The sequence below is a fragment of the uncultured Piscinibacter sp. genome, from assembly GCF_937952055.1.
Lineage (GTDB): Bacteria > Pseudomonadota > Gammaproteobacteria > Burkholderiales > Burkholderiaceae_C > Piscinibacter.
The window spans coordinates 395,822-452,014 of sequence record NZ_CALFYO010000020.1; the positions used below are offsets into that span (position 1 = coordinate 395,822).

At 68.5% G+C, this 56,193-nt stretch carries 53 protein-coding genes and 2 riboswitches (2 of these 55 only partly in view); of the genes, 20 read left to right on the forward strand and 33 right to left on the reverse strand.

The genetic code is table 11. From position 1 onward, the window contains the following. The 8 genes from pstB to Q0599_RS12745 form a co-directional block, all read right to left on the reverse strand. Nucleotides 1-256: the 5' portion of a phosphate ABC transporter ATP-binding protein PstB gene (gene pstB / locus Q0599_RS12710; protein WP_298829951.1), read on the reverse strand. 530 nt of this gene lie to the left of the window's left edge; 256 of the gene's 786 nt are visible here — the first part of the coding sequence; the start codon lies at nt 254-256; the stop codon falls past the left edge of the window. A 10-nt stretch (nt 257-266) separates the two neighbouring features. Continuing rightward, nucleotides 267-1,133, reverse strand: a complete 867-nt coding sequence (pstA, locus tag Q0599_RS12715) for a phosphate ABC transporter permease PstA (protein WP_298829954.1) — start codon at nt 1,131-1,133, stop codon at nt 267-269. Next, a complete protein-coding gene (pstC, locus tag Q0599_RS12720; protein WP_298829956.1) occupies nt 1,130-2,152 on the reverse strand; it encodes a phosphate ABC transporter permease PstC in 1,023 nt (340 codons plus the stop codon). Before pstC ends, pstA begins: the two co-directional genes overlap by 4 nt. Before the next feature lie 57 nt (nt 2,153-2,209). Then, on the reverse strand, nt 2,210-3,250 hold the full coding sequence (gene pstS, locus Q0599_RS12725) for a phosphate ABC transporter substrate-binding protein PstS (RefSeq protein ID WP_298829958.1): 1,041 nt from the start codon (nt 3,248-3,250) through the stop codon (nt 2,210-2,212). 290 nt (nt 3,251-3,540) lie between these two features. Then, a complete protein-coding gene (gene glmM, locus Q0599_RS12730) occupies nt 3,541-4,872 on the reverse strand; it encodes a phosphoglucosamine mutase (protein WP_298829959.1) in 1,332 nt (443 codons plus the stop codon). A 24-nt stretch (nt 4,873-4,896) separates the two neighbouring features. Next, nucleotides 4,897-5,727, reverse strand: a complete 831-nt coding sequence (folP, locus tag Q0599_RS12735) for a dihydropteroate synthase (RefSeq protein ID WP_298829961.1) — start codon at nt 5,725-5,727, stop codon at nt 4,897-4,899. 63 nt (nt 5,728-5,790) lie between these two features. Beyond that, nucleotides 5,791-7,695, reverse strand: coding sequence for an ATP-dependent zinc metalloprotease FtsH (gene ftsH, locus Q0599_RS12740; RefSeq protein WP_298829963.1), 1,905 nt, complete (start codon nt 7,693-7,695; stop codon nt 5,791-5,793). A 141-nt stretch (nt 7,696-7,836) separates the two neighbouring features. Then, the gene (locus Q0599_RS12745) at nt 7,837-8,544 is read right to left on the reverse strand and encodes an RlmE family RNA methyltransferase (RefSeq protein ID WP_298829964.1); all 708 of its coding nucleotides are present in this window, start codon (nt 8,542-8,544) and stop codon (nt 7,837-7,839) included. A gap of 21 nt (nt 8,545-8,565) precedes the next feature. Between Q0599_RS12745 and Q0599_RS12750 the strand changes: the two genes are divergently transcribed. After that, the gene (locus tag Q0599_RS12750) at nt 8,566-9,039 is read left to right on the forward strand and encodes a YhbY family RNA-binding protein (RefSeq protein WP_298829966.1); all 474 of its coding nucleotides are present in this window, start codon (nt 8,566-8,568) and stop codon (nt 9,037-9,039) included. A 3-nt stretch (nt 9,040-9,042) separates the two neighbouring features. On the opposite strand, the gene Q0599_RS12755 is transcribed toward Q0599_RS12750, so the two are convergent. From Q0599_RS12755 to Q0599_RS12775, 5 genes are all read right to left on the reverse strand, one after another. Next, on the reverse strand, nt 9,043-9,483 hold the full coding sequence (locus Q0599_RS12755) for a DUF4149 domain-containing protein (protein ID WP_298829968.1): 441 nt from the start codon (nt 9,481-9,483) through the stop codon (nt 9,043-9,045). Between the two features lies 1 nt (nt 9,484). Beyond that, complete coding sequence (greA, locus tag Q0599_RS12760; protein WP_298829969.1) at nt 9,485-9,961, reverse strand: transcription elongation factor GreA; 477 nt, start codon at nt 9,959-9,961, stop codon at nt 9,485-9,487. Between the two features lie 75 nt (nt 9,962-10,036). Further along, on the reverse strand, nt 10,037-13,324 hold the full coding sequence (gene carB, locus Q0599_RS12765; protein ID WP_298829970.1) for a carbamoyl-phosphate synthase large subunit: 3,288 nt from the start codon (nt 13,322-13,324) through the stop codon (nt 10,037-10,039). Nucleotide 13,325: 1 nt separating this feature from the next. Beyond that, the gene (carA, locus tag Q0599_RS12770; protein ID WP_298829971.1) at nt 13,326-14,489 is read right to left on the reverse strand and encodes a glutamine-hydrolyzing carbamoyl-phosphate synthase small subunit; all 1,164 of its coding nucleotides are present in this window, start codon (nt 14,487-14,489) and stop codon (nt 13,326-13,328) included. 184 nt (nt 14,490-14,673) lie between these two features. Beyond that, a complete protein-coding gene (locus Q0599_RS12775) occupies nt 14,674-15,087 on the reverse strand; it encodes a heme-binding protein (protein WP_298829972.1) in 414 nt (137 codons plus the stop codon). A gap of 175 nt (nt 15,088-15,262) precedes the next feature. Between Q0599_RS12775 and Q0599_RS12780 the strand changes: the two genes are divergently transcribed. Next, on the forward strand, nt 15,263-15,955 hold the full coding sequence (locus Q0599_RS12780) for a Bax inhibitor-1/YccA family protein (RefSeq protein WP_298829973.1): 693 nt from the start codon (nt 15,263-15,265) through the stop codon (nt 15,953-15,955). Nucleotides 15,956-15,976: 21 nt separating this feature from the next. Here the strand turns inward: Q0599_RS12780 and Q0599_RS12785 are convergent, their stop codons facing one another. Together Q0599_RS12785 and rlmD are read right to left on the reverse strand one after the other, a co-directional pair. Then, nucleotides 15,977-17,419, reverse strand: a complete 1,443-nt coding sequence (locus Q0599_RS12785) for a 1-acyl-sn-glycerol-3-phosphate acyltransferase (protein WP_298829974.1) — start codon at nt 17,417-17,419, stop codon at nt 15,977-15,979. Beyond that, nucleotides 17,416-18,768, reverse strand: a complete 1,353-nt coding sequence (rlmD, locus tag Q0599_RS12790) for a 23S rRNA (uracil(1939)-C(5))-methyltransferase RlmD (protein ID WP_298829976.1) — start codon at nt 18,766-18,768, stop codon at nt 17,416-17,418. The genes Q0599_RS12785 and rlmD overlap by 4 nt, the downstream gene beginning before the upstream one ends. Before the next feature lie 32 nt (nt 18,769-18,800). Beyond that, a riboswitch (glycine riboswitch) is annotated at nt 18,801-18,904 on the forward strand. Nucleotides 18,905-18,919: 15 nt separating this feature from the next. Further along, a riboswitch (glycine riboswitch) is annotated at nt 18,920-19,031 on the forward strand. A gap of 68 nt (nt 19,032-19,099) precedes the next feature. On the opposite strand from rlmD, the gene gcvT reads away from it, so the two are divergent. Genes gcvT through Q0599_RS12810 form a run of 4 tightly spaced genes read left to right on the forward strand, consistent with a single transcriptional unit; the run spans nt 19,100 to nt 24,965 of the window. Further along, nucleotides 19,100-20,218 (forward strand): glycine cleavage system aminomethyltransferase GcvT, encoded by a 1,119-nt coding sequence (gcvT, locus tag Q0599_RS12795; protein ID WP_298829977.1) that lies wholly within the window; start codon nt 19,100-19,102, stop codon nt 20,216-20,218. Between the two features lie 36 nt (nt 20,219-20,254). Next, nucleotides 20,255-20,635 carry a glycine cleavage system protein GcvH gene (gene gcvH, locus Q0599_RS12800; protein ID WP_298829978.1) on the forward strand — a complete coding sequence of 127 codons (381 nt, stop codon included), beginning with the start codon at nt 20,255-20,257 and terminating at the stop codon, nt 20,633-20,635. A 27-nt stretch (nt 20,636-20,662) separates the two neighbouring features. After that, nucleotides 20,663-23,560, forward strand: coding sequence for an aminomethyl-transferring glycine dehydrogenase (gcvP, locus tag Q0599_RS12805; RefSeq protein WP_298829979.1), 2,898 nt, complete (start codon nt 20,663-20,665; stop codon nt 23,558-23,560). A gap of 13 nt (nt 23,561-23,573) precedes the next feature. Continuing rightward, entirely contained in the window at nt 23,574-24,965 is a 1,392-nt protein-coding gene (locus tag Q0599_RS12810; protein ID WP_298829980.1) for an L-serine ammonia-lyase, read from the forward strand. Here Q0599_RS12810 and Q0599_RS12815 read toward each other — a convergent pair whose 3' ends face one another. Beyond that, nucleotides 24,966-25,439 carry a nuclear transport factor 2 family protein gene (locus Q0599_RS12815; RefSeq protein WP_298829981.1) on the reverse strand — a complete coding sequence of 158 codons (474 nt, stop codon included), beginning with the start codon at nt 25,437-25,439 and terminating at the stop codon, nt 24,966-24,968. A 94-nt stretch (nt 25,440-25,533) separates the two neighbouring features. Here Q0599_RS12815 and Q0599_RS12820 point away from each other — a divergent pair, with 94 nt between their 5' ends. The 8 genes from Q0599_RS12820 to Q0599_RS12855 all read left to right on the forward strand — a co-directional run bounded on the left by Q0599_RS12820 (nt 25,534) and on the right by Q0599_RS12855 (nt 34,846). Continuing rightward, nucleotides 25,534-26,208 (forward strand): response regulator transcription factor, encoded by a 675-nt coding sequence (locus tag Q0599_RS12820; RefSeq protein WP_298829982.1) that lies wholly within the window; start codon nt 25,534-25,536, stop codon nt 26,206-26,208. A 7-nt stretch (nt 26,209-26,215) separates the two neighbouring features. Continuing rightward, nucleotides 26,216-27,664 carry a sensor histidine kinase gene (locus tag Q0599_RS12825; RefSeq protein WP_298829983.1) on the forward strand — a complete coding sequence of 483 codons (1,449 nt, stop codon included), beginning with the start codon at nt 26,216-26,218 and terminating at the stop codon, nt 27,662-27,664. Between the two features lie 138 nt (nt 27,665-27,802). After that, entirely contained in the window at nt 27,803-29,047 is a 1,245-nt protein-coding gene (locus Q0599_RS12830) for an ABC transporter substrate-binding protein (protein WP_298830465.1), read from the forward strand. 152 nt (nt 29,048-29,199) lie between these two features. Beyond that, on the forward strand, nt 29,200-30,045 hold the full coding sequence (locus Q0599_RS12835) for a carbohydrate ABC transporter permease (RefSeq protein ID WP_298829984.1): 846 nt from the start codon (nt 29,200-29,202) through the stop codon (nt 30,043-30,045). Further along, nucleotides 30,042-30,917: a carbohydrate ABC transporter permease gene (locus Q0599_RS12840; protein WP_298829985.1), complete on the forward strand. Its 876-nt coding sequence runs from the start codon at nt 30,042-30,044 to the stop codon at nt 30,915-30,917. Before Q0599_RS12835 ends, Q0599_RS12840 begins: the two co-directional genes overlap by 4 nt. Before the next feature lie 5 nt (nt 30,918-30,922). Next, nucleotides 30,923-31,987 carry an ABC transporter ATP-binding protein gene (locus Q0599_RS12845; protein ID WP_298829986.1) on the forward strand — a complete coding sequence of 355 codons (1,065 nt, stop codon included), beginning with the start codon at nt 30,923-30,925 and terminating at the stop codon, nt 31,985-31,987. Between the two features lie 70 nt (nt 31,988-32,057). Then, on the forward strand, nt 32,058-33,515 hold the full coding sequence (locus Q0599_RS12850) for a TldD/PmbA family protein (protein WP_298829987.1): 1,458 nt from the start codon (nt 32,058-32,060) through the stop codon (nt 33,513-33,515). After that, on the forward strand, nt 33,512-34,846 hold the full coding sequence (locus Q0599_RS12855; RefSeq protein WP_298829988.1) for a metallopeptidase TldD-related protein: 1,335 nt from the start codon (nt 33,512-33,514) through the stop codon (nt 34,844-34,846). Before Q0599_RS12850 ends, Q0599_RS12855 begins: the two co-directional genes overlap by 4 nt. Here the strand turns inward: Q0599_RS12855 and Q0599_RS12860 are convergent. Genes Q0599_RS12860 through ccmA form a run of 8 tightly spaced genes read right to left on the reverse strand, consistent with a single transcriptional unit; the run spans nt 34,836 to nt 40,504 of the window. Beyond that, on the reverse strand, nt 34,836-35,303 hold the full coding sequence (locus tag Q0599_RS12860; protein ID WP_298829989.1) for a cytochrome c-type biogenesis protein: 468 nt from the start codon (nt 35,301-35,303) through the stop codon (nt 34,836-34,838). The genes Q0599_RS12855 and Q0599_RS12860 overlap by 11 nt on opposite strands. Further along, the gene (locus Q0599_RS12865) at nt 35,296-35,826 is read right to left on the reverse strand and encodes a DsbE family thiol:disulfide interchange protein (RefSeq protein ID WP_298829990.1); all 531 of its coding nucleotides are present in this window, start codon (nt 35,824-35,826) and stop codon (nt 35,296-35,298) included. Before Q0599_RS12865 ends, Q0599_RS12860 begins: the two co-directional genes overlap by 8 nt. Beyond that, nucleotides 35,823-37,796 (reverse strand): heme lyase CcmF/NrfE family subunit, encoded by a 1,974-nt coding sequence (locus tag Q0599_RS12870; RefSeq protein WP_298829991.1) that lies wholly within the window; start codon nt 37,794-37,796, stop codon nt 35,823-35,825. The genes Q0599_RS12865 and Q0599_RS12870 overlap by 4 nt, the downstream gene beginning before the upstream one ends. Next, nucleotides 37,793-38,257, reverse strand: a complete 465-nt coding sequence (ccmE, locus tag Q0599_RS12875; protein ID WP_298829993.1) for a cytochrome c maturation protein CcmE — start codon at nt 38,255-38,257, stop codon at nt 37,793-37,795. Before ccmE ends, Q0599_RS12870 begins: the two co-directional genes overlap by 4 nt. A gap of 7 nt (nt 38,258-38,264) precedes the next feature. Then, entirely contained in the window at nt 38,265-38,429 is a 165-nt protein-coding gene (gene ccmD / locus Q0599_RS12880; protein ID WP_298829994.1) for a heme exporter protein CcmD, read from the reverse strand. Further along, complete coding sequence (ccmC, locus tag Q0599_RS12885) at nt 38,426-39,181, reverse strand: heme ABC transporter permease CcmC (RefSeq protein WP_298829995.1); 756 nt, start codon at nt 39,179-39,181, stop codon at nt 38,426-38,428. Before ccmC ends, ccmD begins: the two co-directional genes overlap by 4 nt. A 7-nt stretch (nt 39,182-39,188) precedes the next feature. Further along, a complete protein-coding gene (gene ccmB, locus Q0599_RS12890; protein WP_298829996.1) occupies nt 39,189-39,857 on the reverse strand; it encodes a heme exporter protein CcmB in 669 nt (222 codons plus the stop codon). Continuing rightward, nucleotides 39,854-40,504, reverse strand: a complete 651-nt coding sequence (gene ccmA / locus Q0599_RS12895; protein ID WP_298829997.1) for a cytochrome c biogenesis heme-transporting ATPase CcmA — start codon at nt 40,502-40,504, stop codon at nt 39,854-39,856. The genes ccmB and ccmA overlap by 4 nt, the downstream gene beginning before the upstream one ends. A gap of 129 nt (nt 40,505-40,633) precedes the next feature. Between ccmA and Q0599_RS12900 the strand changes: the two genes are divergently transcribed. After that, complete coding sequence (locus Q0599_RS12900; protein WP_298829998.1) at nt 40,634-41,056, forward strand: cupin domain-containing protein; 423 nt, start codon at nt 40,634-40,636, stop codon at nt 41,054-41,056. Here the strand turns inward: Q0599_RS12900 and Q0599_RS12905 are convergent, their stop codons facing one another. Continuing rightward, entirely contained in the window at nt 41,057-41,794 is a 738-nt protein-coding gene (locus Q0599_RS12905; protein ID WP_298829999.1) for a glutathione S-transferase family protein, read from the reverse strand. Nucleotides 41,795-41,909: 115 nt separating this feature from the next. Between Q0599_RS12905 and Q0599_RS12910 the strand changes: the two genes are divergently transcribed. Continuing rightward, complete coding sequence (locus tag Q0599_RS12910; RefSeq protein WP_298830001.1) at nt 41,910-43,127, forward strand: polyhydroxyalkanoate depolymerase; 1,218 nt, start codon at nt 41,910-41,912, stop codon at nt 43,125-43,127. Between the two features lie 37 nt (nt 43,128-43,164). Here the strand turns inward: Q0599_RS12910 and Q0599_RS12915 are convergent, their stop codons facing one another. From Q0599_RS12915 to Q0599_RS12930, 4 genes are read right to left on the reverse strand one after another with little or no spacing between them, the layout of a single operon-like run. Then, entirely contained in the window at nt 43,165-44,181 is a 1,017-nt protein-coding gene (locus tag Q0599_RS12915) for a TRAP transporter substrate-binding protein (protein WP_298830002.1), read from the reverse strand. A gap of 40 nt (nt 44,182-44,221) precedes the next feature. Further along, nucleotides 44,222-45,514: a TRAP transporter large permease subunit gene (locus Q0599_RS12920; RefSeq protein WP_298830003.1), complete on the reverse strand. Its 1,293-nt coding sequence runs from the start codon at nt 45,512-45,514 to the stop codon at nt 44,222-44,224. A gap of 5 nt (nt 45,515-45,519) precedes the next feature. Continuing rightward, nucleotides 45,520-46,020 carry a TRAP transporter small permease subunit gene (locus Q0599_RS12925; protein WP_298830005.1) on the reverse strand — a complete coding sequence of 167 codons (501 nt, stop codon included), beginning with the start codon at nt 46,018-46,020 and terminating at the stop codon, nt 45,520-45,522. Beyond that, nucleotides 46,017-46,523 carry a gluconokinase gene (locus Q0599_RS12930; RefSeq protein ID WP_298830006.1) on the reverse strand — a complete coding sequence of 169 codons (507 nt, stop codon included), beginning with the start codon at nt 46,521-46,523 and terminating at the stop codon, nt 46,017-46,019. The genes Q0599_RS12925 and Q0599_RS12930 overlap by 4 nt, the downstream gene beginning before the upstream one ends. 166 nt (nt 46,524-46,689) lie before the next feature. On the opposite strand from Q0599_RS12930, the gene Q0599_RS12935 reads away from it, so the two are divergent. Beyond that, nucleotides 46,690-47,715, forward strand: a complete 1,026-nt coding sequence (locus tag Q0599_RS12935) for a LacI family DNA-binding transcriptional regulator (RefSeq protein WP_298830008.1) — start codon at nt 46,690-46,692, stop codon at nt 47,713-47,715. Nucleotides 47,716-47,940: 225 nt separating this feature from the next. Next, entirely contained in the window at nt 47,941-48,648 is a 708-nt protein-coding gene (locus Q0599_RS12940) for a cache domain-containing protein (RefSeq protein WP_298830009.1), read from the forward strand. On the opposite strand, the gene Q0599_RS12945 is transcribed toward Q0599_RS12940, so the two are convergent. From Q0599_RS12945 to Q0599_RS12960, 4 genes are all read right to left on the reverse strand, one after another. Further along, nucleotides 48,564-51,680 (reverse strand): efflux RND transporter permease subunit, encoded by a 3,117-nt coding sequence (locus Q0599_RS12945; protein ID WP_298830010.1) that lies wholly within the window; start codon nt 51,678-51,680, stop codon nt 48,564-48,566. The two genes, Q0599_RS12940 and Q0599_RS12945, sit on opposite strands and share 85 nt — an antisense overlap. A 10-nt stretch (nt 51,681-51,690) precedes the next feature. Further along, nucleotides 51,691-52,842 (reverse strand): efflux RND transporter periplasmic adaptor subunit, encoded by a 1,152-nt coding sequence (locus Q0599_RS12950; protein WP_298830011.1) that lies wholly within the window; start codon nt 52,840-52,842, stop codon nt 51,691-51,693. 128 nt (nt 52,843-52,970) lie between these two features. Further along, nucleotides 52,971-54,071, reverse strand: a complete 1,101-nt coding sequence (gene aroC / locus Q0599_RS12955; protein ID WP_298830013.1) for a chorismate synthase — start codon at nt 54,069-54,071, stop codon at nt 52,971-52,973. Between the two features lie 100 nt (nt 54,072-54,171). Further along, on the reverse strand, nt 54,172-54,636 hold the full coding sequence (locus Q0599_RS12960) for a CBS domain-containing protein (protein ID WP_298830015.1): 465 nt from the start codon (nt 54,634-54,636) through the stop codon (nt 54,172-54,174). Between the two features lie 74 nt (nt 54,637-54,710). On the opposite strand from Q0599_RS12960, the gene Q0599_RS12965 reads away from it, so the two are divergent. Continuing rightward, nucleotides 54,711-56,012, forward strand: coding sequence for an O-acetylhomoserine aminocarboxypropyltransferase (locus Q0599_RS12965; RefSeq protein WP_298830017.1), 1,302 nt, complete (start codon nt 54,711-54,713; stop codon nt 56,010-56,012). Continuing rightward, nucleotides 56,012-56,193, forward strand: partial view of an alpha/beta hydrolase gene (locus tag Q0599_RS12970; RefSeq protein WP_298830018.1) — the 5' portion only. 646 nt of this gene lie beyond the right edge of the window; only the first 182 of its 828 coding nucleotides appear in the window; the start codon lies at nt 56,012-56,014; its stop codon lies beyond the right edge, outside the window. Before Q0599_RS12965 ends, Q0599_RS12970 begins: the two co-directional genes overlap by 1 nt.

Consider the following 56,193-nt stretch of genomic DNA (forward strand, 5'->3'; position numbering starts at 1 on the left):
TCTCCAGGATGTTCGCGCCGTCGAGCAGGATCTGTCCTTCGGCACGCTGCTCGGGGTAGAGCTCGAACATGCGGTTGAAGGTGCGCAGCAGCGTGCTCTTGCCGCAGCCCGACGGGCCGATGAAGGCCGTGACCTTGCGCTCTGGAATGTCCAGGTTGATGCGCTTGAGCGCATGGAAGCTGCCGTAGAAGAAATTCAGGTCGCGCACCGAGAGCTTCACCTTCTCGGTGACCGGCAGGTCGACTTTGGCGTCCATGGTGTGATTCTCAATGTTTGTTGCGGAACAGCACCCGCGCCAGGATGTTCAGCCCCAGCACGCCCAGCGTGATCAGGAAGACGCCGGCCCAGGCCAGCTTCTGCCAGTTCTCGTAGGGGCTCATCGCGAACTTGAAGATGGTCACCGGCAGGCTGGCCATCGGTTCGCCGAGGTTCGCCGTCCAGAACTGGTTCGACAGCGCCGTGAAGAGCAGCGGCGCCGTCTCGCCGGCAATGCGTGCCACCGCGAGCAGGATGCCGGTGACCACGCCGGCCCGCGCCGCCTTCAGCGTGATCAGCGTGATCACCTTCCACTTGGGCGTGCCCAGCGCATAGGCCGCCTCGCGCAAGGCGTTCGGGATCAGGCTGAGCATGTTCTCGGTGGTGCGGATGACGACCGGAATCACGATCAGCGACAAGGCCAGCACGCCTGCCCAACCGGAGAAGGTCTTGAAGCGCGCCACCACGACCGCGTAGATGAACAATCCGATGACGATGGACGGCGCCGACAGCAGGATGTCGTTGATGAAGCGCGTCACGGTGCCGAGCCAGGCCTTCTGGCCGTACTCCGCCAGATAGACGCCTGCCAGAATGCCCACCGGCGTGCCGATCAGCGTGGCCATCGAGACCATCAGCAGCGAGCCGAAGATCGCGTTGGCCAGGCCGCCGGTTTCCGCTTGCGGCGGTGGGGTCATCTCGGTGAAGGTGGCGATCGCGATGCCGCCGATTCCCAGCCGCACGGTCTCGACAAGGATCCAGATCAGCCAGAACAAGCCGAATGCCATCGCGCCGAGCGACAGCGCCAGTGCGATGCGGTTGGTGCGCTTGCGCGCGCTGTGCATCGCCAAGCGCGACGCGTCGAATCCGGCGACGCTCATGAGCGGGTTCCTTCGTTGCGCTGCAGACGCATGAGCAGCAGTTTCGACATGGATAGCACGACGAAGGTGATGAAGAACAGGACCAGTCCGAGGTAGATCAACGAGGCCTGGTGGAGCCCCTCGCCGGCCTCGGCGAACTCGTTGGCCAGCGCCGAGGTGATGCTGTTGGCCGCCTCGAAGAGCGACAGCGAGTTGAGCTGGTTCATGTTGCCGATGACGAAGGTGACGGCCATGGTCTCGCCGAGTGCCCGTCCAAGACCGAGCATGATGCCGCCGATCACGCCGGTCTTCGTGTACGGCAGCACGACCTTGTAGACCACCTCCCAGGTGGTCGCCCCCAGGCCGTAGGCCGACTCCTTGAGCATCGGGGGCGTGACTTCGAACACGTCACGCATCACCGCGGCGATGAAGGGGATCACCATGATCGCCAGGATGATGCCGGCGGACAGCAGACCCAGGCCGACCGGCGGCCCCTGGAAAAGCTGGCCGACGATCGGCACGTCGCCGAACAGCGACTGCAGCGGCTGCTGCACGTAGGTCGACAGGATCGGGCCGAACACCAGCAGCCCCCACATGCCGTACACGATGGACGGCACCGCCGCCAGCAGTTCGATCGCTGTGCCCAGCGGACGTTTGAGCCAGCTGGGCGAGAGTTCGGTGAGGAACAGTGCGATGCCGAAGCTCACCGGCACGGCAATCAGCAGCGCGATGAACGAACTCATCAGCGTGCCGTAGATCATCACCAGGCCGCCGTAGCGGTCCTGCACCGGGTCCCACTCCGACCGCCACAGGAAGCTCAGGCCGTACTCGCGGATGGCCGGCGCGGCTCCGACGAACAGCGAGAGGATGATCCCGGCCAGCAGCGCCAGCGTGATCCAGGCGGCGGCCAGCGCGAGCCCAGCGAACACCCGATCCGGCCAGGCTGAGAAGCGGCGTGCCGGGGCGGGCGATCCAGTCGGGTCGAGGCGTTCGATGGGCGTCTCCTTGAGCGAGGCGCCGGCGGGCAAGGAGGCGGTCATGCAGAGTCCTCGTCCGGGCCGGTCACCGGCCCGGATTGTCGCAGCCTTGACGGCCGGTCACTTGTACGCGATGACCTTGCCCGAGGCGTCCTTGATGGAGTCGCTCCACTGCTTGCGGACCATCGTCTTGACGACGTCCGGCATCGGAACGTAGTCGAGTTCGGAAGCCATCTTGTCGCCGTTGCTGTACGCCCAGTCGAAGAACTTCAGCGCGTTGGCCGCGTTGCCCGGCTTGTCCTGGGTCTTGTACATGAGGATGAAGGTCGCGCCGCTGATCGGCCAGGTGGCCTTGCCCGGCTGGTCGGTCAGCACCTGGTAGAAGCTCTTGGACCATTCGGCCCCTGCCGCGGCGGCCTTGAAGTTGTCTTCGTCCGGCGACGCGAAGTTGCCGTCCTTGTTCTTCAGCAGCACGTACGACATCTTGTTCTGCTTCGCGTAGGCGTACTCGACGTACCCGATCGAGTTCGGCAGGCGCTGCACGAAGGCCGACACGCCCTCGTTGCCCTTGCCGCCCGCGCCCGTCGGCCAGTTGACGGCCGTGCCCTCGCCGACCTTCTCCTTCCACTCCGCGTTCACCTTCGAGAGGTAGTTCGTGAAGAGGAAGGTCGTTCCCGAGCCGTCCGCACGGCGCACGGCAGCGATGGCGGCATCCGGCAGCGGCACGCCGGGGTTCAATGCGGTCAGTGCCGCGTCGTTCCACCTCGTGATCTTGCCGAGGTAGATGTCGCCCAGCACCTGGCCGGTCATCTTGATCTGGCCCGGAGCGATGCCCTTGATGTTGACGACCGGCACCACGCCACCGATCACCATGGGAAACTGGATCAGGCCGTCCTTGGCGAGATCCTCGTCCTTCAGCGGCATGTCGCTGGCGCCGAAGTCGACCGTCTTGGCCTTGATCTGCTTGATGCCGCCGCCGGAGCCGATCGACTGATAGTTCAGGCGCGCCCCGGTGGCCTTGTTGTAGGCGTCGGCCCACTTCGAGTAGATCGGATTCGGGAACGTGGCGCCGGCGCCCGTGATGTCCTGCGACAGCGCCAGGCCGGACGACATGGCGAGCGTCGCGCCGACGACGACGCCGCGGACAGAGATGATGGTCATGGAGGGGCCTCTCGTGGCTGGTTGACTGTGCCGCGATGGTAAGAAAGCCACATGACGATCATGTGACACTTCCACGTACAACGCCGGGCGGCGACATCGTCCTGGTGGACGGTCACGAACGATTCATGCGACCGTCATCTTGGCACGCCGGGCCGGGAAAGGGCCGTCCGCACGCAGACCGCATGCATCGCGCCTTCGCTTTGACCCCCTTCTCGAAGGCGGCGCTTCTGCCCTGCCGTCGGCACCGAACCGCCCGACCGTTCGGGAACCGATGTCGCCGACGCGGTGGCCTAGCTGCGTGCGGCGTCGGCAAGCTGTTCGGCGCTGCGCCGGGCCAGGGAGGCCTCGCGCGCCTCGACCATCACGCGCAGCACGGGCTCGGTGCCGGATGCGCGGATCAGGATGCGCCCGTCGGCGCCCAATTCCCGCGTCACACGCTCCTGCACGGCGGCGAGTTGGGCGTTCTGCTTCCAATCCCTGCCCTCGGCCAGGCGCACGTTGACGAGCGTCTGCGGAAAGAGCGTGACCCCCACCAGCAGTTCGGCCAGCGACCGGCCGGTGCGCCGCACTGCCTGGAGGATCTGCAGCGCACTGACGATGCCGTCGCCGGTGGTGTGCTTGTCCAGCGCCAGAAGGTGGCCGGAGCCTTCGCCGCCGAGTTGCCAGCCCCGTGCGGCCAGTTCCTCCAGGATGTAGCGATCGCCGACCTTGGCGCGCACGAACGCCACGCCGCGCTCGCTCAGCGCCAGTTCGACCGCCATGTTGGTCATCAACGTCCCGACTGCACCCGGAACCGGCTGACGCTGCGCCAGGCGGTCCGCCACCATGACGTAGAGCAGTTCGTCGCCGTTGTAGAGGCGACCGCCGGCATCGACCAGTTGCAGGCGATCGGCGTCGCCGTCGAGGGCCACCCCATAGTCGGCGCGGTGATCCTTCACCGCGGCCACCAGGGCCGCCGGTGCAGTGGCGCCGAAGCCGGCGTTGATGTTCATGCCGTCGGGGCTGCAGCCGATCTCGACCACCTCGGCACCCAGTTCGTGAAAGACATTGGGCGCCACGCGAGACGCGGCGCCGTGGGCGGCATCCACCACGATCTTCAGCCCCTTGAGCGACAGGTCGTTGCTGAAGGTGCTCTTGCAGAACTCGATGTAGCGCCCCCGTGCGTCTTCCAGCTTGCGCACCTTGCCGAGTCGTGCCGAGTCGACCCACTCCGCGGGTCGCTCCAGCATGGCCTCGACCTCCCGCTCCCAGGCATCGGGCAGTTTCTCGCCGCGTGCCGAGAAGAACTTGATGCCGTTGTCCTCGAAGGGGTTGTGCGAAGCGCTGATGACCACGCCCAGGCTGAGCCGCAAGGCACGCGTCATGTAGGCGACGCCCGGCGTCGGCAGCGGGCCGGTCATCAGCACGTCGACGCCCGCCGAGGCGAAGCCTGCCTCCAGGGCCGACTCGATCATGTAACCGGAGATGCGCGTGTCCTTGCCGATCAGCACCGTCGGGCGCTCTTCGCTGGCCTTGAGCACGCGGCCGACCGCATGGCCCAGGCGCAGCATGAAGTCAGGGGTGATCGGGGCGGTGCCGACCGTGCCGCGGATGCCGTCGGTGCCGAAATAGGTTCTGCTCATCCAAGTCCTCCGCGGCGGATTCTGTCAGCCGCCGAGCCCCGCGCCATCCCACACCTTCAGGGCATCGACCGTGGCTGCGACATCGTGCACGCGAACGACTCGCGCGCCGAGTTGCACCGACGCCAGCGCTGCCGCCACGCTGGCTGCCAGCCGCTCGCCCACCGGCCGCCCGGTGATCGCGCCCAGCGTCGACTTGCGCGACCAGCCCAGCAGCAGCGGTCGGCCGAGCACGAGCAGTTCGCGCTGGCGACGCATCAGTTCGAGGTTGTGCTCGACGCTCTTGCCGAAGCCGATGCCCGGGTCGAGAACGATGCGCTCGTCGGATACGCCGCGGCGGCGCAGCACGTCCATGCGCCCGCGCAGGAAGTCCGACACCTCGACCACCACGTCGTCGTAGGCCGGACGGTCCTGCATCGTCCCCGGGTCGCCGCGCATGTGCATCAGGCAGACGCCGCACCGCGGGTGGCCGGCCACAACGTCCTCCGCCCCGGGCAGGCGCAGCGCGTTGATGTCGTTGACGATGTCGGCGCCCAGGTCGAGCACACGCTGCATGACCGCGGGCTTGAGGGTGTCGATCGATACCGGCACCCCCAGCGTCAGCGCGCCTTCGAGCACCGGCAGCACGCGCGCCAGTTCCTCCTCCAGCGGCACCGGCGCCGCGCCCGGACGGCTGGACTCGCCGCCGATGTCCAGGATGTCCGCGCCATCGGCCACCAGCCGTTCGCAATGCGCCAGCGCCGCAGCCGCATCGTCGTGGCGGCCGCCATCGGAGAAGGAGTCCGGCGTGACGTTGACGATGCCCATCACCAGCGGATGGCGGAGATCGATCCGGAAACGGGTGGTCTGCCAGAACATGGATCGTGAGGAAGAAAAGGCGAACGGGGCCGAAGCCCCGTGCAAGACAGCCGATGTACCGGCTCAGGCCGTGGCGGTCGCGCTGCCCGGGTTCACCGGCGGCGGGGTCGTCGAACCCTTGCTCGACGACGGCGCCCAGTCCTTCGGCGGACGCGGAGGATTGCCGGCCATGATGTCGTCGATCTGGTCGCTGTCGATGGTCTCCCACTCGAGCAGCGCCTTGGCCATCGCGTGCATCTTGTCCTGGTTGTCCTCGATCAACTTGCGGGCGATCGCGTATTGCTCGTCGATGATGCGGCGGATCACACCGTCCACCTTGCGCATCGTCTCCTCGGACATGTTGGTCGTCTTCGTCACCGAGCGGCCGAGGAAGACCTCGCCCTCGTTCTCGGCGTAGACCATCGGCCCCAGTTCGTCGGTCATGCCGTAGCGCGTGACCATGTCGCGCGCGATCTGTGTCGCCCGCTCGAAGTCGTTGCTGGCGCCGGTGGTCATCTGGTTCATGAACACCTCTTCGGCGATGCGGCCGCCGAACAGCACCGAGATCGTCGAGAGCATGCGCTCCTTGTCCATGCTGTAGCGGTCGCCTTCGGGCAGCTGCATCGTCACACCCAGCGCCCGGCCGCGCGGAATCACCGTCACCTTGTGCACCGGGTCGGTCTTGGGCATCAGCTTGGCCACCAGTGCATGGCCGGCCTCGTGGTAGGCGGTGTTGCGCCGCTCCTCCTCGGGCATGACCATGGACTTGCGCTCGGGGCCCATCATGATCTTGTCCTTGGCCTTCTCGAAGTCGACCATCTCGACCACCCGCCCGTTGCGGCGCGCGGCGAACAGGGCCGCCTCGTTGACCAGGTTGGCCAGGTCGGCACCCGAGAAGCCCGGCGTGCCTCGCGCCAGGATGTCGGCGCGGATGTCCTGACCGACGGGCACCTTGCGCATGTGCACGTTGAGGATCTGCTCGCGGCCGCGCACATCGGGCAGCGTCACGTAGACCTGGCGGTCGAAGCGCCCCGGTCGCAGCAGTGCCGGGTCGAGGATGTCGGGCCGGTTCGTGGCCGCCATCACGATCACGCCGAGGTTCGTCTCGAAGCCGTCCATCTCGACCAGCATCTGGTTCAGCGTCTGCTCGCGCTCGTCGTTGCCGCCGCCCAGGCCGGCACCGCGATGGCGGCCGACCGCGTCAATCTCGTCGACGAAGATGATGCAAGGGGCGCTCTTCTTCGCCTGCTCGAACATGTCGCGCACGCGTGCAGCACCGACGCCGACGAACATCTCGACGAAATCGGAACCGGAGATGCTGAAGAAAGGCACCTTGGCCTCGCCGGCAATCGCCTTGGCCAGCAACGTCTTGCCGGTGCCCGGCGGGCCGACCAGCAGCACGCCGCGCGGGATGCGGCCGCCGAGCTTCTGAAACTTCTGCGGGTCCTTCAGGAAGTCGACCAGTTCCTTGACTTCTTCCTTGGCCTCGTCGCACCCGGCCACGTCAGCGAAGGTGGTGGTGTTGTTGGCCTCGTCAAGCATGCGCGCCTTGCTCTTGCCGAAGCTGAAGGCGCCGCCCTTGCCGCCGCCCTGCATCTGGCGCATGAAGTAGATCCACACGCCGATCAGCAGCAGGATCGGGCCCCAGCTCGCCAGCAGGCTGAGCAGGAACGAGGGCTCTTCGCGCGGCTTGACGTCGAACTTGATGCCGTTGTTGATCAGGTCGCCCACCAGGCCGCGATCGAGGTAGGTGGCGGTGGTTCGCAGTTCCTTGTCGTCGGTGGTGCGCGCGCGGATCTCGGTGCTGCCTCCGGCGCCCTCCTGGAGCTGCACGCTCTTGATGCGCTTGCTGCGCACCTCTTCCAGGAAATCGGAGTAGCCGATCTGGCCGGCCGTCGAGACTCCGCGGTCGAACTGCTTGAACACGGTGAACAGCACGAGTGCGATCACCAGCCAAACAGCGACTTTAGAGAACCATTGATTGTTCACCGCGGCTCCTTTTCCCGGTCAAGACAACGCGGCGGACACGCTTTCCGCCCATTGCCACGGTAGATGTGTGCGATTTTAGTCGACTCAAGCCCCGGCCCCGCCCAAGTTTCACCCTGGAACGTCTGTGTGAATCGGTGCAAATCAGGCACTTGGCCAGTTTTCTTCGACCCGCTTGCGATTCGGCTTGAGACCGATGCCGACGAGAAAGGTTTCAGCCGACCTGTCGCGCGAGGCCTTGGGCTTGATCGGCTTGACCACCCGGAAGCTGTCCTTGAACAGCTTGACGAGCTGACTGTAGCCGCTGCCGTGAAAGACTTTGCAGACCAGCGCACCCTCGGGCTTGAGGTGGCGCAACCCGAACTCCACTGCCAGTTCGACCAGGTGGGCGATGCGTGCGGAATCGGAGCTCTCGATCCCGGACAGGTTGGGCGCCATGTCGGACACCACCACGTCGACCGGCCGGCCGCCGACCGCCGCATCCAACTCCGCCAGCACGGCGTCCTCGCGGAAGTCGCCCTGGATGAAGCGAACGCCTTCTATCGGCTCGAAGTCGAGGATGTCCAGCGCGATGATCGTGCCGTTGAGTTCGCCGACGGCGGCCCCCCCGGCACCGGCGTCCTTGGGCGCGAACTTGCGCCGCAGGTACTGGCTCCAGGCGCCCGGTGTGGCGCCGAGGTCGACAACCAGCTGCCCCGGCTTGATCAGGTGCAGCGCTTCGTCGATTTCCTTGAGCTTGTAGGCGGCACGAGCGCGGTAGCCCTCGCGCTGCGCCATCTTCACGTAGGGATCGGTCAGGTGGTCGTGCAGCCACGCCTTGTTGACCTTCTTGCTCTTCGTCTGGACTTTCATGTCGCGGGGATAATACGGCCCATGCCTGCCATCCAGCTCACGCCCGCCCAGCGCAAGGACAAACGCGCCGATGCCCACCACCTCGATCCCGTCGTGCTCATCGGTGCCGAGGGACTCACGCCGGCCGTGCGCAAGGAGGTCGATGCGGCACTGAGTGCCCATGGGCTCATCAAGGTGCGCGTGTTCTCCGACGAGCGGGAAACCCGCGAGGAGATGCTCGCCACGCTGGCCGATTCACTCAACGCCGCGCCGATCCAGCACATCGGCAAGCTGCTCGTGCTGTGGCGCCCGATCCCGCCGAAGGAGAAGGCTGCGCGCGAGGACCGCATGCCCGGCCCCAAGGTGGTCAAGGTGCTCAAGTTCTCGCGCAGCGGCAACCACCGCCCGCAGATCAAGAAGGTCAAGGTGCTGGGCAATCAGCGGCTGACCGCTGGCGGCGAGGTCAAGCGTGCGAAGAAGCGCCCCACCAGCCTCAAGAAGATGGCAGCCCGCTGAGCCTCAGTGCGGCGCCAGGCGCCAGGCCAGCACCACCACGAGCAGCGTCTTGACACCGTAGAAACCTGTCGAGGCGCCGTGCAGCGCGGCAAACGACCAGGCGCCCTGCCCGGCACGTGCCGCCGCCATCATCGGCTGGATCGCGTAGTAGCCGGCCACGGTGCAGAACAGCGTGCCCAGCAGCAGCATCAAGTTGGCACTGAACTGCGAGCCCTGCCCGACTTCGGCAAGCCCGCGCGCCCGGCGGCGCTCGATCAGGAACAGGATCACCGCCAGGGCCAGGCTCAGCGGCGCCTCCTGGGAGAACATGCGCCCGGCCACGCGTCCCGCCTCGGCCGGGGTGGACAGCGTCGCGAACGCGGCTGGCGCGGCGATCAAGGCAATCGCGAGCAACAGCCCGGCCCACAGCCCTGCCAGCACCGCAGCGACACGGGTCGAGGACATCTCAGACGTAGCGGACGTCGACGATCTCGTAGTGGCGCACGCCACCCGGGGCCTGCACTTCGGCGACGTCGCCGCTCGACTTGCCAATCAGCGCACGGGCGATGGGCGAACTGACAGAGACAAGGCCCTGCTTGAGGTCGGCCTCGTCTTCGCCGACGATCTGGTAGGTCACCTGGGCGCCGGTGTCCTCGTCCTCCAGGTCGACGGTCGAGCCGAACACCACCCTCCCTTCGGCGTCCAGCGCCGACGGGTCGATGACCTGAGCGGCGGCCAGCTTGCCCTCGATCTCGAGGATGCGGCCCTCGATGAAGCCCTGCTTGTCCTTGGCGGCCTCGTATTCGGCGTTCTCCGACAGGTCACCCTGGGCGCGCGCCTCGGCGATCGCCTGGATGACGGCGTGACGTTCGACGTTCTTCAGCCGCGCCAGTTCTTCCTTGAGCTTCTCGGCGCCGCGCTTGGTGAGGGGGATGGTGGTCATGGGTCTGGCCTTGCCGCAAAAAACGAAGCCGCGGCCGGTAGGTTCCGGCGGCGGCCGTGAAGAATCCTCTGCAGTCTAGTGCAGTTCCGCGTGCAGTTCCTGTAGGGACTTCACCGCCAAGCCGGCCTGGTGCTTCATGCCCTCGACCGCAGCCTCGCAGCCGGCCATGCTGGTGTAGTAAGTCACGCGGTGGGCCAGTGCCGCCTGGCGGATATGGCGCGAGTCGGCGATGGCCGTACGCGTCTCGTCCACGGTGGTGAAGACGAGCTGGATCTCGCCCGCCTTGACCATGTCGACAATGTGCGGACGGCCGTCCTTGACCTTGTTGACCGGCTTGACCGGCACGCCGGCCTCGGCGATGGCCGCCGCCGTGCCCTTGGTGGCGACCAGATGGAACCCCATCGCGTGGAGGTCGCGGGCGACTGCCACGGCGCGCGCCTTGTCGTTGTTCTTCACGGTGACGCACACCGTGCCCTGGCGCGGCAGGCGCGAGCCGGCGCCGAGCTGGCTCTTCAGCATGGCTTCGCCGAAGGTCGCGCCCGCGCCCATCACCTCGCCGGTGGAGCGCATCTCCGGGCCGAGGATCGGGTCGACACCGGGGAACTTGTTGAACGGGAAGACCGCTTCCTTGACGCTGAAGTACGGCGGAATCACTTCTCCGGGTGCCTTCCCGTTGGCTCCCTTCTGCCCCGCCAGCGTCTGGCCGACCATGCAGCGCGCCGCGATCTTTGCCAGGGGCTGGCCGGTGGCCTTGGAGACGAACGGCACCGTGCGCGAGGCGCGCGGGTTCACCTCCAGCACATAGACCGTGGCCGCACTGCCGTCGCCAGCGATGTCGCCCTGGATGGCGAACTGCACGTTCATCAGGCCCTTCACCTTCAGTGCGCGCGCCATCAGCGTGGTCTGGCGACGCAGTTCGTCCTGCAGATGCGTCGGCAGCGAGTACGGCGGCAGCGAGCAGGCCGAATCGCCCGAGTGGATGCCAGCCTGTTCGACGTGCTCCATGATGCCACCGATCATCACGCCATCCGCGCTGTCGCTGCCGTCGGCGATGCAGTCGACGTCGACCTCGATCGCGTCGTCGAGGAAACGGTCCAGCAGCACCGGCGACTTCTCCGACACCTGCACCGCCTCGCGCATGTAGCGCGCCAGGTCCTTGTCGCCGTGCACGATTTCCATGGCGCGGCCGCCGAGCACGTAGCTGGGGCGCACCACCAGCGGGTAGCCGATCTCGTTGGCCAGCAACAGCGCGGCCTCTTCGGTGCGCGCGGTGCGGTTGGGCGGCTGCTTGAGGCCCAACTCGTGGAGGAGCTTCTGGAAGCGCTCGCGGTCCTCGGCGATGTCGATGCTGTCCGGGCTGGTGCCGACGATGGGCACGCCGGCCCGCTCCAGGTCGAGCGCCAGCTTCAGCGGCGTCTGGCCACCGTACTGCACGATCACGCCGGCCGGCTTCTCCTTGTCGACGATCTCCAGCACGTCCTCCAGCGTCACCGGCTCGAAGTAGAGCCGGTCGGAAGTGTCGTAGTCGGTCGAAACGGTCTCCGGGTTGCAGTTGACCATGATGGTCTCGTAGCCGTCCTCGCGCATCGCCAGCGCCGCATGCACGCAGCAGTAGTCGAATTCGATGCCTTGGCCGATCCGGTTCGGCCCGCCGCCCAGCACCATGATCTTCTTGCGGTCGCTCGGGTTGGCTTCGCACTCGCCGTCCAGTGTCTCGTAGCTCGAGTACATGTACGCGGTCTGCGTCGCGAACTCAGCCGCGCAGGTGTCCACGCGCTTATAGACCGGACGCACCCCCAGCGCATGGCGCGCCTCGCGCACGTGATGCTGGTTGGTGCCCAGCAGCGTCGCGAGGCGCTTGTCGGAGAAGCCCTTCTGCTTGAGAAAGCGCAGTTCCTCGGCCGTCAGGCTGGCCAGCGTGCGGCCATCCACCGCCCGCTCGGTGGCGACGATCTGCTCGATCTGCGCCAGGAACCAGGGGTCGATCGAGGTCTCCTCGAAGATCTCGTCCAGCGTCATGCCGATGCGGAAGGCGTCGGCCACGTAGAGAATGCGCTCGGGCCCGGGCTCGCCGATCTCCTGCACGATCTCCTCGCGGTCGGCGCTGCGCTCGGTCAGACCGTCGATGCCGGTCTCCAGGCCGCGCAGCGCCTTCTGGAAGCTTTCCTGGAAGGTCCGACCCATCGCCATGACTTCGCCCACCGACTTCATCTGGGTGGTCAGCCGCGAATCGGCGGCGGGGAACTTCTCGAAGGCGAAGCGCGGAATCTTGGTGACGACGTAGTCGATGCTCGGTTCGAACGAGGCCGGCGTCGCGCCGCCGGTGATGTCGTTCTTCAGCTCGTCGAGCGTGTAGCCCACCGCCAGCTTGGCGGCCACCTTGGCGATCGGGAAGCCGGTGGCCTTGGAGGCCAGCGCCGAGGATCGCGACACGCGAGGGTTCATCTCGATCACGACCATGCGGCCATTGGCCGGGTTGATCGAGAACTGCACGTTCGAGCCGCCGGTGTCCACGCCGATCTCGCGCAGGATCGCGATCGAGGCGTTGCGCATCAGCTGGTATTCCTTGTCGGTCAGCGTCTGCGCTGGCGCGATGGTGATCGAATCACCGGTGTGCACGCCCATCGGGTCGAGGTTCTCGATCGAGCAGACGATGATGCAGTTGTCCGCCTTGTCGCGGACCACCTCCATCTCGTACTCCTTCCAGCCGATCAGGCTCTCCTCGATGAGCAGTTCGCTGGTCGGCGACAGGTCGAGGCCACGCTTGCAGATCTCCTCGAACTCTTCCGGGTTGTAGGCGATGCCGCCGCCCGTGCCGCCGAGCGTGAAGCTCGGGCGGATGACCATCGGGAAGCCAGTCCCGCCGATCTCCTGGGCGATGCGGCGCTGCACGTCGAGAGCTTCTTCCATCGAGTGCGCGATGCCCGACTTGGCCGAGTGCAGGCCGATGCCGGTCATCGCGTCCTTGAACTTGAGTCGGTCCTCGGCCTTTTCGATGGCGTGTTCGTTCGCACCAATCATCTCGACGCCGTACTTGGCCAGCACGCCGTACTTGTGAAGGTCGAGCGCGCAGTTCAGCGCGGTCTGCCCGCCCATCGTGGGCAGCAGGGCATCGGGGCGCTCCTTGGCGATGATCTTCTCGACCATCTGCCAGGTGATCGGCTCGATGTAGGTCGCGTCGGCCATGCCCGGGTCTGTCATGATCGTCGCCGGGTTGCTGTTGACGAGGATGACGCGGTAGCCCTCCTCGCGCAGCGCCTTGCAGGCCTGCGCGCCGGAGTAATCGAATTCGCAGGCCTGGCCGATGATGATCGGGCCGGCGCCGATGATGAGGATGCTGTGGATGTCGGTGCGCTTGGGCATGTCAGTTCTTCTCCATCAGCCCAACGAAGCGGTCGAACAGGTACGAGACGTCATGCGGTCCGGGCGAGGCCTCCGGGTGGCCCTGGAAGCAGAAGGCGGGCTTGTCGGTGCGCGCCAGGCCCTGCAGGGTGCCGTCAAACAACGACACGTGCGTCGCGCGCAGGGTCTTGGGCAGTGACCTCTCGTCCACCGCGAAGCCGTGGTTCTGGCTGGTGATGCTGACGCGGCCGCTGTCGAGGTCCTTCACCGGATGGTTGGCGCCGTGATGGCCGAACTTCATCTTGAACGTCTTCGCGCCCGAGGCCAGCGCCATGATCTGGTGGCCGAGGCAGATGCCGAAGGTCGGGATGCCGGCATCGATCAGTTCGCGCGTGGCGGCGATCGCGTAGTCGCAGGGCTCCGGGTCACCGGGACCGTTGCTGAGGAAGATACCGTCGGGCTTCAGCGCCAGCACGTCCTTGGCCGGCGTCTGCGCCGGCACCACGGTGACACGACAGCCGCGGCTGGCGAGCAGGCGCAGGATGTTGTACTTGACTCCGAAGTCGTAGGCGACGACGTGGAACTTCGCGTGCGCCAGCGTGCCGTAGCCGTCCCCCAACGACCAGGCCGTTTCCTTCCACTCGTGGCGCTCGGTGCAGCTCACGACCTTGGCAAGGTCGAGGCCGGCCATGCTGGGGGCACCCTGGGCGGCAGCCACGGCCTGCTCGCGATGCGCGGCGCTCAGACTCTCCCCCTGCGGCAGCGTGAGGATGCAGCCGTTCTGCGCACCGTGCGTGCGCAGGATGCGTGTGAGTCGGCGGGTGTCGAGGTTGGCGATGGCCACCGTGCCTTCGCGCTTCAGGTAGTCACTGAGCGTAGCGGTGCTGCGGAAGTTGGACTCGCGCACCGGCAGGTCCTTGATGATCAGGCCGGCCGCATGCACCTTCGCAGCTTCGACGTCCTCGCCGTTGACGCCGTAGTTGCCGATGTGCGGATACGTCAGCGTGACGATCTGCCGGCAGTAGCTCGGGTCGGTGAGGATTTCCTGGTAACCGGTCAACGAAGTGTTGAACACCACCTCGCCGACGGTGCGGCCGGGGGCGCCGATCGAGATGCCTTGAAAGATCGTGCCGTCTGCGAGAGCCAGGATCGCCTGGGCTTGTGGGGACAGCAGTTGCGGCGGCACCGGGATCTCCGTTCGAGTGTGCGCGCCCAGCTCGGCTCGTCGAAGCCGAAGCCGGCGTTCGCGAAGAATGCGCCGGCAGGAAGACCGAGGGGGTTTCCGTCGGAATCAGCGAGAGAATCGCTGGGCGGGTGGAAGAAGCAAAACCGCAAAATTATAGCCGAGCGACCACTTCCACCCTGGCTGCTCAGGTCGCCAGACCGAGCGCGGCGATGCCGGCACGGGCGATCTGCGCGTCTTCGCTCGATTTCACGCCACTGACGCCCACCGCGCCGACGCATTGGCCCTCGACCATGATCGGCACGCCGCCTTCGAGCAGCGCTTCCAGTCCCGGCGCGCTGAGGAACGAGACGCGGCCCTGGTTGATCATTTCCTCGTAGATGCGGCTTTCGCGTCGGCCGAGGGCCGACGTGCGTGCCTTGTTCGGCGCGATCTGCGCCGAGATCGGCGCGGCGCCGTCCAGTCGCTGCAGCCACAACAGGTGGCCGCCGTCGTCGACGACGGCGATGCTCACCGCCCAGTGGTGGGCCAGCGCTTCGGCTTCGGCGGCCGCGGCAATGCGTTTGACGTCTTCCAGGGTCAGGGTCGGCTTGTTGTTCATGATGCGTGAAGAAATTGGCTGTTGGTGTGCCGGAAAGGTGCGCAGCGCGAACTCTATCGCGCTTGCACGGCGCCGATTCCGCCATGGCGCGTACGGTCTTTCTGTACGCAAGTGGTGGGAACTAGAATGCTTCATATCTGTCACAGACAGCGTCCACAACCCCCACGGAGGTTTCATGAATCAAGGCCTGCAAGCTGCTTACGGATATGCCGGCACCGGCGTGTCGGTGGAGCAGCGCAACCGCGTACTGCGCAACACCTACTGGCTGCTCGCGCTGTCGATGGTGCCGACGGTGCTCGGCGCCTGGCTCGGCGTGGCCACCGGACTCGCCCGGGCGATGTCGCCGGGGGTCGGTCTGGTCGTGTTCCTGGCCGGCGCGTTCGGCTTCATGTTCGCGATCGAGAAGACGAAGAACTCGGCGGCCGGCGTGCCGGTGCTGCTGGCTTTCACGTTCTTCATGGGCCTGATGCTGTCCCGCCTCGTCGGCGCCGTGCTCGGCCTGACCAACGGCGCCAGCCTGATCATGATGGCCTTCGCCGGCACCGGTGCGATCTTCCTGGGCATGGCCACGCTGTCCACGATCATCAAGCGCGACCTGTCGGCGATGGGCAAGTGGCTGTTCATCGGCGCGGTGATGGTCCTGGTGGCCGGCATCGCCAACTTCTTCATCCAGTCCAGCGCGCTCATGATCACCCTGTCGGTGCTGGTGATCGGCATCTTCTCGGCCTTCATCCTGTACGACCTGAAGCGTGTGCAGGACGGCCTGGAGACCAACTACATCAGCGCCACGCTGGGCGTCTACCTGAGCATCTACAACGTCTTCCAGGCCTTGCTCGCCTTGTTCGGCATCGGCGGCAGCAGCGAGTGATCGACGCAGGCTGAGTCGCCGTCAAACGGGGCCCTCGGGCCCCGTTTGTCTTGCTGGCTCGAACAGGTGGTCGATGGAGTTGGCGTAATAGGCGAGCACGCGCGCCTCGGCCGGATTGGCGCGCACGAGACCATCGTCCTGCAGCGCCAGGTGGCGCAGCGTCAGCATGCGCAAGCCCACGGAGATGGCGTAGTCGCGGTCGCTGCGGGGCACGTAGACGTGAGCGCCCTGCGCCTCGGCACGGTCCATCAGCGCGTGCACCGCCGCTTTCAACTCCAGTTCGGACCAGGCGCGCCGCGTGTCCTCGAGCAGCACGCGCGACACCAGCGGCACCGGCAGCACGGGCACCGTGCGACCGATCGTCGCCATCAGCGACCGGCCAACCTCGCCGACCGCCTCGCGGCGTTGCGCGTCGGTCAGGCCGCGGAAGTCGACGCCGTGCTCCCGCACCCAGGCACGCATCGACAGCGGCCGGCCGAAGTTGACGCAGGCGTAGCCGAAGCGGTAGCGGCGCCCCAGCAGCGTGAAGACGAACTGCCGGCCGAGGTAGGCGCCGGTGATGCGCAGCGTGCGCCACAGGCTGCCGCGCGGCGACGCCTCGTCGAGCTTGCGCAGCAGGCTGCGGTCCTCGATCACGCGGTCGTAGTTGATGCCCACCGGGATGAACACCAGGTCGCGCTCACCCTCGGGATTGAAGCCCTTGAGCATGTAGTCGAGCAGCCCGAGCTTGGGCTCGCGCAGCCTGCCGTCGATCGACAGGCCGCCTTCGGGGTACATGGCCTGCGGCACGCCGCCTTCGGTGGCCATCTGCACGTAGCGCTGCAGCACCATGCGATAGAGCGGATCGCCGGAGTTGCGGCGCACGAAGTAGGCGCCCATCGCGCGGATCAGTCCCTGCAGCGGCCAGATGCGCGCCCACTCGCCCACCGCGTAGCTCAGCGCCACGCGCTCGGCGGCGAGGAAGGACACCAGGATGTAGTCCATGTTGCTGCGGTGGTTCATCACGAACACCACGGTGGACTTCGGGTTGATCGCCGCGATCGCCGCGTCGTCGGTGTAACCCAGGCGCACGCGGTAGACCAACTGCGCGAAAGTCTTGGCCAGCCAATAGCCGACGCGGAAATACACGTAGGCGTTGAAGGCCGGCACGATCTCGCGCGCGTAGCCGAGCATCTGACGCGTCACGTCGGCGGCGGGCTTGCCGCTCTCGAGGCCATGCCGATGCGCGGCAGCGAGCACGCGCGGGTCGCTCATGAGCCGGTCGATCAAGGCGCGTCGGCGTGTCAGCTTGAACTGCGGCAGATCGATCTTCAGCCGCAACTGGATCTCGTCGAGCACCCCGCGCACCTTGCGCCGCACGACCCAGCGCACGCCCGGCAGCAGGAGCCATTGCAGCGCCGCCGCCGCGGCCAGCAAGAGCAGCAGCACGAACAGCCACAGCGGGATGCTGATGGACGAGGTCACCGGATGTCGCTCCGCTCGAAGACGGCCAGGCTCTCGACGTGAGCGGTGTGCGGAAACATGTTCACCGCCCCTGCCGCCATGCAGCGGTAGCCCGCCTGGTGCACCAGCAGCCCGGCGTCGCGCGCCAGGGTGGCCGGATTGCAGCTCACGTAGACGATGCGCCGCGGCGGCGTCCACCCCGGCGCGAGCGCGGCGTCGGCGTGCAATTCGGCCAGCGCCTTGGCCAGTGCGAAGGCGCCTTCGCGCGGCGGGTCGACCAGCCACTTGTCGGCAACGCCGTAGGCGACCAGATCGCCAGCCGCCAGCTCGAACAGGTTGCGCGCCTCGAAGCTCGTGCGCTCCGCCAGGCCGTTGCGCCGAGCATTCTCGCGCGAGCGTTGCACCAGCGCCTCGCTGCCCTCGACGCCCAGCACCTCCCGGACGCCGCGCGCGATCGGCAGCGTGAAGTTGCCCAGGCCGCAGAACCAGTCGATCACTCGATCGCCCGGTTGCGCTTCGAGCAGTCGCAGCGCGCGCGACACCAGCACGCCGTTGATTTGGTGGTTCACCTGCGTGAAGTCGGTCGGCTTGAAGGGCATGACGACGCCGAACTCGGGCAGCGAGTAGGCCAGTTCCGCGCCGCCCTCGTCGAGCACATGCACCGAGTCGGGGCCCTTCGGCTGCAACCACCATTGCACGCCGTGATCGCGAGCGAAGGCGCGCAGCCGCTCCAGGTCGCCCGGCGACAAGGGCTCCAGGTGGCGCAGCACCAGCGCGGTGACCATGTCACCCACTGCCACCTCGATCTGTGGCAGGCGATCGCGCTGATCCATGTGCGCCACCAGATCGCGCAGCGGCATCAGCAGCGCCGACAGGTGCGGCGGCAGCACCTCGCAGCGCTCCATGTCGGCCACGTAGCTCGACTTGCGCTCGTGGAAGCCGACCAGCACCTTGCCCTTCTTGGCGACGAAGCGCACCGACAACCGAGCGCGGTAGCGATAGCCCCAGGCCGGCCCTTCGATGGGGCGCAGCCATCGCTCGGCCTTCACCTTGCCGAGGTGCCACAGCGCATCCTCGAGCGCGCGCTGCTTGGTGGCCACCTGCGCCGCCACGTGCAGGTGCTGCATCTTGCAGCCGCCGCAGGTGCCAAAGTGCGGGCACAGGGGCCGCACGCGCTGCGAACTCTCGCGCCGCCAGGCCACCGCGGAGGCCTGCTCCCAGTTGTTCTTGCGCCGCTGCACCGTGACCTGCACCACCTCGCCCGGCAGTGCACCTTCGATGAACACCACCTTGCCCTCGGCGTTGTGTGCCACGCCCTGCGCCTCGAGGTCGAGCGACTCGACCATCAACCATTCGTCTGCAGCTGTCATGGCGTCGATTATCCGGGCCGCCACTGCTACACTGGCCGCCGCCAGGAGAGAGCTTCCGCGTGAAGCCGCCGAAGGCGCAGAACCGATTCCCTTGGGCCCGGTTCGAACGCTCAGGCAAAAGGACTGGCACGCGCCGCGCAGAAAAGCGAGGCGTTTCCTCGCTGGAGAGAGGTCCGCCGCGAGCGGGCCCACCGAAGGGGCAAGCGGACGCATCGGTTGCGGCGACCGTCAATCTCTCAGGTAAAGCGGACAGAGAGGGCATGGCACCCGGCATGGCATGGTCCGTGCCGGGGTTGGCAAAGGCCCTCGAACGCGTCGCCAGGAGGCGAACATGTCCGACACCCCGCTGCAGAAGACCCCGCTGCATGCCCTGCACCTCGAACTCGGCGCCAAAATGGTGCCCTTCGCCGGCTACGAGATGCCGGTCAGCTACCCGGCGGGCATTCTTGCCGAGCATCGCCACTGTCGCGAGTCGGCAGCGCTGTTCGACGTGTCCCACATGGGCCAGGTGCGGTTGGTCGGCGAGGACGCCGCGGCCGCCCTCGAGTCGCTGGTGCCGGTCGACGTCGCCGGCCTCGCGCCGGGCCGCCAGCGTTACGGCTTCTTCACCAACGCGGCCGGCGGCATCCTCGACGACCTGATGATCACGCGGCGCGACAGCGACTGGCTGGTGATCGTCAACGCCGGCTGCAAGGACGCCGACGTCCGCCATCTGCAGACGAACATCGGCCACCGCTGCACCGTGCAGCCGATGCCCGAGCGCGCGCTGCTCGCCCTGCAGGGCCCGAAGGCGGCCGAGGCGATCGGCCGGCTCGCGCCCGATCTGCGCCCGCTGGTCTTCATGAGCGGCACCTTCGTGCGCATCGCCGGCATCGACTGCTTCGCCACCCGCTCCGGCTACACCGGCGAGGACGGCTACGAGATCTCGGTGCCGGCAGATCGGGCGGTGGCCCTGGCCAAGGCGCTGCTGGCGCTGCCGGAGGTCAAGCCGGCCGGCCTGGGCGCACGTGACACCTTGCGCCTCGAAGCCGGCCTGTGCCTCTACGGCCACGACATCGACGACAAGACCACACCGGTCGAGGCCGGCCTGTCCTGGGCGATCCAGAAGGTGCGCCGCAGCGGCGGTGCACGCCACGGCGGGTACCCCGGCGCTGCGGCGATCGACGCCCAACTGTCGGCCGGGCCGGCCTGCAAGCGCGTCGGCCTCGTCGGCCTGGAGCGCCTGCCGGTGCGCGAAGGCGCGGTGATCGTCGACGCGAAGGGTCACAAGCTCGGCCACGTCACCAGCGGCACGCTCGCGCCCAGCGTCGGCAAGCCGATTGCGATGGCCTACCTCGCCGCGAACCATGCGCTGCCCAACCATGAGGTCTACGCCGAGGTGCGCGGCAAGCGTCAGCCGATGCGCGTCAGCCCCATGCCGTTCGCCCCCCACCGCTACTTCCGCGGCTGAATCCCGAACCGTCACGCCAACCCGAGGAGAACACCGATGACGACGATGTACACCCCCGACCACGAGTGGATCAACATCGAGGACCACGAGGCCGCCACCGTGGGCATCACCCACCACGCGCAGGACGCGCTGGGCGACGTGGTCTTCGTCGATCTGCCCGAGGTTGGCAAGACCTTCAAGAAGGGCGAGGTCGCCGGCGTGGTCGAGTCGGTGAAGGCCGCGGCCGACCTCTACATGCCGGTCAGCGGCGAGGTCGTCGAGGTCAACGAGGCGCTGCGCGCCGATCCGTCGCTCGCCAATTCGGATCCACTGGGCAACGGCTGGTTCTTCAAGGTGCACATCTCCGAAGCCGGCATGGCCGAGTTCGACCAGCTGATGGACGCCCCTGCCTACGACAAGCTGCTCAAGACCGCCTGAGCCCGAGCCCCCCGACCAGGAAGCCCCATGCTGATGTCCGCCCACCAGCCGCTGCGCGAGCTGGAGAACGCCACCGAGTTCGTTGCACGCCACGTCGGCATCACCGACGCGGCCGCGCGCCACATGCTGTCGGCGATCGGCGCCGCCTCGCGCCGCGCACTGATCGACGCCGTCGTGCCCGCCGCCATCCGGCGTGCCGCGGCCATGGCCCTGCCGGCGCCGCTGACCGAAGCGCAGGCTCTCGCCGAGCTGAAGCAGATCGCCTCGCGCAACCGTCTGCTGAAGAGTTTCATCGGCCAGGGCTACCACGGCACGCACACGCCGGGCGTCATCTTGCGCAACATCCTCGAGAACCCGGCCTGGTACACCGCCTACACGCCTTACCAGGCGGAGATCTCGCAGGGCCGCATGGAGGCACTGGTCAACTTCCAGACCATGGTCTGCGACCTCACCGGCCTGGCCATCGCCGGCGCGTCGATGCTCGACGAGGCCACTGCTGCCGCCGAGGCGATGACCCTCGCGCTGCGCGTCGGCAAGAGCAAGTCGCAGACGATCTACGTGGCCGACGACGTGCTGCCGCAGACGCTGGAAGTGGTGCGCACGCGGGCCCAGCCGATCGGCGTGGCGGTGGTGACGGGCCCAGCCGAGCAGGCCGGCACGACCGAGGCCTTTGCGGTGCTGCTGCAGTACCCGGGCGTGAACGGCACGGTGCGTGACCTCAAGCCGATCATCGACGCGGTGCACGGCCATGGCGGACTGGCCATCGTCGCCGCCGACCTGCTGGCGCTGACCCTGCTCACGCCGCCGGGCGAGATGGGCGCCGACATCGCGGTGGGCACCACGCAACGCTTCGGCATGCCGATGGGCAATGGCGGCCCGCACGCCGCCTACCTGGCCACGCGCGACGAATTCAAGCGCCAGATGCCCGGCCGGCTGGTTGGCGTCAGCGTCGATGCGCATGGTGCGCCGGCCTACCGCCTTGCGCTGCAGACGCGCGAGCAGCACATCCGCCGCGAGAAGGCCACCTCCAACATCTGCACCGCGCAGGTGCTGCCAGCGGTGGTGGCGAGCATGTACGCCGTTTACCACGGCCCCGAAGGCTTGAAGCGCATCGCCCGACGCGTCGCGAGCTTCACGGCCGTGCTCGCCGCCGGCCTGAAGCAGCTCGGTGCGACGGTCGGTGACGACGCGGCGTTCGACACGATCGTCGTCGCCACCGGCGAGCGCACCGAAGCCGTGCTGCAGGCCGCGCGCGACGCCGGCGTCAACTTGCGCCGCGCGGGCGCCGATGGCGTCGGCATCACGCTCGACGAGACCACGACGCGCGAGGACATCGCGCTGCTGTGGTCGCTGTTCGCCGGCGGCCAGCCGCTGCCCGACTTCGCGCCCTTCGAGAAAGGCATCGCGCCGCTGATTCCGTCGGCGCTGGCGCGCAGCAGCGCCTTTCTCAGCCACCCCGTGTTCAACCGCTACCACAGCGAGACCGAGATGCTGCGCTACCTGCGCAGCCTGGCCGACAAGGACCTCGCGCTCGACCGCACCATGATCCCGCTGGGCTCCTGCACGATGAAGCTGAACGCGACCAGCGAGATGATCCCCATCACCTGGCCGGAGTTCGCCGACGTGCACCCCTTCGCGCCGCAGGACCAGCTGGCCGGCTACGCACTGCTGAACGAGCAGCTGTGCAGCTGGCTGTCGCAGGCCACCGGCTACGCCGGCATCAGCCTGCAGCCCAACGCCGGCTCGCAGGGCGAGTACGCCGGGCTGCTGGTCATCAAGGCCTGGCACGAGTCGCGCGGCGATGCGCAGCGCGACATCTGCGTGATCCCCGAGTCCGCCCACGGCACCAACCCGGCCAGTGCGCAGATGGCCGGCATGCAGGTGGTGGTGGTCAAGTGCGATGCGATGGGCAACGTCGACCTCGGCGACCTGCGCGCCAAGTGCGAGCAGCACCGCGAGCGACTGGCCTGCGTGATGATCACCTACCCCTCCACCTACGGCGTGTTCGAGGCGCGCGTGAAGGAGTTGTGCGCGCTGGTGCACTCGTTCGGCGGCCGCGTGTACGTCGACGGCGCGAACATGAACGCGCTGGTCGGCGTGGCCGCGCCGGGCGAGTTCGGCGGCGACGTCAGCCACCTGAACCTGCACAAGACCTTCTGCATCCCGCACGGCGGCGGCGGTCCCGGCGTCGGACCGGTGTGCGTGGTCGAGGACCTGGTGCCCTTCCTGCCGGCCCACCGCAGCGCCGGGCTCGGCACGGATCGGCAGGTGGGCGCCGTCAGCGCGGCGCCGCTGGGCAACGCTGCGGTGCTGCCGATTTCGTGGATGTACGTGCGCATGATGGGCGCCGAGGGCCTGCGCTCGGCCACCGAGTCGGCCATCCTCGCCGCCAACTACGTGGCGGCGCGCCTGTCGCAGCACTACGACATCCACTTCAGCGGCGAGATCGCCGGGCTGCAGGGCGGCGGCGTGGCGCACGAGTGCATCCTGGACCTGCGCCCGCTGAAGGAGACCAGCGGCATCAGCGCCGAAGACGTCGCCAAGCGCCTGATCGATTACGGCTTCCACGCGCCTACGCTGAGCTTCCCGGTCGCCGGCACGCTGATGGTCGAGCCCACCGAGAGCGAATCGCTCGCCGAGTTGGACCGCTTCTGCGACGCGATGATCGCCATCCGCGCCGAGATCGGGCACGTCGAGTCCGGCGCCTGGCCGCGCGAGGACAACCCGTTGAAGAACGCGCCGCACACCGCCGAAGCGCTGCTGAAGGCTGACTGGCCGCATGCCTACAGCCGCGAGCAGGCCGCCTATCCGGTGGCTTCGCTGAAGCGTTCGAAGTACTGGGCGCCGGTGGGCCGCGTCGACAACGTCTGGGGCGACCGCAACCTGTTCTGTTCCTGCGTGCCGATGTCCGAGCTGGCGAGCTGAGGCCGGCACGCTCATGGCCGTCTCGGTGTTCGACCTGTTCAAGATCGGCATCGGCCCGTCGAGCTCGCACACCGTCGGCCCGATGCGTGCGGCGCGACTGTTCGCGCTGCGCCTGCAGCACGACGGCCAGCTCGGCGCGACGGTCCGCGTGGTCACGCGGCTGTACGGCTCGCTGGGCGCCACCGGTCGGGGCCACGGCAGCGACAAGGCGGTGCTGCTCGGCCTGCTGGGCCACGAGCCGGACAGCGTGGACGTGGACAGCATCCCGGCGCTGCTGCAGTCGGTTCGAGGCTCGGGCAGGCTGAACCTGCTCGGCGCGCACACGATGGCCTTCGCGGAGAAGACCGACCTGATCTTCCATCGGCGCGAGACCCTGCCCTTCCACGCCAACGGGATGCGCTTCGAGGCCTTCCACGCTACCGGGGCCGTGCTGGCCGAACGCAGCTACTACTCGGTCGGCGGCGGCTTCGTGGTCAGCGAGGAACTGGCGGCCGACGGCACCAAGCACAAGGCCATCGCGCCCGATGCCACGGTGCTGCCCTTCCCCTTTCGCAGCGGCGCGGAACTGCTGGCTCTGGCCGAACGCCAGGCCTGCAGCATCGCCGAGCTGATGCGTCGCAACGAACGCCACTGGCGCGGCGACGCCGACATCGACGCCGGCCTGCTGCGCATCTGGGCGGTGATGCAGGCCTGCGTGAAGCGCGGCTGCGAGACCGGCGGCACGCTGCCCGGCGGCTTCCAGGTGCGCCGGCGCGCGCAGGACCTGCACCGCCAGCTGTGCAGCAACCCGGAGGCCGCATTGCGGGATCCCCTGCAGGTGCTCGACTGGGTGAACCTCTACGCACTCGCCGTCAACGAGGAGAACGCCGCCGGCGGCCGCGTCGTGACCGCGCCGACCAACGGCGCCGCGGGCATCGTGCCGGCCGTGTTGCACTACTACGCGCGCTTCGTCCCTGGCGCCGGGCAACGCGGCGTGATCGACTTCCTGCTCACCGCCGCGGCGATCGGCATTCTCTACAAGGAGAACGCCTCGATCTCCGGCGCCGAGGTCGGCTGTCAGGGCGAGGTGGGTGTGGCCTGCTCGATGGCGGCCGGCGCACTGTGCGCGGTGCTGGGCGGCACACCGGCGCAGGTGGAAAACGCCGCCGAGATCGGCATGGAGCACCACCTCGGGCTGACCTGCGATCCGGTCGGCGGCCTGGTGCAGATCCCCTGCATCGAGCGCAACGCGATAGCTGCCGTGAAGGCGATCAACGCCGCACGCATGGCGCTGCGCGGCGACGGAAACCACCATGTCAGCCTGGACAAGGTCATCAAGACGATGCGCGAGACCGGCGCCGACATGATGTCCAAGTACAAGGAGACCGCGCGCGGCGGCCTCGCGGTGAACATCGTCGAGTGCTGATCAGCCCGCTGCGAGGCTGCGCCTGAACGCCTCGAGGCTCTTCGCCGCCCGCGCCCTGACCTTGCCCTTCAGGAAGCTCGACCAGCCGAGCAGCAGCCCGGGCAGACCCAGCGCCTGCCGCGCCCAGGCCCAGAAGTCGAAGCGGTCGACATGCCGCACGATCAGTGCGTCGCGGAACTCGAAGCGGGCGTCGATGCGGTTGAGCACCCTGCGCCCGGTGGCGCTGAACGTGTAGCGCGCGTCCCAGTGGGCGCGGCCGCAGCGGTCGTCGGCCTCGATGCCGCTGGCGTCGACGCTCAGGTCGCGGCCACTGGTCACCAGCATGCGCCACATCGCCCCGGCGTCGGCGCCATGCAGGTCGAAGACTTCATCGCTGAAGTGCACCTCGGGGTGGTAGCAGGCCGCCATGCCGGCCCAGTCGCGCCGCGCGAAGGCGGCATAGAAGCGCTCGATCAGCTGCGCGTGGGGGTGCATCGCAGGGGCTTTCAGAAGCGGTCGGGGCGGCAGTGTCGCACCGCCGGGTATTCAAGGAGAGTTAATTCTTCGTTAATCCGTTAAGCTTCCGGGCATGAAACTGCTGCTCGCCGAGGACGACGCCATCCTGGCCGATGCGCTGAGCGCCAGCTTGGCCAAGGCCGGCTTCGAGGTGGAGGTCGCGCCGAATGGCGCGGTGGCCGAATTCCTGCTCCTGCGTCAGCATTTCGACGTCGGCGTGCTCGACCTCGGCCTGCCCATGGTCGACGGGCTGACCGTGCTGAAGCGGGTGCGCGCCGCCAAGCCGGCCCTGCCCATGCTGGTGCTGACCGCACTGGACGGGCTGGAGCACCGCGTCGCCGGGCTCAACGCCGGCGCCGACGACTACCTCACCAAACCCTTCGACTTTCCCGAGCTGGAGGCACGCATCCGCGCCCTGCTGCGCCGCACCCGCGGCGGACCTGCCTCGTCGGCACAGCAGCTCGGGCGCTTGAGCTTCGACCGCGACGCCCGCCGCGCGACCATCGACGGCACCCTGATCGACCTGTCGCCGCGCGAGTGGATGCTGCTCGATCTGCTGCTGACCCAACGCGACCGCGTCGTCACCAAGGACCAGATCGCCGAGAGCTGGTCCGTCGAACGCAGCGAGTCAGGTGCCGGCTCGATCGAGGTCTACATCCACCGCCTGCGCCGCAAGCTCGAGGGTTCCGGGCTCGCCATCCGCACGGTGCGCGGCCTCGGCTACCTGCTCGAGGAAGGCGACGCGTGAGCCTTCGATGGTCGAGTCTCTGAAGCACGCGCTGCGCCGCCTTCCCGGCGTCACGCCGGGCACCAGTTCGCTGCACCGCCACCTGCTGATGTGGCTGCTGCTGCCTCAGCTGGTGCTGTGGCTGGCCGGCGCCTTCTTCACCTACAACCTCACTGCGCGCTACGCCAACCAGGCCATCGACGCCTCGCTGTCGACCGCGTCGAGGGCGCTCGCACGCCAGGTCAAGCCGATCGGCAACGGTCTGTTCATCGACTTCCCACGCGCTGCGCAGGACATCATCGAGGCCGACCCGGACGACCGCGTCTACTACATGGTGAGCACGCCGCCGGGACAGTTCATCCTCGGCAACCACCGCCTGCCGCCGCCACCGGCGATCGATTCGCCACGCCACGGCCAGCCGTACTTCTACGACGGCACGATGGGCGAGGGCAGCCTGCGGCTGGACGTGCGCGTGGCCGCGCTGTACCTCTCCTACGGAGAAGCGGACACGCCGCAGAGCATGCTCGTGCAGGTGGCGCGCAGCCGCGCCAGCCGCGAGCAGCTCGCCGGCCGCATCCTTCTCGACACCGCGTTGCCGCTGTCGGTGCTGATCGCGCTGATGTCGATGATCGTCTGGGCCGGCATCCGCGCCGGCCTGGCGCCGCTGGCGCGCATGCGTGCATTGGTCGAGGACCGCGCGCCCAACGACCTGGCCCCGCTGAAGCTGGAGGCGGCACCACGCGAGGTGCATGCGCTGGCCAAGGCGATCAACACCCTGCTCGCCGCGGTGCACGAGAGCGTGAGCGGCCAGCGCCGCTTCATCAGTGACGCGGCGCATCAGCTGCGCACGCCGCTGGCGGGCCTGAAGAGCCAGACCGAGCTGGCGCTCGACGAGGCCACCGACCCGGCGCTGCGCGCCCGGCTGCTGCGCGTGCACGAGAGCGCCACGCGCAGCGCGCACCTGGTCAACCAGTTGCTCACGCTGGCGCGAGCCGAGCCGGAGTCCGCCGCAGCGCAGGGCCGCTCCAAGGTGGAGCTGGTGAAGCTGGCCGGCGAGCTGACCGCGGAATGGGTGCCACGCGCGCGCCATGCCGGTGTCGACCTCGGCTTCGAGCACGGCGGCACGGGCCCGATGACGGTGATGGGCAATCCGCTGCTGCTGCGCGAGGCCATCTCCAACCTGGTCGACAACGCGATCCGCTACGCCGGACGCGGCGCATGCGTCACCGTGCGCGTGCGCGCGCTCGGTCAGGACGCGTTGGTCGAGGTGGAGGACAACGGCCCCGGCATCGCCCCCGCCGACCGCGAGCGCGTGTTCGAGCGCTTCGCCCGCGCGACGATGCAGGGCGACGGCTGCGGCCTGGGCTTGGCCATCGTCAAGGAGATCGCCGAGCGCCACGCCGGCCAGGTGACGCTCGAAGGCGCGGTGCCGCGCGGCCTGTGCGTACGCATGCGGCTGCCGCGCCTCGCGGCCTGATCGACGCCTGGGCACCTAGGGAAAGTCCGGGGTGAACGTACTCTTGTTGAAACATTAACGCCTCTTTAACATCGGGCCCGCTTGATTCAACAAGCTGAACATTTCCTAAACCGGAATCCTGAGGAGACAAGAATGTCGATGACCCGCATTTCCCTGTCGCTGGCCGCTGCCGGCCTGATGAGTGCCAGCCTGGCCCGGGCGGGCGAGGTGGAGGTGCTGCACTGGTGGACCTCGGGGGGCGAGGCCAAGGCCGCCGCCGAGCTGAAGGCGTCGATGCAGAAGAAGGGTCACACCTGGAAGGACTTCGCGGTCGCCGGCGGCGGCGGTGACGCCGCGATGACGGTGCTGAAGTCTCGCGTGGTCTCGGGCAACGCCCCGGCCGCCGCGCAGATCAAGGGCCCGTCGATCCAGGAGTGGGCGCGCGAAGGCGTGCTGGCCAACATGGACAGCGTCGCGCAGGCCGAGAAGTGGGACGAGCTGCTGCCGAAGGTCGTCGCCGATGGCCTCAAGTACAAGGGGCACTACGTCGCTGCGCCGGTCAACGTGCACCGGGTGAACTGGCTGTGGGCCAACCCCGAGGCGTTCAAGAAGGCCGGCGCCAAGATGCCGACCACCTGGGACGAGTTCTTCACCGCCGCCGAGGCGCTGAAGAAGGCCGGCATCGTCCCGGTCGCACATGGCGGCCAGAACTGGCAGGACTTCACCACCTTCGAGAGCGTGGCGCTCGGCGTGGGCGGCGCGGACTTCTACAAGAAGGCGATGGTTCAGCTCGATGCCGGCTCGCTGAAGAGCCCGACAATGGAGAAGGTGCTGACCACCTTCAAGAAGGTGAAGAGCTACACCGACAAGAACGCCCCGGGCCGCGACTGGAACCTGGCCACGGCAATGGTCATCAAGGGCGAGGCCGGCATGCAGCTGATGGGCGACTGGGCCAAGGGCGAGTTCATCGCCGCCGGCAAGGCGCCAGGAAAGGATTTCGTCTGCGTCGCCGCCCCCGGCACGGCCAAGTCGTTCACCTACAACGTCGACAGCTTCGCGCTGTTCCAGCTCAAGGTCGCGGCCAACCAGAAGGCGCAGCAGGACCTCGCCGCGGCGATCATGTCGCCCGAGTTCCAGGAAGTGTTCAACCTGAACAAGGGCTCGATCCCAGTGCGCCTGGGCATGAAGCTGGACAAGTTCGACGACTGCGCGAAGACCTCCGCGGCCGATTTCGTGGCGAGCAACAAGGCCGGTTCGCTGGTGCCCTCGATCGCCCACGGCATGGCCGTGCCTTCGGCTGTCGAAGGCGCGATGAAGGACGTCGTCTCGCAGTTCTGGAACGACGACAAGATGACGGCGGCGGCGGCGATGGACAAGCTGGCCGCGGCAGCGAAGACCAAGTAAGACACCGCGTCCACCGTCCGGGGCGCGGCCGCGCCGCGCTCCGCCCTCCCCTCCATCCTGAAGAGGTGGATCCGATGTCCTCACCCGCCCTCGGCGCGGGCGGCGCTCGCTCGACTGCGTCCGTCTCCGCCGCCGCACGACTGTCCGAGTGGATGCCCCGCCTCGTCCTGGCGCCCTCCTTCGTGGTGTCGTTCCTGTTCATCTACGGCCTGATGGCCTGGAACGGCTATCTCTCGCTGTCGGCCTCGCGGCTGCTGCCGAACTACGAGTTCGTCGGCATCGAGCAGTACGTCACCCTGTTCGAGAGCGAACGCTGGTGGGTGGCGCTGAAGAACCTGGCCATCTTCGGCGGCCTGTTCATCTTCCTCGGCATGGCCATCGGGCTGCTGCTGGCCATCCTGCTGGACCAGAAGATCCGCACCGAGGGTGCGCTGCGCACCATCTACCTCTACCCGATGGCGCTGAGCTTCATCGTCACCGGCACCGCCTGGAAGTGGATCCTCAACCCCGGCCTCGGCCTGGAGAAGGTGATGCACGAGTGGGGATGGACGAGCTTCGCCTTCGACTGGCTGATCAACCCCGACCGCGCCATCTACACGATCGTCATCGCCGGCGTCTGGCAGAGCAGCGGGTTCGTCATGGCGCTGTTCCTCGCCGGACTGCGCGGCATCGACGACTCGATCCTGAAGGCCGCGCAGATCGACGGCGCGAGCCTGCCGCGCATTTACTGGCGCATCATCATCCCCAGCCTGCGGCCGGTGTTCTTCTCGACGCTGATGGTGCTGGCGCACCTGGCGATCAAGAGCTTCGACCTGGTGATGGCGCTGACTGCCGGCGGCCCCGGCTTCGCGACCGACCTGCCGGCCACGTTCATGTACACGATGGCGTTTTCGCGAGGCCAGATCGGTCTGGGTGCCGCCTCGGCGACGATCATGCTGGCCACCGTGGCGGCCATCGTCGTGCCCTACCTCTACTCCGAATTGAGGGCCAAGAAATGAGTGCCGCGACCGTTTCCCCGTCCCGCTTCGACTGGCAGCGCGCGGCGCTGTGGTCGGTGCTGCTGCTGTTCGCGCTGTTCTACCTCCTGCCGATGTACGTGATGGTCACGACCTCGCTGAAGGACATGGCGCAGATCCGAGAGGGCAACCTGCTGTCGCTGCCCACCGCACCGAGCTTCGACGCCTGGAGCAAGGCCTGGAGCCATGCCTGCACCGGCGTCGACTGCGGCGGACTGCGGCCCTTTTTCATGAACTCGGTGGTCATGGTCATCCCGGCGGTGCTGATCTCCACGCTGATCGGTGCGATCAACGGCTACGTGCTGTCGAAGTGGCGCTTCCGCGGCAGCGAGCTGGTGTTCGCGCTGATGCTGTTCGGGGTCTTCATGCCGATGCAGGTGGTGCTGCTTCCGATGAGCCAGGTGCTCGGCTGGCTGGGCCTGGCGAGCTCGCTGTGGGGCCTGGTGCTGGTGCACGTGATCGCCGGCATGGCCTCGACGACGCTGTTCTTCCGCAATTACTACGTCGGCCTGCCCGACGAGCTGGTGCGGGCGGCGATGCTCGACGGCGCGGGCTTCTGGCGCATCTTCTTCCGCATCATCCTGCCGCTGTCCACGCCGATCACCGTGGTCACGCTGATCTGGCAGTTCACCAACATCTGGAACGACTTCCTCTACGGCATCGTCTTCACCGGCGCGGACAGCAAGCCGGTCACCGTGGGCCTGAACAACCTGGCCAACACGACGAGCTCCGTAAAGGAATACAACGTGGACATGGCCGCGGCGATGATCGCCGGCCTGCCCACGCTGATCGTCTACATCGTCGCAGGCAAGTACTTCGTGCGCGGCCTCACCGCCGGCGCCGTGAAAGGTTGAGCATCATGGGCGCACTATCAATTCGCAACGTCCGCCGCAGCTACGGCAACGTGCACATCCTCAAGGGCATCGACGTCGAGGTCGAGGCCGGCGACTTCCTGATCCTGGTCGGGGCCTCCGGCTGCGGCAAGAGCACGCTGCTGAATATCATCGCCGGACTCGACAAGCCGACCGAGGGCGAGATCCACATCGGCGGGCGCGACGTCACGCACGCGCTGCCCAAGGACCGCGACATCGCGATGGTCTTCCAGAGCTACGCGCTGTACCCGAACATGAACGTGGCGCAGAACATCAGCTTCGGTCTGGAGATGCGCAACGTGCCCAAGCACGAACGTGACGCGGCGATCCAGCGCGTGTCGAAGATGCTGCAGATCGAGCACCTGCTCGACCGCAAGCCCGGCCAACTCTCCGGGGGCCAGCGTCAGCGCGTCGCGATGGGCCGCGCGCTGGCGCGCAACCCGACGCTGTTCCTGTTCGACGAGCCGCTGTCCAACCTCGACGCCAAGCTGCGCGTGGAGATGCGCGCCGAGATCAAGCACCTGCACAACAAGGCTCAGGTGACCACGGTCTACGTCACCCACGACCAGGTCGAGGCGATGACGCTGGGCGACCACATCGCGGTGATGAAGGGCGGCCTGATCGAGCAGCTGGGCTCGCCCGACGACATCTACAGCCGGCCCGCGACCCGATTCGTGGCCGAGTTCATCGGCTCGCCGGCGATGAACATCGTCAGCGGCGAGCGCGCCGCCAACGGCTTCGCCTCGCACGGCATCGACCTCGCGCTCACGGACGAGCAGCGCGGCGCCGTCGGCAATGGCCACGCCGACGGCATCCTCTACGGCCTGCGCCCCGAGGCGTTGACGCTGAGCGACGCCGGCCTGCCTGGCACGATCAGCCTGCTCGAGCCGACCGGGCCCGAGACCTACGTCCTGGTCGAGACCGCGATGGGCAAGATGATGGCGCGCGTGCCCGGCAAGGTGCACCAACAGGTCGGCGAGACGGTGCACCTGAGCTGGTCGGCCAACGACGCGCATCTGTTCGACGCGAAATCCGAGCGCCGCGTGTCCTGACATTCGCGGATGGCGACGGGCAGGGCGCGCGTACACTGCAGCGCACACGCTGCTGCAGCCGCGCGCCGCCATGCTCGACCGCCTCGACACCTTGACGCAGCGCGTCGCCCCCTCGGACGCGCGCTGGACGCTGCGCGCCGTCGACGAGACCTGCGAGACGCTTCAGGTCCGCCAGGACGTCGCCGAGCCGCCGCAACGCAGCCGCGATGCCGGCGCGATGGTCAGTGTCGCCTTCGGCGGCGGGCTGGGGCATGCGGCCACGGCCGACCTCAGCGAGAGCGGCCTGGCGGAAGCGTTCGATTGCGCCCGTCGCCTCGCGGCCGCAACCGCCGGGCGCATGGTCTTCGACCCGGCCGGACTGCCCAGCGTGACGGCGCGTGGCCGCTACGACGGCGCCGTACAGCGCCCGGTGCGGACGACGAGCCTGGGCGAGCGGCTGGCCCTGCTGCGAGAGGTCTGTGCCTCGGCGCAAGCTGATGCACGCATCGTCGACCGGTCGGCGAGCCTGCTCTCGGTCGAGGCAGAACAGCTGCTGCTCACCAGCGACGGCGGGCGCAGCGAGCAGCGCTGGAGCGCGACCATGCCGCACGTGCAGGCCACCGCGCACGTGGCCGGCGTGACGCAGACGCGTTCCTCGGCCGGCCAGTACAACGGCTGGTGCCAGCAGGGCGGGTTGGAGGTGCTCGAACGCGCGCGCTTCGCCGACGAGGGGACGCGCGTCGCGGCCGAGGCGATCGAGCTGGCGCTGGCCCGGCCCTGCCCCGGCGGCGAGATGGACGTGCTGCTCATGCCCGACCAGATGATGCTGCAGATCCACGAGTCGATCGGCCACCCGCTGGAACTCGACCGCATCCTCGGCGACGAACGCAACTTTGCCGGCACCAGCTTCGTCACGCTGGACATGTTCGGGCGCTACGCCTACGGCAGCGAGTTGCTCAACGTCACCTACGACCCGACCCGGCCCGAGCAGATCGCCAGCTTCGGCTTCGACGACGAAGGCGAGCCGGCACGGCGCCGGCACCTCATCGAGAACGGCCTTCTGGTCCGGCCGCTGGGCGGCGCGGTCTCGCTCGCGCGCGCCCATGCCACGCACCCGGACCTGGAAGGTGTGGCGACCGCGCGAGCGAGCAGCTGGAACCGCGCGCCGATCGATCGCATGAGCAACCTGAACATCGAGCCGGGCGCGTCATCGCTGGACGAGATGATCGCCAGCATCGAGCTGGGCGTGATGATGCGCACCAACGTGTCGTGGAGCATCGACGACTCGCGCAACAAGTTCCAGTTCGGCTGCGAGTGGGGCCGCATGATCCGCGGCGGCCGGCTCGCCGAGGTGGTGCGCGACCCCAGCTACCGCGGTGTCAGCGCGACCTTCTGGCGCTCGCTGGCCATGGTCGGCGACGACGGCACCTACGAGGTGATGGGCACCCCCTACTGCGGCAAGGGCGAGCCCTCGCAGATGGTCCGCGTCGGCCACGCCTCGCCGGCCTGCAAGTTCAGCCGCGTGGCGGTGGTCGGAGCGCCGGCATGAGCGGGGTCTCGCGCGACCACTTCGACGCGCTCGCCGAGACGGTGTGCAATGCCGCGCGCGCCGGCGAACGCAGCTCGCTGCTGCTGAGCGCCGAGTCCTCGGACTTCGTCCGCTTCAACCGCGCCGCCGTTCGCCAGGCCACGCACGTCGAGCAGGCCATGGCCACCGTCGCGCTCACGCGGGGAAGGCGTCGCGCGGAGAGCCGCATCACGCTGACCGGCCGCCTGGACACCGACCGTGCGGCGCTGCTGCGCGAGCTGGAGGCATCGCGCGCCGTGCTGCCCGACCTCTGCGACGATCCCTACCTGCTGCTGCCCGAGACGCCGCTGCACAGCGTGCGTCACGAGACCGGCACCCTGCCTTCCGCCGCGCAGCTGGTGGAGGGTGTGTGCGCGGCCGCCGCGGGGCTCGACTTCGTCGGCTTCTATGCCGGCGGGCCGCTGATTCGCGCGTTCGCCGACAGCCTGGGCACGCGGCACTGGCACCACGTCGAGTGCTTTCACTTCGACTGGTGCCTCTACCACGCGGCCGACAAGGCGGTGAAGGCCGTCTATGCCGGCGCGCAGTGGCACGGCGACGAGTTCGCCCGCCGCGTCGCGGAGAGCGCCGCTCAGCTCGGCCTGCTCGCGCGACCGCCGCGCACGCTGCAGCCGGGCGCCTACCGTGCCTGGTTCGCGCCGACGGCGGTGGCCGAGCTGCTCGGAGCCCTGAGCTGGGGCGGTTTCGGCCTGAAGGCGCGGCGCACGGGCACCTCGAGCCTGATGCGCCTGGCGCATCGCGACGAAGTGCTGCACCCGGACGTCAGCCTCTTCGAGCACACGGCGCACGGCAGCGCGCCCGCCTTCACGTCCGAGGGCTTCAGCCGACCCGAAGGGGTGAGCCTGGTCGAACGGGGGCTGGCCACCGGCACGCTCGCCAATGTGCGCTCGGCGCAGGAGTACGGCGTGCCGGCCAACGGCGCGAACGCGCAGGAATATCCCGAGTCGCTGTCGCTGCTGCCTGGCCGAGTGCCGGCGGCGCTGGCGCTGGCGGCGCTGGGCACGGGCATCTGGGTCAGCAACCTCTGGTACCTGAACTACTCCGACCGCCAGGCCTGTCGCATGACCGGCCTGACGCGTTTCGCCTGTCTGTGGGTGGAGGAGGGGCAGCCAGTCGCGCCGATCGGCGTGATGCGCTTCGACGACTCGTTCCTGCGCATGTTCGGCACGGGTCTGGTCGGCCTGGGCGATCGTGCCGAGCTGATCGCCGAGAGCGGTACCTACCTCGAGCGGCAACTCGGCTCGACGAGCACGCCAGGCGCGCTCGTCGATGGCTGGAAGCTCACCCTCTGACCGCCTGGCCCTGATCGCCCTCTTCCGGCTGTTCCGGCTCGAAGCGATCGTCCGGCAGCTTGCTGCGGCGGCGCAGCACGACGATCAGCACCACCACGCCGCCGACCAGCAGCACGGCCGGCCCGTACCACAGCAGCGTGGTGGTCGGCTTCACGGGGGGCCGGTAGAGCACGAAGTCGCCGTAGCGCTGCGTCATGTAGTCGAGGATCTGCGCCTCGCTCTGACCTTTCTGCAGCATCTCGCGCACCTGGTTGCGCAGGTCCTGCGCAAGGTCGGCATGCGAGTCGGCGATCGTCTGGTTCTGGCAGACGAGGCAGCGCAACTCCGCGGCGATGCGCATCACGCGCGCCTCGAGCACCGGGTCGTCGGCGGCGGGGGCGGCCTCCTTGGCCAGCACGCCCAAGGGCAGCGCCAGGCACAGCGCGAGCAGCCAGCGCGTCACGGGGTGGCTAGACATTCAGCTCCTTTAGCAGCGGCTCGATCTTCTTGTCGATGACCTCGTTGGTCAGCGGCCCGACATGCTTGAAGCGGATCACGCCCTGCTTGTCGACCACGAAGGTCTCGGGCACGCCGTAGACTCCGTAGTCGATGCCGACACGCCCGTCGCTGTCGAACAGCGAGGCCTCGTAGGGGTTGCCCAGCTGGGTGAGGAATGCCATGCCGGCAGGCCGCGTGTCCTTGTAGTTCAGGCCGTAGAGCGGTGCGAGACCGCGCTTGGCGAAACTGACCAGCAGAGGATGCTCCTCGCGGCACGGCGCGCACCACGAAGCCCAGACGTTGAGCACCCAGACCTTGCCGAGCAGCTCGTCGCGCTTGAGCTTCTGATCCGGTGCGTCGAGGCGGGTGAGTTCGAAGGCCGGCGCCGGCTTGCCGATCAGCGGCGAAGGCACCTCGCGCGGGTCCAGCTTCAGCCCGACGGCGAGGAAAGCTGCCAGCACCAGGAACACCGCCAGCGGGATCAGGAACTTGAGGACCCTCACGCGCTTGCCCCCATCGCCGCCGTTGCCGGCTGTTCGCTGCGCACCTTGGCACGGTAACGCCGGTCGGTCGCGGCCAGCAGGCCACCGAAGGCCATCAGCAGGCAGCCACCCCAGATCCAGTCGACGAAGGGCTTGACGTAGATGCGCACGATCCACGCACCCGGGCTCCCCTCCACCGGCTCGCCGAGCGAGACGTAGAGGTCACGCGTCAGGCCGGTGTCGATGTCGGCCTCGGTCATCGGGTTCTGCTGCACGCGGTAGACGCGCTTCTGCGGCCGCATGTCCAGGTACTTCTTTCCATTGCGCGTCACCTCGATCAGCCCTTCGGCGGCCACGTAGTTCGGCCCGTTGACCTCGCGCACGCCCTTGAAGGTAAAGGTATAGCCGCGCACCTCGGTGGTGTCGCCGAGGTCCATCTTCACGTCGCGCTCGACTTCGTGGCCCTTGACCATCGTCACGCCGATGATGAAGGCAGCCACGCCCAGGTGGGCGAGCATCATGCCGAACATCGCGCGCGGGATCAGCCTGGCGCGCTCCCAGGGGTTGCCGCCGCGAATTCGCTCGAGCAGGTCGGTGGCCACCGAGGCGACGATCCAGAAGGCCAGCGTCAGCCCCAGCGTGGCCATCAGGCCGATCTCGCCGGTAGACCACTCCACCGCGATCGCCGCCGCCACCGCCACCCCCAGTGCCCAGCGCAGCTTCGTCCACAGGTCGGGCAGCTCGGCCTGTTTCCAGCGCGCGATCGGGCCGACGCCCATGAGGAAGACCAGCGGGGCCATCAGCGGCACGAACACGGTGTCGAAGTACGGCGGACCCACCGAGATCTTGCCCAGGCCGAGCGCATCCAGCACCAGCGGGTAGAGCGTGCCGAGCAGCACCGCGCCGGTGGCGGCCACCAGCAGCACGTTGTTGAGCAGCAGCAGCGTCTCGCGCGACAGCAGCGCGAAACGCGCACCCAGGCCCACGCTGGGCGCGCGCCAGGCGTAGAGGGCGAGCGACGAGCCGATCACCACCACCAGGAAGGCGAGGATGAAAAGGCCGCGCGTCGGGTCGGTCGCGAAGGCATGCACCGAGCTCAGCACGCCAGAGCGCACGAGGAAGGTGCCGAGCAGCGACAACGAGAAGGCCATGATCGCCAGCAGCACCGTCCAGCTCTTGAAGCTGCCGCGCTTTTCGGTCACTGCCAGCGAGTGGATCAGCGCCGTGCCCACCAGCCAGGGCATGAACGAGGCGTTTTCCACCGGATCCCAGAACCACCAGCCGCCCCAGCCCAGTTCGTAGTAGGCCCACCAGCTGCCCAGCGCGATGCCGATGGTCAGGAAGATCCAGGCGACCGTGGTCCAGGGCCGCGTCCAGCGCGCCCACTGCGTGTCGAGGTTGCCGCCGATCAGCGCCGCCACCGCGAAGGCGAAGGCCACGGAGAAACCGACGTAGCCCATGTAGAGCATCGGCGGGTGGATCACCATGCCGGGGTCCTGCAGCAGCGGATTGAGGTCGCGACCGTCCGCCGCCGCCGGGATCAGCCGGTCGAACGGATTGGAGGTCAGCAGCATGAAGAGCAGGAAGCCCACCGAGACCAGGCCCATCACGGCGAGGATGCGCGCGAGCACCGGCTGCGGCAGGTGAGCGCTGAATCTCGCCACCGCGAGCTGCCAGACGCACAGCATCATCACCCACAGCAGGAGCGAGCCTTCATGGCCACCCCACACCGCCGCAATGCGATACGCCAGCGGCAGTTCGCTGTTCGAGTTGCTGGCCACGTAGATCACCGAGAAGTCGTGCTGCACGAACGACGCGGTCAGACAGGCGAAGGCCATGCCAATCAGCACGAACTGCGCGACCGTCAGCGGTCGCGCCAGCGCCATCCAGTCGCCACGCCCCTTCTGCGCACCGACCAGAGGCACGACGCCCAGGATCAGCGCCACGCCCAGCGCCAGCCAGAGCGCGAAATGGCCGAGCTCGGGAATCATTGTCCGGCTCCCTGCTGCACCACGGACTTGCCGACCTTGTCGTTGGTCTGCTGCGCCTGCTTCAGGGCTTCGGCCGCCTCGGGCGGCATGTAGTTCTCGTCGTGCTTGGCGAGCACTTCGCGGGCAACGAACACGCCGTCCTTCAGCTGACCCTGGGCGACCACGCCCTTGCCTTCCTTGAACAGGTCGGGAAGGATGCCTTCGTACTGCACCGGCACGGTCTTCGCGGTGTCGGTGACGACGAAGCTGACCTTCACGCCGTCGCGCTTGACGGTGCCTTCCTGCACCAGTCCGCCGATGCGGAACGTGCGGTTGGCCGGCGCTTCGTTGGCTGCGATCTGGGAGGGCGAATAGAAGAACACCAGGTTGCTCTGGAAGGCGTTGAGCACCAGCGCGGCGATCGCACCGACGGCGACGACGACGCCGCCGGCGATCGCCAGGCGCTTATGGCGGGGTTTCATGTCAGGACTACTCCTCGTTGAGATTGGCGGCTGCCCGCTTGGCCTGAGCATGCCTGTGGCGGGCCAGGATCGGTTCGATGACCATCAGCAGCGCGGTGGCAATGTACGAGCCCCAGACGTAGAGCCCGTAACCACCCATTGCGAAGAACTCGCTGGCGCTTGCCCAGTTCATGCCCCGACCCCCTGCTTGCGAACCATTTCCGTCACCCATTCCGTGTGCTGCTCGCGCTCGACCACGATCGCCCGCGTGCGCATGAAGACCACCGCGAAGGCATAGGCCCAGAACGCGAAGGTCATCAGCAGCATCGCCGCCAGCATGGTCTGCGCCATCTTCGGCGCCGCGGTCATGCTGATCGTGGCGCCCTGGTGGAGCGTGTTCCACCACTTCACCGAGAAGTAGATGATCGGCACATTGACCGCGCCGACGATCGCCAGCAGCGCGCCTGCCCGGTCGGCGCGACGGGTGTCGTCGATCGCGTTGACCAGGGCCAGGAAACCCAGATACAAAAACAGCAGGATGAGTTCCGAGGTCAGGCGCGCATCCCACACCCACCAGGTGCCCCAGGTCGGCTTGCCCCAGAAGGCGCCCGTCCACAGGGCCAGGAAGGTGAAGACCGCGCCGGTGGGCGCGATCGCCCGCGCCACCATCGAGGCCAGGCGGGCGTTGAAGGCCCAGCCGATCGCCGCCCAGAAGGCCATCACCAGGTACAGCAGCATGGACATCCAGGCGGCCGGCACGTGGATGAAGATGACCCGGTAGGACTCGCCCTGGGTCGCGTCGGTCGGCGCGACGAAGAAGCCGACGTACAGGCCGGCGACGGTCAACGCCAGGCAGACCGCCCACAACCAGGGGATCAGCATGCCGGTCAGCGCGTAGAAGCGTGGCGGCGACGAGAAGGTGAAGAAGGTCAGGCGGCCTTCCATGGGTGGTTCACTCCGTGGCAATGCGCAGCGCCGCGCCGGTCGCCAGCGGTGCCAGCAGCACCGAGGCGATCAGCAAGGCGCCGAGCAGGGAAAAATGGCCGCGTGTCGAGATGCCGGCCTCGGTGGCCGACACCGCACCCGCACCGAAGATCAGCGCCGGGATGCACAGCGGCAGGATGATCAGGATCAGCAGCACCGCGCCGCTGCGAAGGCCCAGCGTCAGCGCCGCGCCCAACCCGCCGAGCAGGCTGAGAATCGGCGTGCCCAGCAGCAAGGTCAGCGCCAGCGCCACGTTGGCCGGGCCACTGAGGTCGAACAGCACGCCGAACAGCGGCGCCGCCAGCACCAGCGGCGCGCCGGTGACGATCCAGTGCGCCAGTGCCTTGGCGGCGGCGATCAGCCACAGCGACTCACCCGACAGCAGCATCTGCTCGAGCGAGCCGTCGGCATGGTCGCCTCCGTAGAGCTGGGTCAGCGAGAGCATTGCGGCCAGCAGCGCGCAGACCCACACCACGCCCGGGGCGATCTGGCGCAGCGTCTGTGGCTCCGGTCCGACGCCGAGCGGGAACAGGCTGACCGCGACGAGGAAGAAGGCGATCGGCAGCAGCGCCTCGACGCGCCGCCGCGCCGCCAGCCGCAGGTCCCGCGCGACGATGGTGACGAAGGTGCTGCTCATTGCACACGGTAGGCATCGAGCTGCAGCACGACCGGCGCCGGCTCGCGCAGCGTCAGGTCGATGTGGCTGGTCAGCACCGCGGCGCCGCCGCGCGCCGCGTGGGCCGACAGCGCCGCGTCGAGCATCGCCGTGCCCTCGGCGTCCAGTGCGTCGTAGGGCTCGTCGAGGATCCAGACCGGAGCCGCCGCGTCGAGCTGCAGGCGGGCCAGGGCGACGCGGCGGCGCTGCCCCTGCGACAGCGTGCGCACCGCGGCGTGGCGGCGGCTGAACAGGCCGACGCGCCTGAGCGCCTCGCCGCAACTGGCCTCGTCACCCGCATGGCCATGCAGCCGGGCGAGGAATTGCAGCGCCTCCAGCACGGTGAGATCGTCCTTCAGCGCATTGGCATGGGCGAGGTAGCACAGCGAGCGGCACCAGGCCGCCCCGGCGCGGCGCAGCGGCTCGCCGCCCCAGGTCACGGCGCCCTCGGCGGGTGTGGACAGGCCGGCCAGCAGACGCAACAGGCTGGTCTTGCCGCTGCCATTGGGTCCGCGCAGCCAGACGATCTGGCCGCTCTTGAGTTCGAAGTCCAGGCCGCGGAACAGCAGCCTGTCGCCGCGGCGGCAGGCAAGTCGGCTGGCCGCGAGCGCGGGGCGGGGAGAAGGCACGGGAATGGGGCGCGAAACGCTGCAAAACCCGAATCATGCCGCAAACATCTTCGGCTTCCCTTATCGGGCATCAACTGGAACGGTTGATGCTTGCTGCGCTGGCTCACCAACCCGTGCGGAGCGCCTGCCATGCTCGACACCACCACGACTCTCTTCTCCCACGTCAAGCCCGGCGACACCGCCTGGCGCAGCGACGACATGCGCGACTTCTTCCTCTACAAGGACCTGGGCGTCGAGGCGGCCACGCACGGCCGCGTCATCGCGCAGCTGGTGAAGGCCAACATGGCACCCGAAAAGGGCACCGGATGGCACCGCCATGAAGCCGACTTCCACATCGTCATGATGACCAAGGGCTGGGCGAAATTCATGTACGGCGAGCAGGAGACGCTGGTTTCGGCCGGGGACTGCGTGCACCAGCGCCCCGGCATCGTGCACTACCTGTTCGACTACTCGCCGGACATGGAGTACATCGAGATCGTCGGCCCGGCTGACTTCAAGACGATCGACATGCCGGCGCCTTGCGCCGTGCCGGAGCCGTCGAAGTGGGAGTGATCAGAACTCCATGTCGAGTTCCTCGATCTCTTCGGGTTCGCTGCGCGCCGCAGCCACCCACTCCTGCATTTCCGGCATCGCCATGATGGTGCGGCAGTACTCGGTGCAGGGCTCGTTCAACTTGACGTCGTAGCTCAGGAAGCGCGTGACCACCGGCGCGTACATCGCGTCGGCCATGGTGCGCTGCTTGCCGAACAGGAACGGCCCGCCGTAGGTGGCCAGGCAGTCGGTCCAGATCTCGACGATGCGGTCGATGTCCGGCTGCGCGCCAGCCCAGATCCTGAAACCCGGGTGATGCGCCTTGAGGTTCATCGGCAGCGAGGCGCGCAGGTTGGCGAAGCCGGAGTTCATCTCACCGCTGACCGAACGGCAGTGTGCCCGTGCGATGCGATCTGCCGGCATCAAGCCTGCATCGGGGAAGATCTCCGCCAGATACTGGGCAATGCCCAAGGTGTTCCAGACCTTGGCACCCTCGTGCGTCAGGCAGGGCACGCGGATCGACGGTGCGAGCAGCAGCAGTTCCTTGCGAGCGTCCGCATCGTCCGGCGAGACCATCACCTCGTCGAAGTCCAAGCCGGCAAAGCGGCACAGCAGCCAGCCGCGCAGCGACCACGACGAGTAGTTCTTGCTCGACAGCGTCAGCGTCGCGCGCGGGCTGGCGCGGCGCGGCGCTGCCGCTGGCGCGGCCTTCTTGCGCGCGGGTGCCTTGGAGCGGGAGGGCGTGGCAACGGGCGGCATGGTGGAGGCCTGGGTCGAAGGAGGTGCCGTCGTCCGAGCAATCCACATGCCACATGTGGCGGCTTGGCGCGCAAGTTGCTCCCCTGGGGCTGGACCATCGCTTCGGGAGACCCGCTTGATGTACCACGCCTACCAGGCCCATGCGGACGTGATGTGGCCACTGCGGACGATGGCCCGCGCCGCGGTGCCGATGCTGCTGGACGACAGCCTCGGCCTCGGTGGCCACCCGCCGCACCGCCAGGTGGCCGCGGCCTGCGAGGTGATGCGGCTGGCCGAGATGACCCACCGCCGGCCCGACTGGGGCATTTCCAGCGTGCGGGCCCAGGGCCGCGAGTGGGAGATCGCCGAAGAGGAAGTCTTTCACGCGCCCTTCGGCACGCTGCGCAGATTCGTCAAGGTCGGCGCGCCGGCGCAGCCGCGCGTGCTGATCGTGGCGCCGATGTCCGGCCACTTCGCGACGCTGCTGCGCGACACCGTGCGCACCGCGCTGCAGGACCACGACGTCTACATCACCGACTGGCTGAATGCGCGCGACGTGCCGCTGTCCGAAGGCCGTTTCGGGCTGGATGAGTACATCGAGCACGTGATGCGGTTTCTCGAGGTCATCGGCCCCGGCGCGCACCTGATGGCCATCTGCCAGCCCTGCGTGGCAGCGCTGGCCGCCACCACGCTGATGTCCGAGGACGAGAACCCGGCCACGCCGGCCAGCCTGACGCTGATGGCCGGTCCGATCGACTGCCGTGTCGAGCCGACCGCGGTCAACAAGCTGGCGACGACCAAGCCGATCGAGTGGTTCGAGAAGAACCTGATCAGCCGCGTGCCCTGGCGCTTCCCCGGCGGCGGCCGCCGCGTCTACCCCGGTTTCGTGCAACTCACCGCGTTCATGAGCATGAACAAGGAGCGCCACCTGAATGCCTTCCGCGACTACTACGTCGCGCTGGTCGAGCAGGAGCACGACAAGGCCGAAGCCACGCGCACCTTCTACGAGGAGTACATGGCGGTGGCCGACCTGCCCGCCGAGTTCTACCTCGAGACGGTGCAGCGCGTGTTCCAGACCTACGACCTGCCGCGTGGCGAGCTGACGTTCCGCGGCCGGCGCGTCGATCCGTCGGCAATCCGCCGCACCGCGCTGGTCACCATCGAGGGCGAGCGCGACGACATCTGCGCCGTCGGTCAGACGCTGGCCGCGCAGGACTTGTGCAGCAGGCTGCGGCCCTACCTGCGCACCCACTACGTGCAGCCCGGCGTCGGCCACTACGGCGTGTTCAGCGGGCGCCGCTGGCAGCACCAGATCTACCCGCTGGTGCGCGATGTGATCCACGTCAGCGCCTGAACGCCCTGGCCGGCCGCACCCGGACCGGTTCGGCCGCTCACTTGCTGCGCAGCTTGACCAGCGCGGCCTGGGTCTCGTTCCACAGGTCCATGCCCACGTTGGCCGCGATCGAGGCGTTCACCTTGGTCAGCTTGTCGCGCATGCGTGCGGACTCGGCGGCCGGCAGTTCGTTGATCTGCATGCCTTTGGACTTCAGGTCGGCCAGCGCCTTGGCGGCCTCCTCGCGGGTGTCCTTGCGCTCGAAGTCGCGGCTGGCGCGGGCGGCGTCCATCAGCACCTTCTGCTCGTCCTTGGACAGGCCGTCCCACCACTTCTTGCTGACCATCACGATCCACGGGCTGTAGACGTGGTTGGTCACGCTGAGGTACTTCTGGACCTCGAAGAACTTGGAGGACAGGATGGTGTTGTAGGGGTTCTCCTGGCCGTCGACGGTCTTCGTCTCCAGCGCACTGAACAGCTCGGAGAACGGCAGCGGCACGGCGTTGGCGCCAAGCATCTTGAAGCTGTCGAGGTAGACGTTGTTCTGCATCACGCGCAGCTTGATGCCGTCCAGGTCCTCCATCTTCGTCACCGGCCGCTTGCTGTTGGTGAGATTGCGGAAGCCGTTCTCCCAGTAGACCAGGCCGACCAGGCCCTTCTCCGGCAGCTTCGCCATCACCTTCCCGCCGATCGGGCCGTCGAGGATGGCGTCGGCCTCCTTGGCGTTGCTGAACAGGAAGGGCGTGTCCCACAGCGCCATTTCCTTGGTGATGCCCACCAGCGTCGCGGTCGAGCCGACCATCATCTCCTGCGCACCGCCGATCAGCGCCTGCTGCATCTGCACGTCGGGTCCGAGCGCGGCGGCGCCGATGGCGCGCACCTTCATCTTGCCGCCAGAAGCCTTCTCGACCTGCTCGGCGAACAGCTTGACCGCACGGCCCTGGTTGCTCTGCTCGTTGAGGCCGTAGCCGAAGCGGATCAGCCGCGGCTTGATGTCCTGCGCGGCAGCGGCGAAGGGGGCGGCGAAGGCCGTTGCGGCAGCGGCGGCGACGAGGGTGCGGCGAACGAGGTTCACGTGGGTCTCCAGGGTGTGTGGGGTGAGGAAACGGTGCGGATCAGCGCATCCACGCCACTGGCGCGGTGACGATCTGCGGGAAGATCACGAACAGCACGAGGATCAGCGTGTAGGTGACGAGGAAAGGGTTCACGCCCTTGATCACCTGATGCAGCGACATGCGGCCGACGCCGGCGACGACGTTCAGCACGGTGCCCACCGGCGGCGTGATCAGGCCGATGGCGCCGTTGAGCACGAACATCAGGCCGAAGTAGACCGGGTCGATGCCGGCCTTGACGGCGATCGGCAGCATCACCGGCGCGAAGATCAGGATGGTCGGCGTGAGGTCCAGCGCGGTGCCGACGAGCACCAGCACGATCATCATCACGGCCATCAGCAGCTTCGGGTGATCGACCAGCGGGCCCAGCCAGCCGCTCAGCGTGGCCGGCAGGTCGGCCAGGGTGATCATGTAGCTGGCCACCGCCGCGCCGGCGCACAGGAACATCACGATCGCGGTGGTCTTGGCGGCGCGCTCGAGCACCCGGCCGATCTCGGCGAGCTTCATCTCGCGGTGCACGAACAGCGCGATCGTCAGCGCATAGAAGGCCGCCACCACCGCCGCCTCGGTCGGCGTGAAGATGCCGGTCTTCATGCCGCCGATGATGATGACGGGCATCAGCAACGCCCAGAAGGCCTTGGCCGAGGCGCGCAGGCGCGCCCGCATCGGCATCGCCTGTCCGGCCGGCAGGTCCAGCTTGCGCAGCGCCAGCTTCCAGGCGATGACCAGGCCGATGCCCATGATCAGCCCCGGCACGATGCCGGAGACGAACAGCGCCGAGATCGAGGTGTTGGTGGTGACGCCGTAGATCACGAAGGGCATCGACGGCGGGATGATCGGCGCGATGATGCCGCCCGAGGCAATCAGCCCACCCGAGGTGGCCATCGGATAGCCCTGGCGCTGCATCATCGGCAGCAGGATGGTGGCCAGCGCCGCCGTGTCGGCCAGCGCCGAGCCGCTCATGCTGGCCATCAGCACCGCCGCGCCGATGGCGACGAACCCCAGTCCGCCGCGGATGTGGCCGACCCAGGCCTGCGCCATGTCGATGATGCGGCGGCTGATGCCGCCGGAGTTCATCAGCTCGCCGGCCAGGATGAAGAACGGCACCGCCAGCAGCGGGAAGCTGTCGACGCCGGCCACCAGGTTCTGCGCCAGCAGCTGGGTGTCCCAGAAGCCGAGCACGTAGGCCATGCCGGCGCCGGTGAGCACCAGGGCCAGTGCCATGTTCATGCCGATGCCCATCAGCACCAGCATGCCGGCGCAGAAGACGAGGAAGGCCGAGGCTTCGGGAGACATGTTCATCACTCCACGTCGGCGCCGTGACCGAGGTCCAGCGGTTCACGACGAATCAGTTCGACCAGCGCCATCACGCCGATGGCGATGGCGGCGAGCAACGCCGGCAGCGGCAGCAGCGCGGTCGGGTAGCCGAGCACCACCGAGCGGCTGTCCATGCCCACCACCACCTGCTGCCAGGCCCCCCAGGCGAGCAGCGCACAGGCCAGCATCACCAGCAGGCGGATCAGCGCCGTCATGGCCGCCAGGGCCGCCGGCCGCCGGCGCAGCAGGCCGACCAGGCTGGTGAAGGCCATGTGCTCTCCGGCCGGGTAGGCGGCGGTGGCGCCGATGAACACCATCCAGACGAACAGCAGGCGCGAGAGCTCCTCGCTCGCGGCGATGCCGCTGCCGAAGCCGTAACGCAGCACGACGTTGACGAAGACGGCCAGCGCCATCACGCCGAGGCAGGCGGCCATGACGGCGTGGACGATGCGCTGCAGGCGCGGGCTGGAGGCGGACGTGTTCATGCAGGATCCGTCATGGCCAGCCAGGCGCTTACCTCGGCGCACAGCATGGGCAACGGGTGCAGCGCATCGACGCGCAGCACGCCTGCCTCGCCGACCGGCGACTCGAGCGTGGCGAACTGGCTGTCGACCAGGCTGCTGGAGAAGAAATGCGAGGCGGCCCGCTGCGCCACACGCTGCAGTGCGTCGCTCCGGCCGATGTCGAGGAAGACGAAGCGCAGGCCCGGGCGCGCTGCACGCAGCCGCTCTCGGTAGGCGCGCTTGAGCGCCGAGCAGGTCAGCACGGCACCGTCGGGACGGGACGCGAGCTGCCCGCCCAGGGTGTCGAGCCAGCCGTCGCGGTCGGCATCGGTCAGCGGGACGCCGCAGCTCATCTTGTCGCGACTCACCGGGCTGTGGAAATCGTCGCCTTCCACCAGCGGCAGCGACAGTGACTGCGCGAGAGCCTGCCCCAGGCTGGACTTGCCGCAACCGGCCACACCCATGATCACCAACCAGGATCGCATTTGGACAGCGCTATCCGTCAAAGTCAAAGAAAAGGACGGTAACGACTGCCGCTGGATTGCTGCCCGAGGTTCTTTGGGGCCAGAATCGGATCGGTTGCGTCCCGTCTTTGGATAGCGCTATCCTACTCAGTATCTGAACCGCTTCGATCCGTATTTACCCTAGGCCATGACCTCCCGCCCTGCCCGATCGCGTGCCACCGGCCGCGTCACCCTCGCCGATGTCGCCCAGGCGGCCGGCGTCAGCCCGATCACGGTCTCGAGGGCGCTGCGCGGCGAGCGCGCCGTCGACGCGGACCTGGTGGCCCGCGTGCAGGCGGCGGCGACCCGCCTCGGCTACATGCCCGACCCGGCAGCACGCGCCCTCGCCTCGCGCCACAGCACCCATGTCGCCCTGCTCATTCCGATGCTGTCCAACGCGCTGTTCGTCGACCTGCTGGAAGCGGTGCAGCGCACACTGCGCCCGGCCGGCTACCAGACCCTGATCGGCGTGACTCACTACGACAATGCCGAAGAGGAGCAACTGCTCAGAGAGCAGTTGCTGCACCGGCCGGCCGGACTGCTGGTGACCGGGCTGGAGCGCAGCGAGGCGGCGCGCCAGCTGATCGCCAGCAGCGGCGTGCCCTGCGTGCACCTGATGGAGACCAGCCGCGTCGAGGGCGTGCACTGCGTCGGCTTCTCGCAGTCCGACGCCGGCGCTGCGATGACGCGCCACCTGCTCGAGCGCGGCCACAGACGCATCGCGTTCGCGGCGGCACAGCTCGACGCGCGCACGATGCAGCGGCTCGAAGGCTGGCGGCGTGAGATGTCGGCTGCGGGGCGCTACGCGCCGACTCTCGAGTGGCTGAATCCGGCGCCCTCGTCGATTGCGCTGGGTGCGTTGATGTTCGAGCAGATCGCTGGTCAGACGCCGGCGGTCGACGCCGTGTTCTTCTGCAACGACGACCTCGCCCAGGGCGCGCTGCTCGCCGCGCTGCGGCTGGGCATCGCGGTGCCCCAGCGCATGGCCGTGGCCGGATTCAACGACCTGACCGGCAGCGACCAGATGTTGCCGCCGCTGACCACCGTGCGCACGCCGCGCGCCGAAATCGGCCTCGCGGCGGCGCAGATGCTGCTGGCGCTGATGCGCGGGCAGACGCCCGCGCAGCGCTGCGTCGACCTCGGCTTCACGCTGGTGCGGCGCGACAGCGCCTGAGGGCGCGGCTCGCCATGCCGGGCGCGGCGCCCAAGCCGCCCCTCGGACCGGCCGAAGTGCAACGGATCGAGGCGCGCCCGAACGAGGTGCGCCCCCCTGGAGACCCCGCTCAGCCAGCGCGCCGGGCAGGCCGAGCGCCACTTCGCGCTGGTCGAACTGGAGGGCACGCGCGTCGTCCAGGCAGCCCAGGCGCTGATCGGCCAGGTCCAGTCGCATCGCGGACTGATGCACCGCGCGCTGGCCGGCGACGCCTCCGCGCGCGACGCGCTGGCGCAGGTGCGCGGCAAGTTCGACCGTGTCATGCGCGCGATGGCCGTGGAGATCTCGGCCACGCAACGCTTCGATGCCACCGACCTCTGGCAGGCGCGCCGCGACGAGCTGGCGGCGCTGGCCGAGGGCCGGCACGGGACACAGCACCACGCGGCGTTCGCCCAGCACCCCCCAGCCATCGAGCAGCTGATGCTGCGGGCGGCCGAGCACGCCGGCCTGCTGAGCAGCGCGGTCGCCTCGATCCGGCTGCACCAGGGCAGCGCCGACGAGGCGCGCGACCTCGTCGACCGCGACCTGTACGTCTTCGTCGTCGACCGCCAGGGCCGCTACCTGCTGCATGCCGCCCGGCCCGAGAAGGAGGGCTCGCACGTCCACGACGTGCCCGGCATCGACGGCAATCGCTGCGTCGTCGATGGCTGGGAGCGCACCCGGCGCGGGCCGGGCTGGATCGAGTACGACATCCTCCACGCCGAGACCGGCGCGGTGCAGCCGGAGGCCTCGTACATGCACCGCTTCGACGAGCAGCGGGTGGTCGGCTGCGGCGTCTACCGCACCACCACTGCCGCGGCGGCGCCACCTCAGTCGCGGCTGGCCGGCATGAAGGCACCGGTCGCGCCGCCAGCGACGACGCTGGCGACGGGCCGCCTGATGCCGACCAGGTAGCTCCACAGCACCGGCACCACCACCAGCGTCAGCAGCGTCGAGGTGATCACGCCGCCGATGATGGCGCGGCCCATCGGCGCCTGCAGTTCGCCGCCGTCGTTCAGCGCCAGCGCCAGCGGCAGCATGCCGAACACCATTGCCGCGGTGGTCATGACGATGGGCCGCAGGCGGATCAGGCCGGCCTGCAGCAGCGCGTCGGCCACGCTCGCCCCGCCCTTCAGCGCGCGGTTGGCGAAATCGACCAACAGGATGGCGTTCTTCGTCACCAGGCCCATCAGCATCACCAGCCCGATCATCGAGAACACGTTGAGCGTGCTGCGCCACAGCAGCAGCGCCAGCATCACGCCGATCAGCGACAGCGGCAGCGAGGCCATGATGGCGACCGGCTGCAGGAAGCTGCCGAACTGGCTGGCCAGCACGATGTAGATGAAGACCACCGCCAGCGCCATTGCGCCGAGCATGGCACCGAAGGCTTCCTGCTGCTCGCGCGTCGCGCCGCCGACGTCGAAGCTGAAGCCGGGCGGCAGCGTGGTCGCCTTGACGAGCTTCTGCACGTCGGCGCCGACATCGCCGGCCGGTCGTCCCTGCACGCCGGCGAAGATGACCTCGCGACGCTGCAGGTCCTGGCGGCGGATCACCTCCGGGTTGGTCACCGGCTCGATGGTGGCCACCGCGTCCAGCGGAATCGGCGTGCCGTCACGGGCGAAGGCCACCGGCAGCTTGCCCATCTGCGCGACGCGCTCGCGCTGCCCCTCGGGCAGGCGCAGCAGCACCTCGACCTGCTCGCCCTCGGGTGTGGTCCAGTAGGTGCCGACCTCGCCGTTGACGTAGGCGCGCAGGCTGGCGGCGAGCTGCGGCGCGGTCAGGCCGAGTTCGCGCACCGCGCCGGGCTTGAGCCGCACGGCATAGGCCGGCAGGCCCGGCTTGACCGACAGCTCGACGTCGGTGATGCCCGGGATCTGCTTCACCCTGTCGGCGAACTCGCGCGCCACCCGCGCCAGGCCCTCGGCATCGCCGCCGAGGATGGCGACATAGATCGGCCGGTCGAAGCCGACCGAGACCTCGATGCCCGGGATCCTGGCGATCTCGGCGCGGATCGCGTCCTCCACCTGCTTCTGCGTGCGCTGGCGCTCGCGGCGGTCGACCAGGCCGATGTTCAGCGAAGCCTGGTTGCGACCGACGGCCAGGCCGGTGCCCTGCCCGCCGACGTTGGTGGCAATCGTCTTCACTTCCGGGAAAGCCGCGACGATGGCCTCCACCTGGCGCACCTTCTCGTCGCTGCGCGCCAGGCTGGATCCCACCGTCATGCGGATGGCCAACTGCGTGAAGCCCTGGTCGGTCTGCGGGATGAACTCGCTGCCGACCAGCGGCGCGAGGCCGAGCGCGCCGACGAAGCTCGCCAGACCGACGCCGAGCACGATGAGCCGGTTGCGCTTCGGGCGCTCGAAGACCCAGCGGATCAGTCGCTCGTAGGCCACGTGCAGCACATCCATCGTCCGGTCGACCGCGCCGATCAGGTGCGACAGGCCCCAGACCTTGCGCGCCCACACGCCCGGCGGATCCGGCCAGCGGCTGGACAGCATCGGGTCGAGCGTGAAGCTGACGAACAGCGACACCAGCACCGCCACCGCCACGGTGATGCCGAAGGGGAAGAAGAACTTGCCCACGATGCCGCCCATGAAGGCCACCGGCACGAACACCGCGCAGATCGCAAAGGTGGTGGCCATCACCGCCAGGCCGATCTCCTCGGTGCCCTCGCGCGCGGCGGTGAAGTGGTCCTTGCCCAGATGCACGTGGCGCACGATGTTCTCGCGCACCACGATCGCGTCGTCGATCAGCAGCCCGATGCACAGGGACAGCGCCATCATCGTCATGAAGTTCAGCGTGAAGCCGAAGGCGTAGACGGCGATGAAGCTGGAAATCACCGCGATCGGCAGCGTCAGCCCGGTGATGATGGTGCTGCGCCAGGAGTGCAGGAAGAGAAAGACGATCGCCACCGTCAGCAGCGCGCCCTCGATCAGCGTGTGCTGCAGGCCCTTCAGCGAGTTCTTCACGAAGTCGCTGTTCGCGTAGACCAGGCGCAGTTCCACGTCGGCGGGCAGCGCCTTGCGCACCTCCTCCATCGCCGCCTTCACCGCCTCGCCGGTCGCCACCACGTTCGCGTCCTGCTGCTTGAAGACGTTGAAGTTGACCGCGCGCTGGCCGTTGATGCGCGCCACCGTGTCGGGCTCGCGCTCGCGCTCGACCAGCGCACCGAGGTCGGCCAGGCGCAGCGGCAGGCCGTTGCGATGGGCCACCACCATGTCGGCGAACTGGCGCGGGTCGGACACGCGCCCTTCGACGCGCAGGATGGCGTCCTGCGTGGCGTCGGACAGCAGCCCCACCGGCTGGTCGGCGTGCGCCTCGCGCAGGCCGGCGGCGACCTGCGCCGGCGTGATCGCGTAGGCGCGCAGCCGGTCCGCGTCGAGATCGATGCGCACCTCGCGCTTGGCCAGCCCCGACACCTCGACGGTGGCCACCCCTTCGACCCGCTGCAGCCGCTTGGCCACCAGTTGCTCGGCGAGGACGGACAGCTCGCGTGCGCTTCGCGTTTCCGAGAGCAGCGCGCTCACCACCACCGGCTGGCTGTTGTCGTTGTTGAAGCGCGCCACCGTCGGCGCCTTGGCGTCCTTCGGGAACGACGCCTGCACCACGGCAATGCGGTCGCGCACGTCCTGCATCGCGCGCGCCATGTCGGCGTTGAGGGTGAACTCGACGCCGGTCTGGCTGCGCCCTTCGAAGCTGCGCGAGGTGATGCGCTTGACGCCGGCGATGCTGTTCAGCGCCTCCTCGACCAGCTTGGTGACCTCGCGTTCCACCGCCTCGGGCGAGGCGCCGGGGTAGGCCACGTCGACGAAGGCCACCGGCGGGTTGACGTCGGGCATCTGCTCGACGCCCAGGCGGGCGTAGGAGAACAGCCCGAGCACGCACAGCGCCACCATCACCATGGTCGCGAATACCGGGTTGGCGATCGACACGCGGGTCATCCACATGGCGGGCTCCTCAACGCAGCACGGAAGAGGCCGCGGCCGAGGCCACCGCCGAGGCCCCCGCCGCCACCGCGGCCTTGCTGCCCTCGCGCAGGCTGTCGAAGCGCGCAGCGAGCACCAGGGCCTCCGGCTCCAGGCCGGACAGGATCTCGACACGGCCGTGCGCCTCGTCGCGCCGGCCCAGCGTGACGGCACGCCGCGCCAGCACGCCGCCTTCGATCAGCCAGACCTGCGCCTGCCCGGCAGCGCCGACGACGGCGGCCAACGGCAGCGTCAACCGCTGCGCCTCGTCGGGCAGCGTGACGGCAGCCACCGCGTACTGTCCGGCACGCAGCCGCTCCTTCGGGTTGGCCACGCTCACCGTCACGCCGATCGAGCGCGTGCCGGGTTCCGCCGCCGGTGCGATGCGGTCCAGCCGCCCGCTCACCGGTTCCTCGAGGCCCTCCACGCGCAGAAGCACCGGCATGCCCGGCGCGAGCAGTGCCACTTCGTGCGTGCCGACGCTGCCGGCCAGCTCCAGCGTGGCCAGGTCGACGAGGGTCAGCACCGGCTGCTCGAGCGCCAGCTTCTCGCCGGGCAGCGCATGCCGCTTGGCGACCAGCCCGCCGATCGGCGCCAGCAGCGGCCCGTCGCGCAGGGCCAGCCGCGCGCTGTGGAGCTGGGCCTGGGCGGCATCCAGGTTCGCCTGGGCCGCCTCCAGCGCCGAACGCGAGGCGTCGAGCGCGTTGGGCGAGATGAACTGCTGGTCGGCCAGGCGCCGGTTGGACGCATGCACGCGCTCGGCCTGCACGACCTGCACCCGCGCCGATTCGACCGCTGCCTGCCGCTCGGTGACGCGGCTGCCGACGTCGGCCAGGTCGATCTGGCCGAGCGGCTGGCCGGCGCGCACCCGGCTGCCTTCGCCGACCGTCAGCGACAGCAGCGTGCCGGCCGCCTTGGCCCGCACCATGGCCGTCCGAGGAGCGACCAGCGCGCCGGAGAACTCCAGTCGCAACGGCAGGCTCGCCAGCGCGGGCTGCACCACCTCGCGGGCGCTGAACTCGAGCGTCGGCTCGACCTTCGGCTTGTCCTGGCTGCCCAGTCCGATCCCGGACACCTTGACGGCGCCCAACGCCGCTGCCATCAGCGCCAGACCTGCTCCGCCCAGCCACCACGTCTTTCTCATTGTTTCGCCCCTCCAGGTTCGCTCTCGTGAAGCGGCGCCAGTCTAGGAACCCGTGGGCGAGACGGCAGCCTCCATGTGACAGGCTGCGGGGTCGAGGCGACGAACTGCGTCGCCGGCCGACGAACGGTTCAGGCGATGCGGCCGGGAATGGGCGCCAGCGCGGCCCGCACGTCGCCGCACTGGGCGCGATGCCGCAGCGCGTGGTCCATCAGCACGAGGGCCAGCATCGCCTCGGCGATCGGCGTGGCGCGGATGCCGACGCAGGGGTCGTGACGACCGAAGGTCTCCACGGTGGCCGGCTGGCCGTTCAGGTCGATCGAGCGGCGCGGGCTGCGGATCGAGCTGGTCGGCTTGATCGCGATGGCCACCGTGATGTCCTGGCCGGACGAGATGCCGCCGAGCACGCCGCCGGCGTTGTTGCTCGCGAAGCCCTGCAGCGTGAGTTCGTCGCCGTGCGTCGTGCCGCGCTGTGCCACGCTGGCGAAGCCGGCGCCGATCTCCACGCCCTTCACCGCGTTGATGCCCATCATCGCGTAGGCGATGTCGGCATCGAGCTTGTCGAACAGCGGTTCCCCCAGGCCCACCGGGACGTTGCGCGCAGCAACCGTGATGCGCGCACCACAGCTGTCGCCGGCCTTGCGCAGATCGTCCATGTAGGCCTCGAGGCGCGCGATGTCGCTGGCGTTGGCGGCGAAGAAGGGGTTGCTCGGGATGTGCTGCTCGCCCTCGAACGGGATGGCGATCTCGCCGAGATGCGTCATGTGGCCGACGAAGCTGGTGCCGTACTGCTGCTTCAGCCACTTTCGCGCCACTGCGCCGGCGCCGACCATCGGCGCGGTCAGCCGCGCCGACGAGCGGCCGCCGCCGCGCGGGTCGCGCAGACCGTACTTGTGGAAGTAGGTGTAGTCGGCGTGGCCCGGCCGGAAGGTCTGGACGATGTTGCCGTAATCCTTGCTGCGCTGGTCGGTGTTGCGGATCAGCAGGCAGATCGGCGTTCCGGTGGTCTTGCCTTCATAGACGCCGGAGAGGATCTCCACCGCATCGGGCTCGTTGCGTTGCGTGACGTGGCGGCTGGTGCCGGGACGGCGCCGGTCGAGCTCGGGCTGGATGTCGGCTTCGGACAGCGCCATGCCTGGGGGACAGCCATCGATCACGCAGCCGATCGCCGGCCCGTGCGACTCGCCGAAGTTGGTGACGCGGAAGAGTTCGCCGAAGGTGCTGCCTGCCATGCGCCGATTCTAGGTGGCCGGCGCGCAGTGGGGACGGCGCCGGGCCTCCCACTCGGGACGGCGCCCCCTGCGGGGCAGGCGCGCGGCGGTTGGGAGGGAGTCAGCTCGCCGCAGGCTGCGTGCCCGGCTCGTCGACCGGCCAGTCGCGGATGTAGGCCTTGAGCATGCGGTTCTCGAAGTCCTGGCTCTCCACCACCGCCTTGGCGACGTCGTAGAAGGAGATCACGCCCATCAGCGTGCGCTGGTCCATCACCGGCATGTAGCGCGCATGGCGCTCGAGCATCATGCGGCGCACCTCGTCGATCTCGGTATCTGGCGAGCAGGTCAGCGGGTGGTCGTCCATCACGCTGCGCACGGTGCTGTCGCCCACCGACCCGCCGTTCTTGACCACCGACAGGATGACCTCGCGGAACGTCAGCATGCCCGCCAGTGCACCGCGATCCATCACGACCAGCGAGCCGATGTCGTTGTCGGCCATGGTCTTCAGGCCCACCGCCAAGGCATCTTCGGGGCTGACGGTGAAGAGAGTGCCTCCCTTGACGCGCAAGATGTCGCTGACCTTCATGATCCTCTCCGTGTCGCAAGTCGCGGCCCAATATAGCCCACAATCCGGCGCGAAAACAGCCCAGAGGAGACCCCATGCCCGGCGCCGCAGACCCCGGATTCGACACCCTCGCCCTGCACGCCGGCGCCGCGCCGGATGCGGCCACCGGCGCGCGGGCGGTGCCCATCCACCTGACCACCTCGTTCGTGTTCGAGTCCAGCGAACACGCTGCCTCCCTGTTCAACCTCGAACGCTCCGGCCACGTCTACAGCCGCATCTCCAACCCCACCAACGCCGTGCTCGAAGAGCGTGTGGCGGCGCTCGAGGGAGGCGTCGGCGCGATCGCCACGGCCAGCGGCCAGGCCGCGCTGCACCTCGCGGTGGCCACACTGGCCGGCGCAGGCTCGCACATCGTCAGCTCGAGCGCGCTGTACGGCGGCTCACACAACTTGCTCCACTACACGCTCGCGCGCTTCGGCATCGAGACGACATTTGTCAAGCCGGGCGACATGGACGGCTGGCGCGCAGCGATCCGCCCGAACACGAAGCTGCTGTTCGGCGAGACGCTCGGCAACCCCGGCCTGGACGTGCTGGACATCCCCACCGTCTCGGCGATCGCCCACGAGAGCGGCCTGCCGCTGCTGGTCGACTCCACCTTCACCACGCCCTGGCTGATGAAGCCCCTCGAGCACGGCGCGGACCTCGTCTTTCACTCGGCGACCAAGTTCCTCTCCGGCCACGGTACGGTGATCGGCGGCGTGCTGGTCGACGGCGGTCAGTTCGACTGGAGTGCCTCGGGGCGCTTCCCGGAGCTGTCGCTGCCCTATGCCGGCTTCCACGGCATGGTGTTCGCCGAGGAGAGCACCGTCGGCGGCTTCCTTCTGCGCGCGCGGCGCGAGGGCCTGCGCGACTTCGGCGCCTGCATGAGCCCTCACACCGCCTGGCTCATCCTGCAGGGCATCGAGACCTTGCCCCTGCGCATGGCGCGCCATGTCGAGAACACGCGCAAGGTGGTCGCCTTCCTTGCCACGCACCCGCTCGTCGCTTCGGTCGGCTACCCCGAACTCGAAGGCCATCCGAGCCACGCGCTGGCGAAGAAGCTGCTGCCGCGCGGCTGCGGCTCGGTGTTCAGCTTCGACATCCGGGGCAGCCGCGCGCAGGGCAAGGCATTCATCGAGGCACTGAAGATCTTCTCGCACCTCGCCAACGTGGGCGACTGCCGTTCGCTGGTGATCCACCCCGCCTCGACCACCCACTTCCGCATGGACGACGCGGCGCTGGCGCAGGCGGGCATCTCGCCGGGCACGATCCGCCTGTCGATCGGCCTGGAGGATGCCGACGACCTGATCGACGACCTGAAGCGCGCACTGAAGGCCGCGGAAAAGGCGGGGGCGTGATGGAACTGATCGTCGACGGTCGCAAGGCCTATGCATACACCGGCGGCAAGGCGTTCGATGCCGCCCTGCCCTGCGTCGTGTTCGTCCACGGCGCGCTGCACGACCACAGCGTGTGGAACCTGCTCGCGCGCTGGTTCGCCCACCACGGCCACGCCGTGCTCGCGGTCGACCAGCCCGGCCA

Coding starts and splice junctions, on each gene's coding strand:
- pstA (WP_298829954.1), bottom strand. CDS start 1,133: ATGAGCGTCGCCGGATTCGACGCGTCGCGCTTGGCGATGCACAGCGCG.
- pstC (WP_298829956.1), bottom strand. CDS start 2,152: ATGACCGCCTCCTTGCCCGCCGGCGCCTCGCTCAAGGAGACGCCCATC.
- pstS (WP_298829958.1), bottom strand. CDS start 3,250: ATGACCATCATCTCTGTCCGCGGCGTCGTCGTCGGCGCGACGCTCGCC.
- glmM (WP_298829959.1), bottom strand. CDS start 4,872: ATGAGCAGAACCTATTTCGGCACCGACGGCATCCGCGGCACGGTCGGC.
- folP (WP_298829961.1), bottom strand. CDS start 5,727: ATGTTCTGGCAGACCACCCGTTTCCGGATCGATCTCCGCCATCCGCTG.
- Q0599_RS12745 (WP_298829964.1), bottom strand. CDS start 8,544: ATGAAAGTCCAGACGAAGAGCAAGAAGGTCAACAAGGCGTGGCTGCAC.
- Q0599_RS12750 (WP_298829966.1), top strand. CDS start 8,566: ATGCCTGCCATCCAGCTCACGCCCGCCCAGCGCAAGGACAAACGCGCC.
- Q0599_RS12755 (WP_298829968.1), bottom strand. CDS start 9,483: ATGTCCTCGACCCGTGTCGCTGCGGTGCTGGCAGGGCTGTGGGCCGGG.
- greA (WP_298829969.1), bottom strand. CDS start 9,961: ATGACCACCATCCCCCTCACCAAGCGCGGCGCCGAGAAGCTCAAGGAA.
- carB (WP_298829970.1), bottom strand. CDS start 13,324: ATGCCCAAGCGCACCGACATCCACAGCATCCTCATCATCGGCGCCGGC.
- Q0599_RS12775 (WP_298829972.1), bottom strand. CDS start 15,087: ATGAACAACAAGCCGACCCTGACCCTGGAAGACGTCAAACGCATTGCC.
- Q0599_RS12780 (WP_298829973.1), top strand. CDS start 15,263: ATGAATCAAGGCCTGCAAGCTGCTTACGGATATGCCGGCACCGGCGTG.
- rlmD (WP_298829976.1), bottom strand. CDS start 18,768: ATGACAGCTGCAGACGAATGGTTGATGGTCGAGTCGCTCGACCTCGAG.
- gcvT (WP_298829977.1), top strand. CDS start 19,100: ATGTCCGACACCCCGCTGCAGAAGACCCCGCTGCATGCCCTGCACCTC.
- gcvH (WP_298829978.1), top strand. CDS start 20,255: ATGACGACGATGTACACCCCCGACCACGAGTGGATCAACATCGAGGAC.
- gcvP (WP_298829979.1), top strand. CDS start 20,663: ATGCTGATGTCCGCCCACCAGCCGCTGCGCGAGCTGGAGAACGCCACC.
- Q0599_RS12810 (WP_298829980.1), top strand. CDS start 23,574: ATGGCCGTCTCGGTGTTCGACCTGTTCAAGATCGGCATCGGCCCGTCG.
- Q0599_RS12815 (WP_298829981.1), bottom strand. CDS start 25,439: ATGCACCCCCACGCGCAGCTGATCGAGCGCTTCTATGCCGCCTTCGCG.
- Q0599_RS12820 (WP_298829982.1), top strand. CDS start 25,534: ATGAAACTGCTGCTCGCCGAGGACGACGCCATCCTGGCCGATGCGCTG.
- Q0599_RS12825 (WP_298829983.1), top strand. CDS start 26,216: ATGGTCGAGTCTCTGAAGCACGCGCTGCGCCGCCTTCCCGGCGTCACG.
- Q0599_RS12830 (WP_298830465.1), top strand. CDS start 27,803: ATGACCCGCATTTCCCTGTCGCTGGCCGCTGCCGGCCTGATGAGTGCC.
- Q0599_RS12835 (WP_298829984.1), top strand. CDS start 29,200: ATGCCCCGCCTCGTCCTGGCGCCCTCCTTCGTGGTGTCGTTCCTGTTC.
- Q0599_RS12840 (WP_298829985.1), top strand. CDS start 30,042: ATGAGTGCCGCGACCGTTTCCCCGTCCCGCTTCGACTGGCAGCGCGCG.
- Q0599_RS12845 (WP_298829986.1), top strand. CDS start 30,923: ATGGGCGCACTATCAATTCGCAACGTCCGCCGCAGCTACGGCAACGTG.
- Q0599_RS12850 (WP_298829987.1), top strand. CDS start 32,058: ATGCTCGACCGCCTCGACACCTTGACGCAGCGCGTCGCCCCCTCGGAC.
- Q0599_RS12855 (WP_298829988.1), top strand. CDS start 33,512: ATGAGCGGGGTCTCGCGCGACCACTTCGACGCGCTCGCCGAGACGGTG.
- Q0599_RS12860 (WP_298829989.1), bottom strand. CDS start 35,303: ATGTCTAGCCACCCCGTGACGCGCTGGCTGCTCGCGCTGTGCCTGGCG.
- Q0599_RS12870 (WP_298829991.1), bottom strand. CDS start 37,796: ATGATTCCCGAGCTCGGCCATTTCGCGCTCTGGCTGGCGCTGGGCGTG.
- ccmE (WP_298829993.1), bottom strand. CDS start 38,257: ATGAAACCCCGCCATAAGCGCCTGGCGATCGCCGGCGGCGTCGTCGTC.
- ccmD (WP_298829994.1), bottom strand. CDS start 38,429: ATGAACTGGGCAAGCGCCAGCGAGTTCTTCGCAATGGGTGGTTACGGG.
- ccmC (WP_298829995.1), bottom strand. CDS start 39,181: ATGGAAGGCCGCCTGACCTTCTTCACCTTCTCGTCGCCGCCACGCTTC.
- ccmB (WP_298829996.1), bottom strand. CDS start 39,857: ATGAGCAGCACCTTCGTCACCATCGTCGCGCGGGACCTGCGGCTGGCG.
- Q0599_RS12900 (WP_298829998.1), top strand. CDS start 40,634: ATGCTCGACACCACCACGACTCTCTTCTCCCACGTCAAGCCCGGCGAC.
- Q0599_RS12905 (WP_298829999.1), bottom strand. CDS start 41,794: ATGCCGCCCGTTGCCACGCCCTCCCGCTCCAAGGCACCCGCGCGCAAG.
- Q0599_RS12920 (WP_298830003.1), bottom strand. CDS start 45,514: ATGTCTCCCGAAGCCTCGGCCTTCCTCGTCTTCTGCGCCGGCATGCTG.
- Q0599_RS12925 (WP_298830005.1), bottom strand. CDS start 46,020: ATGAACACGTCCGCCTCCAGCCCGCGCCTGCAGCGCATCGTCCACGCC.
- Q0599_RS12930 (WP_298830006.1), bottom strand. CDS start 46,523: ATGCGATCCTGGTTGGTGATCATGGGTGTGGCCGGTTGCGGCAAGTCC.
- Q0599_RS12935 (WP_298830008.1), top strand. CDS start 46,690: ATGACCTCCCGCCCTGCCCGATCGCGTGCCACCGGCCGCGTCACCCTC.
- Q0599_RS12940 (WP_298830009.1), top strand. CDS start 47,941: ATGCACCGCGCGCTGGCCGGCGACGCCTCCGCGCGCGACGCGCTGGCG.
- Q0599_RS12945 (WP_298830010.1), bottom strand. CDS start 51,680: ATGTGGATGACCCGCGTGTCGATCGCCAACCCGGTATTCGCGACCATG.
- Q0599_RS12950 (WP_298830011.1), bottom strand. CDS start 52,842: ATGAGAAAGACGTGGTGGCTGGGCGGAGCAGGTCTGGCGCTGATGGCA.
- aroC (WP_298830013.1), bottom strand. CDS start 54,071: ATGGCAGGCAGCACCTTCGGCGAACTCTTCCGCGTCACCAACTTCGGC.
- Q0599_RS12960 (WP_298830015.1), bottom strand. CDS start 54,636: ATGAAGGTCAGCGACATCTTGCGCGTCAAGGGAGGCACTCTCTTCACC.
- Q0599_RS12965 (WP_298830017.1), top strand. CDS start 54,711: ATGCCCGGCGCCGCAGACCCCGGATTCGACACCCTCGCCCTGCACGCC.